The organism is Acinetobacter sp. BEC1-S18-ESBL-01, assembly GCF_014169935.1.
Taxonomy (GTDB): domain Bacteria; phylum Pseudomonadota; class Gammaproteobacteria; order Pseudomonadales; family Moraxellaceae; genus Acinetobacter; species Acinetobacter pittii.
Window position 1 is genome coordinate 3,398,741 of sequence record NZ_AP022302.1, and the last position, 57,671, is coordinate 3,456,411.

The following is a 57,671-nucleotide window of genomic DNA, read 5'->3' on the forward strand; positions in this document are numbered from 1 at the left end:
GCGACATGCAAGCCCTAGTCAATTTTACGGTAATACCGGAGCATGGGTATTAAATACAAATTATGTTTAAGTTTTAAACAAGAAGCTGGTTTTATTTTTGACTATATTTACTGGTATATTAGCTTCTAATAACTACGAGAAAATTCTCATAATATCAAAGCAATAAAATATTCTTATAAATGTATTTATACCGGCTTTTTTATACTAAGTTTTATATTAAAAATGTTTATGATTTATATATTTTAACCTATATATAAACGATTAAAATTTAATTTCATTTACGTATATTATTTGTAATACTCCCCTATAGTTTGATTAAAATAACACCACTTCTTTTTTCTTAAAAAATTTATACCAAATATTTGAAAAATACATTAAATAGAAATTTACCTTTCATAAATATATACAAAAAACTCGTTTCTACACGTATAAAAAAACAAGGAATACAGTGGTTAAGCTTTATACTGGACAAATGTTAGTTACAAATAATTTGATGGTCGATAGTGCTTAAGTCTAATGGGCTAAAGTCTATCTTGGACAGAAAAACAACACATGTTAAAACATGACAACCCGTTCAATCTGTATCGAAAAATAATACATGTTGAACAGGAAGTTAGGAAAACTATTTTAAATCAGGACTTGGGTATTTCAACGTGGCTACATCAGTATTAGTTATCAATTGCGGCTCTTCATCAATTAAATACGCACTGGTTTCAGAGCGTCGTGAAGATCGTATTTACGGTTTAGCAGAAAACTTGGGGGCAGCTGATGCTCGTATTAAGGGAATTACAGTAGGTGGTGAACCACTTGAACTTTCAATCCCTTATGCTGATCATGCCAAAGCTTTAGAAACTTTACTTGCACGTCTTGCCAACTACAAACCGCAAGCAATCGGACATCGTGTTGTACACGGGGGTAGTTTAACCAAAGCAGAATTACTCACTCCTGAAATTATTGAACGTATTCGTGCTGCGACACCTTTAGCCCCACTTCATAACCCAGCACATTTAATTGGTATTGACGCAACCGTACGTCTATTTCCTGAATTACCTCAAGTTGCCGTATTCGACACTGCATTCCATCAAACCATGCCACCGCATGCATACCGTTATGCAATTCCTAAGTTTTTATATACTGATCACAACGTTCGTCGTTATGGCTTCCATGGTACAAGCCATGCTTATGTGTCTGACAAAGCGAGTGAGCTAGCAGGTAACCTTAAAAAAGGTGGATGGTTAACAGCGCATCTAGGAAACGGCAGTTCAACTTGCGCAGTGTGGAATGGACAAAGTGTTGATACCTCTATGGGTCTTACTCCACTTGAAGGTGTAGTGATGGGAACGCGTAGTGGTGACGTTGATCCAAGCTTACATAGCTTCCTTGCGAAAAATCTCGGTTGGGACTTGGCTAAAATTGATAAAGTTTTAAATAACGAAAGTGGCTTACTAGGCTTATCACAACTCTCTAACGACATGCGTACAGTCATTGAAGCTGCTGAAAATGGCAACGAAGATGCTAGTCTTGCAATTGAAGTGTTTAGCTATCGCCTAGCAAAATCACTTGCTGCATTAAGCTGTGGTTTGCCAACTTTAGACGGCTTAATCTTCACGGGCGGTATTGGCGAGAACTCAGCTTATATTCGTGAAAAAACCTTAGCGTATTTACCTCATTTTGGTTTGCAGCTTGATAAAGATCAAAACAACAACCTAAAACGTGGCACTGAAGGCCGAATCGACAACGGAACAGGACCTCAAATTTGGGTCATTCCTACAGATGAAGAAGGCCGTATTGCCAAAGAAACTCGTCAAGTTGTTGAAGCAGCAGAAAATACAGCATCTGTAGCAAGCCTTGCTTAATTAGAGCTTAGCGAAAACTCGATATTCGTTTATTTATAGGTTTATATGAATACAATTTTATTGATTCCTACAGGCGAAGGGGTTGGCTTAACCTCTGCCTGCTTAGGCATGATTTACGCACTTGATTGCAACGGAATTAAAGCAGGCTTTTTAAAACCATTTTCTCAAGAAGACCAAGAGCATCTTGACCGAACCACTTCATTATTTGGTCATTTATTTCAAAGTAAAACTGTTCAATCTATTTCGCATGAAAAATTAACTCAGCTTATTGCCGCTGGGGAAGTAGATGAATTACTTGAAGAAGCGGTTAGCCTTCATCGTAGTGTTGCAGCAGACCATGATGTCATTATTGTGGAAGGCTTATTACCAAACGGACAAGACCATTTTGCCAGTGAGCTCAATGCAAGTCTTGCACAAGCACTTGATGCAGAAGTCGTGTTGGTCAGTACAGCAGATATTCAAAACCCGAAAAAAGCAGCAGAAAAAGTAGATGCTCATTTACGCCAGTTTGGTGGAGCAGCGTCAAATCGTACTGCTGGCGTACTGTTTATGCGTACCCGTGGATTAACTGAAGAAACAGCACAAATTCCTGTTGCGTTTGATCCATCATTACGACCAACTGAAGAAATCGCGAAATTTACGACCGAACTGCAAAAATATAATCGTTATTTTGGTTCTAGCGATTTACCGATTATTGGTTTAGTCCCATTTAGTAACACGTTAAGCGTACCTAGAACACTCGATATTGCAAATGTCATTGATGGACAATGGGTACATCAAGGTGAAGCTAAAGCACGTCGTATTTTGCATTCGAGTTTAATTGCTTCAAGCATTGAATATGAACTGAATAAGTTTATTGCAGGCGAGTTGATTATTAGCGCATCTGAGCGTACCGACGTTTTACTTGCAAGTAGTTTGGCAACCAGCAATGGTATTCCTCTTGCAGGTTTGGTACTTACCGAAAGAGAAGCGCCAGCACCAGAGCTTTTAGACTTTTGTCAAAGTGCAATTAAACAAGGTTTGCCAATTTTACATACCCGTTTAAATACACTTGAAACCGCACAGCGCCTATCTAATTTTGGTAATGAAATTCCAACTGACGATACTGAACGTGCTGAGCAAGTGACTCGATTTGTTTCAAGTCATATTGATGTTGAATGGCTTAAGCAGCACAGCAACAATGCTGCTACCCCTCGCCTTTCGCCATCAGCTTTCCGTCATGAACTGGTGCAAAAATCAATTGCAGCTAAAAAACGAATTGTACTACCTGAAGGTGATGAACCGCGCACCATTCAAGCTGCGGCAATTTGTCAGGCACGTGGTATTGCTGACTGTATTTTGTTAGCTAAACCAGATGCTGTGCACGATGTTGCAAAAGCACGTGGTATTGAATTACCGGCCGAATTGGCAATTGTCGACCCTGATAGTATTCGTGATCAATACGTTGTACCAATGGTTGAGCTACGTAAAGGTAAACTCAACGAGCTGCAAGCGAAAGAACAACTTCAAGATACCGTAGTGCTTGGCACCATGATGTTAGCCTTAGATCAAGTCGACGGTTTAGTTTCAGGTGCGGTACACACCACAGCAAATACGGTCCGCCCAGCATTCCAACTCATCAAGACAGCACCTGAATATTCACTAGTTTCATCTATATTCTTTATGCTTTTACCAGATGAAGTTTATGTATATGGTGACTGTGCGATTAATCCAGACCCGACAGCAGAACAACTTGCTGAAATTGCAATTCAGTCGGCTGACTCAGCGAAAGCCTTTGGAATTGACCCGCGTATTGCCATGATCAGCTACTCAACCGGTACTTCCGGAACAGGTGCTGATGTTGAAAAAGTACAGCAAGCAACTCAAATTGCTCAACAACGTCGTCCTGACTTACTGATTGATGGTCCACTTCAATACGATGCAGCTTCAGTTGAAAGTGTGGGGCGTCAAAAGGCACCTGACTCACGCGTTGCTGGCCGTGCGAATGTATTTATCTTCCCAGATTTAAATACGGGTAATACCACTTACAAAGCAGTACAGCGTGCTGCAAATGTTGTGAGCGTTGGACCAATGCTGCAAGGCCTCAACAAACCAGTCAATGACTTATCTCGTGGAGCCTTGGTAGATGACATCGTCTTTACCATTGCATTAACGGCAATTCAGGCAGAACAGCAAGCCACTGCCAAATAATTAATATAATTAACCTTTACTACCTCTCGCCATTTGATATCCGCTCAAATGGCTTTTTTTATTTTAGTCATTCAAAAATAAATAATTTTCCGATTTCTGGCATTTAAATCACATCAATATCTTCTTATGCGACTTTCGGTCAAAAGATCAACCAATCTCCCACAACACCCTCTTTTTGTCATATAATTTAGCCCGCTAGCTAACAGCCCGCTCAAGAGATTTTCTGGTATGACAACGATTATCAAACAAGATGACTTGATTACATCGATCAAGGACGCCCTACAGTTTATTTCGTACTATCACCCGCAAGACTTTATCCAAGCGATGAGCCGTGCTTATGATCGCGAAGAAAACAAAGCCGCAAAGGATGCAATTGCACAGATTCTAATTAACTCTCGCATGTGTGCGGAAGGTCATCGTCCAATTTGCCAAGATACTGGTATTGTTAACGTTTTCCTTGAAGTGGGCTTAGATGTTAAATTTGATTTAACGATGAGCTTAGACGATGCAGTAAATGAAGGTGTTCGCCAAGGTTACCTTGAAAACAGCAACGTTCTTCGTGCTTCTGTACTTGCTGACCCTGCATTTGGTCGTAAAAATACAAAAGATAATACCCCTGCTGTAATTCACTACAAACTCGTTCCGGGTAACAAAGTAGATATTACTGTTGCTGCTAAAGGTGGCGGTTCAGAAAACAAATCTAAACTTGCGATGCTTAACCCATCTGACTCAATTGTTGACTGGGTACTTAAAACTGTTCCAACTATGGGTGCAGGCTGGTGTCCTCCTGGCATGCTCGGTATTGGTATTGGTGGTACTGCTGAAAAAGCCATGATGCTTGCTAAAGAAGCGCTCATGGAAGAAATCAACATGGACGAATTACTTCGTCGTGGACCAGAGAACAAAATCGAAGAACTTCGTATCGAAATCTTTGAAAAAGTAAATGCACTTGGTATTGGTGCACAAGGTCTTGGCGGTTTAACGACTGTTCTTGATATTAAGATTAAAGATTACCCATGTCACGCTGCTGGTAAACCAGTAGGTATGATTCCTAACTGTGCTGCTACTCGTCATGCTCACTTCCAGCTTGATGGTACAGGTGTAGCTCATATTCAAGCACCAAAACTTGAAGACTACCCATCTGTAACTTGGGATTCTTCAAAATCTAAACGTGTAAACCTTGATACCATTACTCAAGAAGAAATGGATTCTTGGAAACCAGGTGACACATTACTTCTTAGCGGAACAATGTACACAGGTCGTGATGCTGCGCACAAACGTATGGTTGAAATGATCGACAATGGTGAAGAATTACCAGTTGATCTTAAAGGTAAGTTTATTTACTACGTTGGCCCTGTTGATCCAGTGGGTGATGAAGTCGTTGGTCCTGCTGGTCCTACAACTGCAACACGTATGGATAAATTCACACGTAAAGTATTAGAGCATACTGGTCTATTCGGTATGATCGGTAAAGCTGACCGTGGTCCTACAGCAATTGAAGCAATCAAAGACAACAAAGCAACTTACTTAATGGCAGTTGGTGGTGCGGCTTACCTCGTATCTAAAGCTGTTCGTGAAGCTGAAGTTGTTGCGTTTGCAGACTTAGGTATGGAAGCAATCTACAAATTCGTAGTTGAAGATATGCCAGTTTCTGTTGCAGTTGATGTAAACGGTACTTCAATTCACGCAGTAGCTCCAAAAATCTGGCAAGCGAAAATTGGAAAAATTCCAGTAGTCGATGCAGCAGCTGGCTAATCAAGAAAAGCACCGAATTCGGTGCTTTTTTTATGCATTCTTTTTTTATTTTAAAATCTGAAAAGAATTGTAACAATTACTTCGTCAATCTATGCTATTAATGAAAGCACCCTCTCGCCAAATATTGAATATAGGTCATTTCATGACTATTCGCCCTATTCTTAAAAATCTCTCAATCAGCCTCTGCCTAAGCTGTATTACCACAAGCTTATTTGCCTCTCCTGCCAAATTAAGTTCAGTTAAAGAACTCATGCAAATGAGCCAAATTGATTACCTGCTTAAAGAATCAATTAATGAATTAACACCTTACTATGATCAACAGGCAGAACAGATCGTTAGTAATATCACGGGTATCAAAACTTTAGGTCCAAAAGAAAAAGAGGCTGCGAAGAAGTTAGGTTTACTCCTAAAAGATTCGAGCAATCAGCTCATTAGCAATCCAAAAACCGCCCAAGCCTTACAGGATATTTATCTTAAGACTTATACTGAAGAGGAAATTCAGGCTAATCTGAAATTTTTAAAAACCCCAGAAGGCCAATCAATTACGCGCAAAAACGTACAGATTATGGGGCAAATTTCAGAATATATGATGGAGTTGGGACAGCAAACATTTAATGACCCTAAAGCACGAGATCATATGCAAGAAGAGATGCTTAAAATTCTTGCACCGTTGATGAAAGATAAAGAAAAGTCTTAAACTTTTCTTTATCTTTTGCAGCTCATTACCAAGTTAAAGGATTCCATAATTTAAATGGCTTAATCAGATGTACATCTGATTTTTCATCATATTTAGCTGGCTTTAATTCTTGTGGTTTATGGCGGATCTTTCCTGAAGCATCTTCAGCAACAAAATTATAGCTAGAGGATTTAAGCTCGGTAAATGCTATCTCTCTACGTCCAATATTGTCTTGCATTAACATAAATGGACCAGTATGTTCACTTCGGTCCATTTTATTTTCTTCATCATATTTCAAATAATAAGACGTTCCCGCCTCAACAGTGATATCAATATATTTTGGTTCTTGAAAATGGATACCAAGTAAAGGGCGACTCGCAGAAAGACGATACGTTCCTGCTGGCAACTCAATCCAGTAATAATGATTATGTAATAGACTTGGAATGCGTTTACCATTCACAAAGAGATTAATCGCTGCAATTTCCTGACGATTCCATTTTGTGTCTGGTCGATATAAATAAACTACAGCTGCCTGTTCATTTTGTGGTTTGATTGGAGTAAAAGTCTGACCCAATTTTTGGTTGACCCACCCTCCTACAGTAAAACCGCCTAAATGATATTGATCTAATAAACCAGGTTCTTTTTCAACATCAACTTTAGGTAGAGTCGCGGTCAATTCACTCGGATTTTTTTCTAAATGAGATGAACTTTGACAGCCCACAAATAGTCCGGCACAGCACAAAGATACGATTAAATAACGCATGGCATCCCTCAAAGCGTTTTGTTTTTGATTTATTTTTTACACCGCAAAACTATGCGTATTTTGTATTTTTAAGATTAACACTACCCATATAAATTGAAAACAAAAAAAGCATGAATCACTGACGCGATTCATGCTTTTTAGATGAATGAAATCTATGCAGACTTCGAATCAATAACCTTTAAATCTGCCTTAGCAACACTTTCATGCGTTGCAGCTTCTTTAGGTTGGCGTTCAGCCTGATAAACAGGTTCTGCTTCACCATTAATAACTGCTTCATTAATAATGACTGTTCCAACATCTGTACGACTTGGTAAATCATACATAGTTTCAAGCAGTACGTTTTCCATAATAGAACGTAGACCACGCGCACCCGTATTACGTTCAAGCGCTTTTTTAGCAACAGCACGTAATGCAGAATCTTCAAAGATCAGATCAACATTTTCCATAGTGAAAAGATATTGATACTGGCGTGTTAATGCATTTTTTGGCTCAGTCAAAATTTGCATTAAAGCTTCTTCGTCTAGCTCTTCAAGTGTCGCAATCACTGGTAAACGACCAATGAATTCTGGAATTAAACCAAATTTCACTAAGTCAGTTGGCTCAACCTGACGGAACAATTCAGCAAGCTTTTTAGTTTCATCTTTGTTTTTAACATCAGCTGTAAAACCAATACCGCCTTTCTCTTGACGCTGTTGTACAATTTTTTCCAAACCAGAAAATGCACCACCACAAATAAATAAGATATTTGAGGTGTCAATTTGGATAAACTCTTGCTGTGGATGCTTACGACCACCTTGAGGCGGAATCGAAGCAACTGTACCTTCAATCATTTTTAATAATGCTTGTTGTACACCTTCACCAGACACATCACGCGTAATTGATGGATTTTCAGATTTACGAGTAATCTTATCAATCTCATCGATATAGATAATACCCTTCTGAGCTTTCTCTACATCGTAGTCTGCTTTTTGCAAAAGCTTTTGCACAATATTTTCAACATCTTCACCCACATAACCCGCTTCGGTTAATGTTGTTGCATCCGCCATTGCAAATGGAACATCTAAAAGGCGAGCTAATGTTTGCGCAAGTAAAGTTTTACCTGAACCAGTTGGTCCAATCAGTAGAATGTTACTTTTAGCAATTTCTACTTCTTTAGACACATGGCCATTATGACCAACTTTCAAGCGTTTATAATGGTTATAAACCGCAACAGATAATGTCTTTTTGGCAAGATCTTGACCAATAACGTATTGATCAAGCGCAGCACGTATTTCATGTGGTTTTGGCAATGCCTTACTCGCCCAGTCCCCTGCTTCAACCTGTTGGCTGGTTTGTACAAGGTCTAAGCAGACATCCACACACTCATTACAAATATATGCGTCCTCACCTGCAATCAGTTTCCCGACTTCAGACTGCGTTTTACCGCAAAATGAACAATGTTTTTGTCCTTGAGGATGTTCGGACATATTCACTCCACAAATAGAATCTTAAATATTAGGGCAAGATGCACTGCATAAATAACTAAATGGAGATCTTTTTCAACATCTCAAGTTATTTATATAAGAAGGTCCTTATGGACGCTTACTTAACACCTGATCAACCAGACCATATTCTTTAGCAGCTTGGGCTGTCATAAAGTTATCGCGGTCAGTATCACGAGCAACGGTTTCATAGTCTTGACCACTGTGCTCTGCCATTAAGCGGTTCAAGCGCTCTTTAATAAAGAGAATTTCACGCGCATGGATTTCAATATCCGATGCTTGACCACGGAAACCACCCAATGGTTGATGAATCATGACACGGGCATTTTCTAAACAATAGCGTTTGCCTTTAGCGCCCGCATTTAATAAAAATGCACCCATTGAAGCAGCTTGACCCATACAATATGTCACAACATCAGGCTTAATAAACTGCATCGTGTCATAAATGGCCATGCCCGCTGTCACAGATCCACCTGGAGAGTTGATATAAAGGTGGATATCTTTATCAGGATTTTCAGCTTCTAAAAACAACATTTGGGCAACAATCAAATTTGCCATATTGTCTTCAACTTCACCTGTCAGAAAAATGACGCGCTCACGTAAAAGTCGTGAATAAATATCAAAAGAACGTTCGCCGCGAGAAGATTGTTCAACCACAACAGGAACTAAAGCATTTTCAATTGTTGGAACATACATACGTTATTTATTCCTAAATTTTTTGTGACTTAACCTATGGCAACAATATGCGGGATAATTTCTCAAATTGCAAAAGGTTCGCACTGAAATATTATATTATTTATACCTAAGTACTTAATGCCGCACTCTAATTGACCACATAAAGAAAAACAAAAAAGGCGCCTCAGGCGCCTTTTTCTGACTTCTTAAAAGATTAGCCCATACGGCGAGCTTGTTGTTCTTTCAATAAGTCATCATAAGATACAGCTTTGTCAGTCACTTTAGCACCAGCTAAGATGTGATCAACAACTTGATCTTCTAATACAACTGCTTCGATTTGAGCACGTTGTTGAGCATCATTTTTGAAGTATTCGATCACTTCAGTTGGATCTTCGTAAGAAGAAGCCATGTCGTCAATGTAAGCATCAACGCGAGCTTGGTCAACTTCAAGTTTAGCATCAGCTAAAACTTTGCTTACCAATACGCCAAGCTTAACAGAACGCTCTGCTTGTTCTTTAAACAATTCGTCAGGAAGCATGCTCTTGTCAAAAGATTGCGCACCTGCACCACCAAATTGTTGAGTGAACTGTTGAACCATTTGTTGACGTTGACGGTCAATTTCTTGAGCAACCATAGCAGTTGGAACTTCAACTTCGTTCGCAGCAACAAGAGCATCAAAAGCAGCTTGTTTAACTTGGTTACGTAAACCATTGCGAACTTCACGTTCCATATTCTTACGAACGTCAGCTTTTAACTTCTCAACGCCTTCTTCTTCAGTTACACCGAAGATTTTTAAGAATTCAGCATCAATTTCTGGAAGTTTAGATTTTTCAACTTGCTTCACAGTGATTTTGAACTGAGCTGCTTTACCAGCCAAGTTTTCAGCTTGGTAATCTTCAGGGAAAGTAACGTCAATTACTTTCTCTTCACCAGCTTTCATGCCAATGATGCCATCTTCGAAGCCAGGGATCATACGACCTGAACCTAACACAAGTTTAAAGTCTTCAGCAGAACCGCCTTCAAACTTCTCACCATCAATAGTGCCTTCAAAGTCAAAAGTCACTTGCATGTCTTTTTTCGCCATACCCTTGGTTACAGCCCAAGTTTGACGTTGTTTTTGCAAGTTTTCGATCATAGCGTCAACGTCAGCATCTTTAATTTCAGCTGATTTACGTTCAACTTCTAAGTCGTCAAATGCTTTTACTTCAACTTCTGGATAAACTTCTACAGTTGCTTCAAAAACTAAAGCGTCTTCTTTATGTTCAACTTTCTCAATGTTCGGCATACCTACCGCATTGATTTTTTCTTGTTGAATTGCTTCAAAAACGCTATCACGAATGATGTCATTTACAACTTCTTGATAAATGCTTGCACCGTATTCGCGACGAACAACGTTTTCAGGTACTTTACCTGGACGGAAGCCGTTGATCTTCACAGTTTTGGCAGTGCGCTTCAAACGAGCTTCAAATTGCTCGTTAATACGGCTCGTCGGTACAGACACATTTAAACGACGGGCAACGCCCGAAACCGCTTCAGTCGTTACTTGCATGGCTTCCTCGATAAAAATTAGTTAGTAGGAACAGTTTTTAAAAAAGTGCTGTATTATATGACAACTTTCAAGATATACAAAATTAACCGATCACTTCATGTAAGTGAAGGACATTATTCTAGTAAATTTCACAGTAATTTTATGATTCTTTAAATATTTTTCATAAGTACTTAAGTAAAACTAATTTTTTAGTTATTCTTTATAAATCTAAATTTACAATCATTTTTCATAAATTTATCGCTTTTTAAAACAATTAAACACAAACAAATAATTAGCTATTTTTTAATACTAAAACCCATCCAACCTTTCACATTTCCTTCACAATTCTATCGACAAATCCAATTAACACAAACTGTACATATAAATAAGAATTATTATTATTCGCATAACCTTTATGATTTAAAGTCCTGAAATTATGTCTTTCATCAAAACCCGCAAGAAAATTGTATCGTCTGCAATTGCTTCTTCTCTCTCTGTGATAGCAACCGCTGCTATCGCACAAGAACAAGTTGAAGTATTAAAAACTATTAATGTGCATGCTGAAGCAAATCAAGCAGAATCATTGAAAATAGATCAGTCTGCGAACGCGAAATTTGTAGCTCCGCTAAAAGATACGCCAAAATCGGTGTCAATTCTTTCCCAAAAGCTACTTCAAGAAACGAATTCAAATACCCTACTCGAAGCTCTACGCAATGAACCAGGTATTACACTTGGTGCTGGTGAAGGCGGCGTTCCATATACAGATATTCCTTATATTCGTGGTTATAACGGCCAATCTTCTATTTATGTTGATGGTGTTCGTAATGCAACAGCTCAAACTCGTGACATATTTGCGATTGAACAAGTTGAAGTCATCAAGGGCTCAAGCTCTGCTTTAACTGGGGGAAGCGGGATTGGTGGCAGCATTAACCTTATTCCAAAAATTGCCCATGAAGGTAATGTTTATCAAGGATCTGTTGCGGGTGGTACAGACAACTACCGTCATATTCAGCTTGATGCCAACAAAGACTTTGGCAATGGTGTTGCTGGCCGTGTTGTTGTTATGGGCCATGAAAATGACAAACCTGGTCAAAGTAATGGAGCCGAATACGCTCGTGTTGGTATTGCACCGAGCCTAGCGCTCGGCTTAGGTTCTGCAAACCGAGCTACATTAAGCTATTACTTCTTAAAAAGTAATGATGAACCTGATTCAGGTATTCCATTCAATAACCCAAACCTTGTTAATAATGATGGTACACCGAAATCAAATGTTCCTGCTGGTGCAGAAAAAGGAGATGGTAAGCCTGTCGCTGTTAAGCAAGGAGCATATTTTGGTTGGAAAGCGCGTGATTTCGACAAACGCGAAAACCATATTGGCTCATTGAAGTTAGAACATGACTTTAATGATGATCTAACACTTAGTAACACAGCAAGCTATAGCCGCTCTAAAGCAGACTATATCTACACTAACCCAGATGACTCTAAGAGCAACATTTATAAAAATCAAGTTTGGCGCCGTGTTACACAATCTATTCGTGAAACAGAAGCGTTCACAGATCAACTATCTTTAGCCGGGAAACTTAAAACTGGTCAGCTTACACATAGTTTTAATGTAGGTGCTGAATATAGTCGTGAAGAGACTGAGCGTGGCTCATATAACATCATCTACCCTGGTTATAAGGGAACAACGACAACTGGCTTTGATAATACGTGTAAAAATAATGATGGGTGGTGTACCAGTTTAACAAATCCATCTGGGAATGCTCCATGGTTAGGTTCATTAACAACGAATCCAAAACAAAGAACATCAACCAATGAAACAGTATCTATTTATGCTTTAGATAGCATTGAATTCAATAAATACTGGTTGCTCAATTTAGGTGCGCGTTGGGATAAATTCGATTCAGAGTTAAAGTTCAATAAGGACTACGTAAGTGGCAGCACTACTACGCCTGCTGGAACTGTGTATACCAATGACTCTGATTTCTTCTCGTATCAAGCTGGCGTAGTATTCCGTCCAACTGAACATGGCAGTATTTATGCAAGCTATGCTACCGCTGCTAACCCAGTAGGTATGGATGCTGATATTGATGGCCTGTCTGCATCGAATCAGGCTTTAGATCCAGAAAAAGCTCGTACTTATGAAGTGGGAACAAAATGGAGCCTTTGGGAAAATCGCGCGAATGTTACAGCCGCAATTTTCCGTACCGAAAAGCAAAATACGCGTATTGCAGTTGATGCAAACACCACAACCAATGCTGGTGAAAGTAAAGTTGATGGTTTTGAGCTTGGTTTAACTGGTCATATTACCGATAAATGGGAAATGGCTGTAGGTTATAGCTATCTTGATAGTGAAGTTGAAAAAGCTGCCTACAATGCTGTTGCTCAAGAAGGCAAACCTCTACCATTCGTTGCAAAAAATAGTGCAAGCTTATGGACCACTTATAAAGTTCTACCAAAACTAACCGTAGGCGCAGGTGCACAATACCGTGACCAAGTGTATGCAAACACAAATCCAAATACCGCATTGACTTCAACCAAAATCTTACCTGCATTCACTATTTACAATGCAATGGTTCAGTATAAAGTTGATGAAAATGTAGATCTACAATTAAATGTTAATAATATTTCTGACAAACGTTACTTTACTAGTGCCCATGCAGCTCATTATGCAAATGAGGGTGAAGGTCGTAACGCAGTGTTAGCAATTAACTTTAAATATTAATCCTAAATCCCATAATATTTTTATGGATTTCATTTAGTTTTCTATAAAATAGCCTCATCATGAGGCTATTTTTACAAATAGAATATATCTTAAAAGGTGTTTGCCGTGATTCATCATATCCCCAGTGTTTTAAGCAAAGAGCAAGTTGCCGAGTTTCGTAAGCTCATGGAGGACGCCAATTGGGTAGGTGGGAAAGTGACTGCCGGCACCTTGTCTGCTTCAGTGAAAAGAAATCAGCAACTCTCAGAAGAGGACCCACTTACTCATCATTTAAGTGAACTCGTCATCAAAGCAATTTGGCAAAATCCAGTGTTTCAGGCCGCAGCCCTACCCCACAAAATTATTCCACCGCTTTTTAATCGTTATGATGAACATGAAAGCTTTGGTTTCCATGTAGATAACTCGATTCGCCTTATCCGTGGAACTTCTGAACAGCTACGCACTGATTTATCTTGTACATTATTTTTAAGTGAACCAGATGAATATGAAGGTGGTGACCTAGTGATTGAAGACACTTATGGTTATCACGAAGTCAAATTACCGGCAGGTGATGTGGTGCTCTACCCTTCTACTAGCCTACATGAAGTCAGCAGTATTACCTCTGGTACTCGTTTTGCTTCTTTTTTCTGGGTACAAAGTCTGGTTCGAGACGATAGTAAACGCCATCTCTTATTTAATCTTGATGAGAGCATTCGAGAACTACGCAAATCACACGGCGATAACTACCCAGAAGTCATGAAACTCACCAACATTTATCATAATTTAATTCGTATGTGGTCAGAACTGTAACTATATTTATTTTTGCCTTTTTAATTCTTAACAAACTTTTTTTCCTTAAAAAGGCAAGAATATGAAAATAATTTTCCATAAAAAATAAAATAGCGCAAAATTAGAAAATTATTTTCTAAACTATTTAACTAAAATTATGATAAGAATTTTGCACAAGGTGTAATCATTGTTTAGATGTGATATATCTAAATAACAAGATTACCTGCAAACCACCAAACTTATTATTTCACGGTCTAGAGATGAAAACGAATTACTTGTTTGCCCCGCCTACTCAAGCAAGACATCATCTGCAACTCCTGATGCTGCGCCAAGCGCGCGTATAAAAATTTTGTCTGCTTTTTAAAGCAGCACTTCAAAATTACCTTTAATTTTTCTGAATTAGATACCATATATTAAGTAGAGACGTTGCCTTTTAAATATATCCAGAGCAACCGCGCTACGAGACAAGGAGTTTTCTCATGATGTTGGCTGACCCTAGCAAAAAATACCGCCGTATGTACCAACGTGTGGATTTACCAGATCGCCAATGGCCAAATAACGAAATTACAAAAGCGCCAATCTGGATGAGTACCGATTTACGTGACGGTAACCAAGCAATTTTTGAACCGATGAACATGGAACAAAAATTCAAAATGTTCAAAATGCTTGTGAAAATCGGTTTTAAACATATTGAAATCGGTTTCCCTTCTGCGTCTCAAATTGACTTCGATTTTACTCGTATGTTGATCGAAGAAAATCATATTCCTGATGACGTATACATTGAAGTTTTGGTTCAAGCACGTGACCATTTAATTGAACGTACTTTTGAATCTTTGGCAGGCGCTAAACGAGCGATTGTACATATTTATAACTCGAACTCTCCAACCTTCCGTCAAAAGGTGTTGAATGTAGATGTTGATGGCGCAAAACAATTAGCAATTAATGCTGCTCAAAAAGTTAAAGAGTATGCGGCTCAATATCCTCAAACTGACTGGATTTTCCAATACAGTCCAGAATGTTTCTCTGCAACTGAATTAGAAGTCGCTAAAGATGTCTGTGATGCCGTCACAGAAATCTGGGATGCACGTCCAGATCATAAAGTGATTTTAAACTTGCCAGCGACTGTAGAAGTTTCTACACCAAATGTTTATGCAGACCAAATTGAATGGATGCATCGTAATTTGGCGCGTCGTGATGGCGTAATCATTTCTGTTCACTGCCACAATGACCGCGGCTGTGGTATTGCTGCATCAGAACTTGCCATTATGGCGGGTGCTGACCGTGTTGAAGGCTGTGTGTTCGGTAATGGTGAACGTACAGGTAACGTTGACGTTGCAGCAATTGCATTAAACATGTATACCCAAGGCGTAGCGCCTGAGTTAGATTTTTCTAATATTAATGAAGTGATTGCAACGGTTGAAGAATGTACTGGCTTGCCTGTACACCCTCGTCATCCATATGCAGGCGACTTGGTATTTACTGCATTCTCTGGCTCACATCAGGATGCGATCAAAAAAGGCTTCGAATACCAGAAAAACGAAGAAATCTGGGATATGCCTTACTTACCAATCGACCCGAAAGATTTGGGCCGTGACTACGATGCTGTAATTCGTGTAAATAGTCAGTCTGGTAAAGGTGGTATCGCTTATTTATTAGAATCAAACTATAACGTTGTATTGCCGCGTCGCTTACAAATCGAATTCAGCCAAGTTGTTCAACAATATGCTGATGAGAACGGTACAGAAATTAACGCTAAAGAAATCTGGACCTTATTTAAAGATGCGTATGTTGATGTGAAGAATCATCATTACACAGTCAAACACTACAAGTTATCTGATATTAACGGCACTCAAATTATCGAACTTGATATTGATGTCGAAGGTGAAACACAACAGCTTCGTGGTGAAGGTAATGGACCAATTTCTGCATTCTTAAATGCACTTCAATTACCAATTGACGTATTGAACTATGAAGAACGTAGTATTAGTTCAGGTGCAAATGCGAAAGCCTTAACCTTAATTGAACTTCAAGTAAAAGGTACTGGTAAAGGTTCGTTTGGTGCTGGTGTTCATGACAATACAGTCACCTCGTCCATTGAAGCAATTATTGCGTGTACCAACCGTTTGATTGATCAAGGTGTTTTAAGTACAGATCAGGTTGTTGCCGCCGCTGTTTAATTAAAAAAAAGACTTTGGAAAGGATACCTAGCTTGGTATCCTTTCTTTTTATTCCTGAAAGATTTAAAAGGCGAAATGTTCCCGTGTCTTTTCCAGCTGATTCAGTGGGGTTAGTCACTCCGCAAAAGTTCCAATTTGAAGAACCATTACACCTTGAATGTGATCGTGTTTTGCCACGTTTTGAACTAATGGTCGAAACTTACGGCACTTTAAATGCTGATAAATCAAATGCAATTTTAATCTGTCATGCTCTTTCCGGACATCATCATGCAGCGGGTTATCACCACGAAGATGATAAAAAAGCTGGATGGTGGGATAGTTGTATTGGCCCGGGTAAGGCAATCGATACAAATAAGTTTTTTGTAGTTTCGCTCAATAATATTGGTGGCTGTAATGGCTCAACTGGCCCGACCTCACCAAATCCTGAAAATGACAATCGCCCTTATGGACCTGATTTTCCATTAGTAACAGTACGCGACTGGGTTAAAACTCAGGCCATGCTTTCTGACCGTTTGGGTGTAGATGTCTGGTATGCAGTGGTTGGTGGATCATTAGGAGGCATGCAAGCACTACAATGGTCCGTAGACTACCCTGACCGCCTACAAAAATGTGTGATTATTGCCAGTGCACCAAAGCTTTCAGCACAAAATATTGCATTTAACGAAGTGGCACGTCAGTCAATTCTGTCTGATCCAGACTTCCATCATGGTCGTTACTTAGAAAATGATAGTTACCCGAAACGCGGACTAATTTTGGCTCGCATGGTCGGTCATATCACCTATCTTTCAGAAGAAGCCATGAAACAAAAATTTGGCCGTGATTTAAAATCTGGCAAATTTATGTACGGTTTTGATGTCGAGTTTCAGGTCGAAAGCTATCTACGTTATCAAGGTGAACAGTTCAGCCGTAACTTTGATGCCAATACCTATCTCATCATGACTAAAGCTTTAGATTATTTTGACCCATCTCGTGAGTACGGTCATTCTTTAACTGAAGCGATGGGCAAAACTAAATGCCAGTTCTTGATTGTCTCGTTCACAACTGACTGGCGTTTTGCACCAAGCCGCTCACAAGAAATTGTAGATGCACTTATTACCAATCATAAGCCAGTAAGTTATCTCGACATTGATGCTGAACAAGGTCATGACTCGTTCTTATTCCCGATTCCACTGTATGTCAAAACCATGCGCGCTTTCTTAGGCGGTGAAGAACACTTAAAATCGACATCACTGGAGGCAAGCTAATGCGTATTGATCAACAACTGGCAGAAAAGTGGATTAAACCCGGCTCAAGCGTACTCGATTTAGGGTGTGGTGACGGTGAATTACTCGCTCATATGAGCCAAAAGCATCAAATTCGTGCTTATGGTTTAGAAATTGATCAAGAAAAGATTGCAATTGCCGTCAGTCGCGGGTTAAATATTATTCAACAAGATTTGAATCTCGGCTTAAGCCGCTTTGCAGACCAGTCCTTTGACTATGTGGTTATGGCACAAGCTTTGCAAGCCGTAGATGCACCCGATGTTTTATTAAGAGACATGGTGCGTGTGGGTAAACAGGCAATTATTACTTTTCCAAACTTTGCGCATTGGAAGACTCGCTCTTTTCTTGCCTTAAAAGGAATGATGCCTGTATCGGATGCTCTACCATATATGTGGTATAACACCCCCAACATTCATTTATGTACATTTAAAGATTTCGAAGCACTATGTGCTGAAAATCAGATACAAATTATTAATCGACTCGCCGTCAATGGAAATCAGCAGGGAAGCCTGTTAAGCAAACATGTTCCGAATTTGTTTGGTGAAGTCGCTATTTATCGAGTGAGTGCACTATGAAAAAGACATTATTTAGCACACTATTTGCAGGACTGCTAAGTATGCAGGCTCATGCAGATTATATCGCCCAGCCACAATCGGTTGCGAGTCAGGCTGCACGTTTTTCAACAATGGGGATTAACGATCTTCAGAAAGCAGCAAAAGCTGGTCAAGCAGGCGCACAGTTTTATCTTGGTACCCATTATCAATATGGTAAAGATGTAGCAAAAGATGACAAACAGGCTTTCGCATGGTTTAAGGCAGCAGCGGATCAAGGTTTATCGCCAGCACAATTAAACGTAGGCCGCATGTATGCCGACGGTATTGGTGTTAAAAAAGATGAGTCTATGGCTCGTAAATACTTTGAAAAAGCAGCAAGCAATGGTGATAACCGTGCAAGCTATAACCTTGCGATGATGGAAGAGCAAAAGAAAAACTACGTTGGTGCTTACCAGTGGTATGAGCTTTCAACTCGTGATGGCATGCTCGACAATAAAGTGATTAGCCTATCTGAAGGTAAGAAAACTGCTCTAGCAGCGAACTTAACTCAAGAACAAATCCGTACAGCACGTGACCGTGCGGACAAATGGATTCAAGCACAATAATAACGGTTCATCCGTAAAAAACCTTACTCGACTAAAGCCACCTTGTATGCTCTACAAGGTGGCTTTAGTTTAGGTTACCCCATTTTATATTCTATTTGTTTTCCTCTATATCCCCTTCCAAAAAACACGTAACATAACTGCTGTTCGATATTAGCTATAAAGTTTGGTTTTATTATGTCTACCCCACATTGGTTTGATCAGGGCAGTTTAGTTCTTGCCAGCAATAACAAAGGTAAAGTCGCAGAGTTTGAAAAACTTTTTGAACAGCTGAAGTTACCAGTAGAAATTATTCCTCAAGGTCGCCTTAATATTCCTGATGCAATTGAAGATGGTTTAAGCTTTATTGAAAATGCGATTATTAAAGCTCGTCATGCCTCTAAAATTTCAGGTAAACCTGCTATGGCTGACGACTCTGGTATTTGTGTACCAGTCTTAGGCGGCGCACCTGGCATTTATTCAGCACGCTATGCTGGAGAACATGGTGACGATGCAGCGAATAATGCAAAATTATTAAATGACCTTTTGCCCTACCGTAAAAATGGTGAAGTGATTGAAGGTATGTTTGTATGTGTACTTGCTTTAGTGACGCATGCTGAAGATCCTTTACCACAAATTTTCCAAAGCATCTGGCACGGTGAAATTTTAGAAGCTGCACGTGGCGAAAATGGCTTTGGTTATGACCCATTGTTCTGGTTGCCTGAGCTACAAGTGTCTAGCGCTGAATTGTCTAAAGAAGACAAGAATAAGATTAGTCATCGTGGGCAAGCGATGCAGTTATTTAAAGAGAGCTTGCAGAAGTAAGTTGATCACATGGCCACAATATGCAGCGTTAGAATATATTAAACTTTGTATAGGCAGACCTTACTTTTCAAAGATGAAAAGTAAGCAAAAATCTTTTGTTAGACTGATGGTACGTTCATGTGCCACAGTCTAACTGGCGGCATCCATGCCGCCTTCGCACAAGCAAGTGTAGGGTTAGAATTAAATAATTAATTAGACGAACATGTGTAAAAACACTGCATAAATCGCAATACACACACAACTCACAATCGTGCCTGAGGCGATATAAGCCGCAGATCTACCAGTTCCTTGATAATGTGTTTCTAGCGCTACAATATTCGCTGCTGGTGGCAGACAGAACATTAAAAACATCACTCCAATTTGCTGAGAAATATTTGGAATGGGTAAAAACCTATAAGTTAAGCCACAGAGAATAAATCCGCACACTACTTTAAATGCTTGAGCTTTAGTACTGTAAATTAAATCTTTCAAATGCACTCGAGTACGGCGTAGCCACATTCCCAGCACACACATACCAGCAAAAGTCATGACAAACTTAGCAACTTCATATACCCAATGTATAGCAGGATGCTCGATATGTTGAGCACCTAACGACCTAAGTAAAAGTGCACAGAATATTGAAATACACGGTGGAGAGGTTAAAACCTTTTTTAATATGTTGAGCTTACTTTGTGGTGCAGTGGTGACTGCCGTAACAGCCCATGCATTTCCAAAAAGAGACATACCAATATATAAAGCCACAATAGGGGCCGTAGCATCAGGACCAAATAAAGCCATGGCAAAGGGAAAGCCAAGCCACCCCATGTTGGTATAACTCACGCATAGCGCTAATAATCTATCTTTAAATAGAGCTAAATAGGCAAAGAAAATAAGAAATGCTGAACCGAAGCTAAACAGCATCAAACTCAAACTACCTGGCTGATAAAATACCATGTTGTAAATAATCACAATTGGAATTAGTAAGCGGGCAAGCCAAGCTGAAAGAATAGGTTTTATGGTTTCTGCAATGGAAGTCTGAGCAAGTAGAAGTCCTGTGATAAATGCCAATATAGGCAGTAGTAGCGCCACGCTCTCTCCTCTTGCTCATCAAAACCAGCTTGCTATGCTACACCTTTTCAAAATGAAATGTACTCTCCATTTCAAGTAATTTAAGTGACTCTTTTCAAACTATATATAAATAAAAAAAGAAGATATTCAGTTTATAAAATGAACTTTTTAGGTTTTGACAGCCATTCATTGTCTTAAAAATGACATATAAATGTCACATTCCTGTCATGGCAACCTGTTGATATAAAGCAAACTGAAAAGAGGTATAAGATCATGGCCGGTTTATCTATTTGGCATGTCGTTATTTTTGCAATTGTCGTTATTTTATTATTCGGAACGTCTAAATTAAAAAATATTGGTAAAGACGTAGGCGGTGCAGTAAAAGACTTTAAAAAATCAGTTCGTGAAGAAGATGAGACTACTGCTCTTAATACTCCACGTACAATTGATGCCCAAGTCAAAACACCTGACAGCACATCAGTAAAAAGCTAAAGGTTTTCGACCATGCTTGATGTAGGAATGACAGAGCTACTCTGTTTTGCAATTATTGCAATTTTAGTTTTAGGCCCGGATAAACTTCCAGAAGCTGCACGCTTTGCTGGTCGTTGGTATGTTCGCCTAAAACGTTATATTACCAATTTGCAAAATGAGATTGATCAAGAGTTGCGTCTTTCTGAGTTTCGAAAAGAAATGCAAGAAGAACTCAACCGCATTGAAGCACTAGAACGTAAAGTACAACAACAGCTTGAAGAAATTCAAAAGCAGAATATTTCTGAAAATATAAATAAGGCTGAGGCAACCAAATCAGTGCCCCAACCTATTCGGATATGTCTTCCTATATCAGGCCATTATAAAGTCCCATACATTAGAAAATTTATGCCTTTAGCATCATCCACTGATATTTCAGAGACATCACCTGTTAAATTGAAGATTGCCGTATGAACCAACTGCCTTCAACCACTGTAAATAATCAGGAAAATTTAGACCAAATGCCAATCATGAGCCATTTGGTCGTTTTACGACGTCATTTATTTAGGATTGTCGGAGTAACCTTATTTTTATTTTTTTGCTTATTACCTTTTAGAAATAATACTTACCAATTACTATCTGAACCTTTGAGGCTGCAACTTCCAACCTCCTCGTCAATGATTGCAACAGATGTCACTGCAACCTTTATGGCGCCTTTTAAACTCAATTTATTTGTCGCACTTGTGCTGGCAATGCCATTTATTCTTTATGAAATCTGGTCATTTGTTCGTCCAGCACTCTATCAAAAAGAACGTCATTTAGCACTACCATTACTCATCGGTAGTATTGTCTTGTTTTATGCGGGTGTTGCTTTTGCATACTACATTACTCTTCCGGCAATTTTACATTTCTTTATCAGTGTATCGCCTGAAACTGTTGCACCGATGACGGATATTAATAGCTACCTAAGCTTCTGCTTAAAGTTATTTTTAGTATTTGGACTGACTTTTGAAATTCCAATCGCGACGCTCCTCCTTATTTTAATCGGTGTGGTAAATACAAAAAGCCTTGCTGAAAAGCGACGTTTTATCATTGTTGGATGCTTTTTTGTAGCTATGTTTATTACACCGCCAGATGCAATTTCAATGGTGATGTTAGCAATTCCAATGTGGTTGCTTTTTGAGCTCGGCCTGCTCTTTGGTAAAATTCTTGAGAAAAGAAAAAACCACTCTGCTGAATAAAATGATTTCTAAGAAAAAGCCTGAGCCTACAAGTTCAGGCTTTTTTATGTAGAGCACTTTTTAATCTACAAAGCAATAAACTGTCTTCAAAGTGACTTAAAAATGTAAGAAAAGTGTCATTTTCAGTCCATAGAATCAACTCAACAAATATACCCACAAAATTTACGGATTTCTTATGACAACTGCTTCTACTCAACCAACGCGTCGCGAAATTTTAAAATGGTTTTCGGGGATTCCTTTTCTACCATTAGGAGCGATGGCTACGGCAGCAACATTAGCAGGTTGTAATGATAGTGATGACAGCTCAGTAGTCACTCCAACACCACAACCAAGCAAATTTAAAAATGCAAAATTCACAGCAATGCCAGCGCCAACAACTGCAGCTGATCGTGCAACAACTGTAGTGAATTCTAAATTAAAAATTGATTGGGAAAATTCAACCAGTACTGAATACCAACTCGCTTATAAACCTTTCTTTAAAACTGGTGATAGCGTACCAAAACTTGGTGGTGGAACGATTATCGCGGGTGGTTATTTTGATGTTAACGGCAATCCAATTATGGATAAGTCAGTTGCTGGTAAAGAGCGTCAGTTCTTTTCAGACTGTCCAGATGGTTCATCTCTAATTCAATTAGAAGGTGCGAAAGTTGAAGGCGTAGCAAACCCAGTGTTCCATGTCGTTCAATTTGAATACAACTCTAAAGACCAAGCAGGTGGTGATACTTACGGTCAATTACCTTCACCAATCGCAATTTTAACTTTAGATCAAGACCAAAAAACAGGTCACCTAGAACTTAAAAAATACTTCAATGTTGATACTGCTCCAGTACACGGTTTATGGATTACTTGCGGTGCTAGCTTATCACCTTGGAACACTCACTTATCAAGTGAAGAATACGAGCCAGATGCATTCAATCAAGGTATTGGCGGTACAGATCCAAAATATCTTGGTAAATACTTCTTTGGTGATGAAACCAAAGCAAACCCATATAACTACGGTCATTTGCCAGAAGTAACGGTTAACCCTGATGGTACAGGTAGCATTAAAAAGCACTATTGTTTGGGTCGTATTTCTCACGAACTTATCCATGTTATGCCAGACAACCGTACAGCACTTATGGGAGATGACTACACCAATGGTGGTTTCTTCATGTTCGTTGCAGATAAAGAAAAAGATTTATCTGCAGGTACATTGTATGTTGCTAAATACATCAATACGCTAACTGAAACCTCAACTGCTAGCATTCAATGGATCAAACTTGGCCATGCGACAAGTAAAGAAATTGAGGATTTAGTTGCTGGTGGGATTAAGTCAACTGACATCATGGAAAGTTTAACAACCAATCCAAATGATGCGAGCTATACTGAAATCACTTTGGCAAAGAAACAGCTTTGGGTCAAACTTAAACCAGGCATGGAAAAAGCAGCAGCTTTCTTGGAAACACATCGTTATGCAGCACTAAAAGGTGCAAGTATGGCGTTCACCAAGATGGAAGGTACTAACGTAAATATTAAAGATAAAGTTGCTTACTCTGCTTTAGCTAATATTCAAGATTCAATGGTCATTGGCGGTAAAGGTTATGTCGCTGGACATAATGTCGCGTTCTCTAAAAAGATTACTGCTGGTGGCGTGCTTGCACACAAGTTAGGTAATAGCTTTACAGACAACGAAGGTAGCGCAATCAATAGCGAGTGGGTTCCTCTTTACTCATATATGCTACTCATGGGTGAAGATCTTGCTGCGAAAGATAGTTTAGGTAATACAGCGAATCCAGACAAAATTGCTAGCCCAGACAATCTGAAGTTCTCTGAAACTTTACGCACATTATTCATTGGTGAAGACTCAGGTAACCACGTGAACAACTTCTTGTGGGCATACAATGTAGATACCAAAGAGTTAACACGTTTACTTTCTACACCTGCAGGTGCAGAGTCAACAGGTTTACATGCGGTAGATTCAATCAACGGTTGGACTTACATCATGAGCAACTTCCAACATCCAGGCGATAGTAGTAGTGTACCTGAGGATGTTAAGGCATTAATTAACCAAAATTACAACAATGGTTATAGTGCTAACGTCGGCTATATTACAGCAGACCCAATTGCCCCTTCAGTCACAACTAAATAATTTTTCATAACCTCTCTAAATATTAAAGCTGGCTAAGGTCAGCTTTAATATTTTTACATTCAACTTTTACTTTTTATGAAAATTAAATGAAAAATTACAGAACTTTTCATTAACTTATCATCAAAACGTCAACACCTCGTCACATTCACAAACTAAGCTCATGAAGAATTTTAGAACAATCTCTTTATTTACTTAGGAATTCCCCATGACAGAGCTGTCGCCATATCATGAAGACCAAGAACTGGACAATAATACTTCTGACAACATCCACTTTCGTGACATTTTAGAACAACACATCAGTCGCCGTAGTTTAATTACTAAAGCAGCAAGTGGTGCTGTAGCATTAACTTTAGCCTCTACATTAACAGGCTGTAATGATAGCGATGATGATTCAGGTTCTAACAACGGTGGAACCACACCTGTAGATCCAAATAAAAAACCAGAAAAATTAACTTTTACCGCAGTTGCGAAAAACCATAATGATCTTGTGACTGTACCTGAAGGTTATGAAGCGAATGTCATTTTTGCTTTGGGTGATTCAATCAACCCTGCTTTTGGCGACTGGGACGATAATAATATTCCATCTGGCCCAAGCTTCCAGTTCCGTTCAGGTGACTGTCATGATGGTATGCATTATTTTGGTTTAAATACTTCAACAAACCGCTTTGACGAGAGTGCTTCAGCGCAAGGTTTGTTGGTCATGAATCACGAATATATCAATCAAACTTTCCTTCACCCAAAAGGCCCAACTAAGGTTGACGGTCGCCGTCCTGAAGATGAGGTCATTCGTGAAACAAATGCACATGGCGTATCTATTGTTCACATTAAAAAAGATGCTGCAACTCAAAAAGTAACAATTGATAAAAGTTCTGCTTTTAACCGTCGTATTACAGCATCAACAGAGATGGATTTTAAAGGTGCAGCAGCTGGTTCTGGCTTGCTCGCAACTCGCTTCTCCCCTACTGCAAGTAAAACTCGCGGTACTCATAATAACTGCGGTAATGGTTATACACCTTGGGGCACATACTTAACCACTGAAGAAAACTTTATTGGTTATTTCCAACGTTCAGGTAGCGATGAATATGCACGTACAGATGCAGAAAAAATTGCATTAAAGCGTTATGGGTTAGGTGTTAAAAAAGATGAGCTCTATCGTTATGAGAAAGATGAGAAAGGTGCCCCTAAAAAAGATACCGAGGGCAAAATCATTTATGAAAAAGATAAAAATGGTGAGTTAATCCCTAACGTTGATGAACAAGGACGACAAATTTATTTAGGTGCAAGTTCTCGTTACGGCTGGGAAACAGCAATTGGTCAAGTAGAGTCACAAGACTTATATGACCGCTGGAATGCCGACGTAAAAGCTGCACAAGCTACCCAAGACTACCGCAACGGTCCAAATACATTCGGATGGATGGTCGAGATTGATCCATTTGATAGACGTCAAAACCCAGTTAAACGTACTTCACTTGGTCGTTTTGCACATGAAGACAGTGCTTGCCGTGCCGTTGTAGGTCAACCATTAGCATTTTATATGGGCGATGATTCTCGCGGTGAGTACATCTATAAATTCGTCTCTACCGCAGTGTGGGATGCTAAAGATATAAATGGCGGTTATGCAGTTGGCGACAAATACATGAACGCAGGTAAATTGTATGTTGCCAAGTTTAATAACGATGGTTCAGGTCAATGGATTGAACTTGCTTATAGCAAAAATGGCTTAAATGAAAGCAACACGACCTACCCATTTAAATCTCAAGCTGACGTTGTCACATTTGCACGTTTAGCCGCCGATGCAGTCGGTGCTACAAAAATGGACCGCCCAGAATGGTGTACGGTCAACCCAGTAAACGGCGAGGTCTATGTCACCCTAACCAATAACTCAAATCGTGGTAAAGATTACGCGACCGATGCTGCAAACCCACGTAACTACACAGACCTCTACAACGGCACTAAAGAGCAAAAGGGTAACGTGAACGGTCATATTATCCGTTTTAAAGAAACTGATGACAAAACGACTGCTGAAACCTTCAAATGGGATATTTACCTATTTGGTGCAGAAGCATCTATGGCTTCAAACATCAACCTATCTGGTTTAACAGACAACAATGATTTGTCATCTCCAGATGGTATGTGGTTCGACCCACGTGGCGTACTTTGGATTCAAACAGATGATGGCGCATATACTGATGTCACTAACTGTATGATGCTTGCTGCGCTACCAGGCCAGATTGGAGATGGTGCTCCTGCAACTACCTCAAATGGTCAGCAAACTTTAGTCGGTGCTAAAGTTACAGACTCAACTTTGCGCCGTTTCTTGGTGGGACCTAAGCAATGTGAGATTACAGGTATTGCGATGACACCTGACTACAAAGCAATTTTCATTAATGTTCAACACCCTGGCGAAGATTCTGCAAGTTACTCGACACCAGAAAGTAACTGGCCAGCAACCCAGAAAGATCCAAGCAACAAAACTGCGCGTCCACGCTCAGCAACTGTTGTGATTACCCGTAAAGATGGCGGTGTGATCGTGGGTTAATTCTTAGATGATTAAAAATGCCGGTCAATTGATCGGCATTTTTATTATCATCGATTTAAGAGAACCTGTTGCTGAACAATTTGCCCACCATGCTCGCCTTGTTGGGTCTTTTCCAACCAAAGCCATTCGTTATTGGTCATTCTTAAAAAATTTGAACAACGTGTGCCATACACAGGGCTTTGAATAAAAGTCGATGATAATAACTCTTCCATTTCTGGCTGAATGCCCGTATTGGGTAATAATGCCGTTGTGACCTTACGTTCATCTTCAAGAATATCCCATGCAGCATGTTGCAAAGTTAACTCTTCCGTCTGGTGCTGAAGCATAGGCAAAAACTCTTGCGTAAAACGTGTTCTTAAATGTCTGGTTTTTTCCCAATGTTCAGACATCAAACCATTTGAAACCACATAAACACCATTTGCTAATACTTGCGGGGCTTCACCACGGTTACTCATATAAACCGCTTGATCAGCATTTCCCATAAACAGGTTAAAGCCAGCGAAGTTCTGTTGCTGCTGTTCTAATTGTTGAGCAAATCGAATCGGCAATAAATCTGACTCTAAAAAAGCCTGAACTAAATGCCCCCGAGAGGTTTCATATGATTTCTGATCTCGTCCATCCCTAAAATTGGTCAAGACAGCCCATCGGCCTTGAGGTGTAACGCCCATCCAAGTCCCACCCGACTGTAAATCTTGCCCAGCAATAATCGGTGTATGTTGCCACTGATGTAATAAAGCTGTTGGTCGATGGTAGAACTCATCCCGATTTGACATAAGACATAAGGGCATATCATCCAGAACATGCCATGCTAAAGCCACAATACACATCTTTTCTTATTCCCTATCTTTACACATTGAATGTACAACATTTTTCACATCATTCCGCTACAATCTGTCAAAACGTAAGATCAAGGAGCAGCAATGCTGACCTATCCTAATATCGATCCGGTCGCAATACATCTAGGACCTCTTCAAGTCCATTGGTATGGACTCATGTATTTATTGGCATTTTTATGTGCTTGGGGGCTTGCTTCCTACCGTGCCAAACAGCGTGATGGCTGGACATCAGAAATGGTTTCCGATCTGGTGTTTTACGGTGCTTTAGGTGTCGTTCTGGGCGGTCGTGTCGGCTATGTCCTTTTCTATGAGTTTGATAAATTCCTTGAAAATCCGATTTGGTTATTCCAAGTCTGGACAGGTGGTATGAGTTTCCACGGCGGCTTTTTAGGCGTCATGATTGCGATGTTATTTTGGTGTAAAAAATATCAAAAAACATGGTTCCAAACTCTCGACTTTATCGCCCCATGTGTACCGACTGGCTTAATGTTTGGGCGCTTTGGTAACTTTATTGGTGGAGAGCTATACGGTCGTGCAGTAACTGACCCAAATTATCCATTCGGTATGATCTTCCCGACCGATCCATTACAACTGGTACGCCATCCATCACAAATTTATCAAGCAATTTGTGAAGGCTTAATCCTATTTATTGTCTTGTGGTGGTTTAGTTCAAAACCACGTCCACGCATGGCGGTTTCTGCCCTATTTTTAATGGGCTATGGTGTTGCACGCTTCGTAATGGAATTCTTCCGTCAACCAGATGCCGACCAAGGTTTTATTTTGTTTGGCTGGATGACTAAAGGTCAGATCCTCACCGTTCCAATGCTATTAATTGGCCTTTGGATGATGTGGTATGCCTACCAAAAGAAAATTTATGACTGGGGCCCACAAAAGAACAGTTAATATGATAAATCAGAGGAGTTTCGGCTCCTCTTTTCTTTTTTATGCTACAGTTTTTACTCTCCTAAAAATGAAGATACGACATGCTGGAATTCTGGTTTAACACTCAAGTCCCGACATTTAAAAAATTAGTAATTTTAATTATTACACTGTTGATTTGTATTGGATTATATCAATACCAACCACTGCCTTTAGATACCATTCTAATGTTTACAGGAACTGGGGTTATTTTTTTAATCTGTCGCTATTTTAAATTGCATTTTGCTCAAAAAAATCCAACTGGCCTACTTTATCGCCTGCTGACTTGGATCCCTATCGCACTGTTATTTGCACTTATTTTTGTTAAAACAATGCCGAACTTGCTGATCTGGGGTGTGCAAGGAATCGCTTTTATGGCGCTTGCTGCTTTTATTTTTTCACCTCAATCACTTTTTAATAAATAGGCTCAATATATGTTGGCTTATTGGTACAGCGCACCACGTCACATCAAACTTATCTTCATTATTGTTGTTTGTGTTGCAGTTTATGCTGCTAATCAAGTTCAGGCCCTATCTCCTATTTATACAATACTCAGCCTTATTTTCGGGTTTGGTTTACATATTGGGCATTACTTGAATACCAAACTTTCAAACAACACATCAGGCAAATCGAGCTTGGGACTTTTAATCAAAATCTACCCTATTTTGATCATTATTATTTTGATGTATTTGCTCCCTGTTCAGCATAAATGGAGTCATCTCATACAAGCTTTAGGCTTTGTAGTGGTTGGATTTTTTCTTGTTTCAATTTATCAAAATCGCGCTAAAAGATTTAACTAAACACATTCAGCAAAAATATCTTAGAACTAATTTTAGATTTTCATCTTGAGCTACAACAGGTATCATCTTCAGTGGTTCATGATGAAGCAGCTCTATTGAGTAATTATTTATCTTGTGAGCTATCTCCCTTCTATTTTATGGAATTAATCCGAACTCGAGAGTGTTATGCGTGCATATTTAGACCTACTACAACATATCCTTGATAATGGCGGTGACAAAGGCGACCGTACAGGCACAGGAACCCGTTCTGTATTTGGTCATCAAATGCGTTTTGATCTCTCTAAAGGTTTTCCTTTACTCACCACAAAAAAAGTTCATTTCCGCTCGATTGTGATTGAGTTACTTTGGTTTTTAAAAGGCGACACCAACGTCCAATACCTAAAAGACAATAAAGTTTCAATTTGGGATGAATGGGCAACAGCAGAACAAACTGCTCGCTTTGGCCGTCCAGAGCATGAACTTGGACCAGTCTATGGTCATCAATGGCGTAATTTCGGCGCAACTAAAAATGCTGACGGTACTTATAATCAAGATGGTTTTGACCAGATTAAATGGTTAATTAACGAAATTAAGACCAATCCAAACTCGCGCCGTTTAATTGTTTCTGGCTGGAACCCGAATGAAGCTGGACAAGTTGCCTTACCGCCTTGCCATACGCTCTTCCAATTTTTCGTACAAGACAACAAGTTGTCATGCCAGCTTTATCAACGTAGTGCCGACGTGTTCTTAGGCGTGCCTTTTAACATCGCGAGTTATGCTCTACTCACCCATATGATTGCTCAAGTGTGCGGTTTAGGTGTAGGTGATTTTGTCTGGACTGGTGGTGATACGCATCTTTATGCCAACCATTTTGAGCAGGCACGACTACAATTAACGCGTGAACCATTACCACTTTGCCAATTAAAACTTAATCCGGAAGTTAAAGACCTTTTCGATTTCAAATTTGAAGATATCGAGATTGTAGGTTACGAGTCACATCCGGCAATTAAAGCACCAGTTGCAGTATAAAGACGGCTTAAATTTCATTAGATTACGGTTTAGAGAATAAGATTATGGCATGGCAAAATGTAGAAGTTGTCCACGTTGTGGCAATGGACAAAAACCACTGTATTGGTAAAGGCAATGCGTTGCCATGGCATATTTCTGCCGACTTAAAACACTTTAAAGAAATTACCCAAGGCGGTGTGGTCGTGATGGGCCGTAAAACACTTGAGTCTATGGGCCGTGCTCTACCAAACCGTGTGAACTGGGTAATTACCCGTGACATTAACTGGCAATTTGATGGCGTTAAAGTTGCGTATTCAATTGAAGATGCTTTAAATGCAGCTTTAGAAGATGTAAAGAATACCGAAAAACAAGCTTTATTCATCATTGGTGGCGGCGAGATATTCAAGCAAACCTTATCGATTGCAGACCGTCTTGAACTTACTCATGTTGACTTAGATGTGCAAGGTGATGCACATTATCCAACAATACCGAGTGAGTTTCATAAAACTGCAAGTGAACAGCAAGTTGATGAAAAATCAGGAACTTCATTCGAGTTTGCTACTTATAAAAAATAATTTTATGGATGCCTATGCACAATATCGGAACACGTGAATTTATTATTGCTCTACTTTTTGGGCTATTACATAGTTTATTCACGCTGTTTATTGTGTTCTCTAGCATTTGGGTATGCGTAGCGCTTTGGGTTCAACAACCTTTTGGCTGGTTAGGCAGCCGCATACTCATTGGCATCTGGATTGCTTTTGCTCTCAGTATGGCTGGCTTATATGTTGAAGGTCATATTATTAGCCGCCGTACCGATATCCTGATTTATCTTTTAGCGTTTGCCTGCTCTCTTGTTTGGTATTTTTCCATTACCGCACGTCAAGACCATGACTGGAATCCTGAAGTTGCCAATATACTGAGTTACGAAAAGCACGGCGATGTGATCACTTTGCACAATGTTCGTAACTTCAACTGGCATCCTGACGGAACCTATGATGTGCGATGGGAAACCCGAACATTTGATCTTAAGCAATTAAATGGCATAAACATCATTGCCTCTTACTGGATGGGACCACAAATTGCTCACACACTGGTAAGCTTCGAATTTAAGAATCAGCAACCTTTGGTCTTCTCAATCGAGATTCGCAAAGAAAAAACTGAAGAGTTTTCAGCAATTGGCGGTTTTTTTAGAAAATATGAACTTAGCTTAATTGCTTCTGATGAGAAAGATATTGTCTATACGCGTAGCAACATCCGCAAAGAGCAAGTTTATAATTTCCCAGTCAATATGCCGCGTAGCGAGCAAAAAGCGCTATTTTTAGAATATCTTAAGAAATCGGATGAGCTACGCAAAAAGCCTGAGTGGTACAACACACTTACGAGTAACTGTACAACTTTAATTTTTGATATGGTTCAAGCAATTAACCCCTATGAACTTCCTAAAGACTATCGTCTAATCGCTTCGGGTTACTTACCTAATTATTTATATGACCTTAAAGCACTTAATCAAAATATCAGTTTAAAACAGTGGTATCAAATTGCGCATATCAACCCAAGAACTGAAAATTTTGAACAGCTTTCAGATCAGAGTAGTCAACACTTCTCTCAAATCATTCGACAAGGTTTACCTAAAGCTAAATGAAATAAGTAATGCACTTTTCTTTACTTTTTTATACATGCTTTACTTTGTATTTTAAATACATAAACCCTATTGTAATAGGCAGGAAATAGAGGGAAAAACAATGCAACAGGCATTATTTGGCGGCGGCTGTTTTTGGTGCGTCGAAGCTGTATTTTTACAAATACGCGGTGTAGAAAAAGTAACGAGTGGTTATGCAGGTGGACACACCACTAACCCTACCTACGAGCAAGTATGTCAAGGAGACACCCAGCACGCTGAGGTGATCTTAGTCGACTTTGATGAACAGCAAGTAACTTACTCCCAGTTACTCGACGTGTTCTTTGCGACTCATGATCCAACGACTTTAAATCGCCAAGGTAATGATATCGGCACGCAATACCGCTCTGTTATTTACTACTATAACGAAGAGCAAAAGCAGGCAGCGGAACACACGATTCAGACTCTAAAAAATGACGATCTTGATATTGTGACTGAGCTGTCCCCTGTTCCGACATTCTATCCAGCAGAAGAATATCATCAGAATTACTATGCAAAGAATCCTTCACAAGGTTATTGCAACTTTGCGATTCCACCAAAGCTGCTCAAGCTATATAGTAAATTCCAGCATCTGATGAAAGATCAATAAATCAGAGCAATAAAAAAGCAACCAGTTTGGTTGCTTTTTTATTGAGTAAACTAAATTTTAGTTTTCACTTACAAAGGCAATATCGCTCAGTCCGGCTTCACTGGCGCGAGACATTACCTGAGCAACAGTATCGTACTTAGACTCTTTATCAGCACGAAGTTGAACTGTTGGTTTAACATCACCTTGACCTGCTTCTTGAAAACGTTTTTGAAGCTCATCTAGGCTAATTACTTGAGTATCCCAAGCCACTTCACCATTTGCATTGATACTAATCGTAATTGCTTTTGGTGGTGGATCAATAATTTCAGCAGTTGTTTTAGGAAGCGTTAATGGAATCGATGGGTTGGCAACTGTTGCTGTGACCAAAAAGATGATCATTAACACCAACATAATGTCGATTAGCGGAATGAGATTCATCTCATTCATGCCACTATCGTGGTCTTCACCCAATTGAAAAGCCATTAAGCTTGACCTCCAACGTAACTTTGCTGTGCAGTTTTAACATCAGACTTTACAGTTGAGTCTTGCTGCAACATCGTGTCAATTAACAAGCTGTGCGCTTGGTCTTGTAAGTCGTGAGCAAGACCACGGTTTGCACGTACACAAATGTTATAAGCCAATACCGCTGGAATCGCAACTGCAAGACCAAGACCCGTCATAATCAGTGCTTCACCTACTGGTGTAGCCACTTGAGCCAAACCTGCTTGTCCGCTTTTACCTACGGCAACCAGCGCATGGAAAATACCCCAAACAGTACCAAACAAACCTACGAATGGTGCAATTGAAGCAATCGTTCCTAAAACAGAAATACCTTTATCAGCATTGGCTTTTTCAGCAGAAATCTGACGAAGTAATGCCTGCTCTGCAACCGCTTTACGCTGTTCAAAACTCAACGGTTGTAACTTTGCTTTTAGCGAAGTGATAGCCTGAGAAAGTTGAGCATAAGCTTGTTGTTTTAGCTGGCGAGTCCCCATCAAACGTAAGATGAAAACTGTCCAGGTAGCAATCGACATTGCCAATAAGATGAAATACAGGGTTTTACTCACTGCATCTGCATGTTGCCAATAGATTGAAAAGTTCATATTGAACTCCTGATTAAGGTTAGCCGTTGGGACTCAAATTCATTTAAGGGGTTAAATCAAAGGGTTGCTCTGCTTTAATTGGATAAGCAACACCATTTTCCATATAAGGTTTAAATTTCGCACCGCGAACAGCACGGACTACTTTGTCATCTAGACTTGAAATACCACTACTTCTAGTCACTCGTACATTAATAATTTTGCCTTTTTCATCGGCTTCAATAAGTACCATGACAGAGCGTGCTTCGCCTTGTAAATCTTTTGAAGAAACTGTTAAACGTGGTGAGCGGCTCCACTGTACACCCGAACCACCAATTGAAACGCGTTTCGGTGATGGATCTGGGGCAGGTTGAGCTTTAGGCGCTTCTTGTACCACTGGTTTTGGTTTTTCGATAACTTTTTCAGTAACAGTTGTCGTTACCACTTTGGTTTCAACTTTAGGTTCTGTCTTTACTGTTTCTTTTGGTGTTTCAGCTTTTTTCACCTGTTGAATTTTTTCCACTTTTTTAGGTGGTGTCACAGGCTTTTCAACAACTTTAACTTCTTTTACCTCTTTCTTAGGTTCCGGCTTTTTAGGCGGTTCCTTTGGCTTAGGAGGTAGTGGTTTTGGTTGCTCTTGAATTTTTACGAAACGTACCTGTAAAGGCTTCTTCTCGATTGGCTTTAATTCAGCAGGCTTAATATGGCTGACTGCCCATAAGACCCCGATATGACCAATTGCAACCGCAATTAGTGCCGTGATGACTTTCTTTTTCATCGGATTGGGAGAGTTTAAGGCTGCGGAAGATTGACTCATAAGAATCTAATTACCTAATGGATGATGATTTCAGATTTCTATTTGTAGAAACGATTTCAAACATCGGATAGAACAATAAAGTGCCACAATAATAAATGAGAAGTGTTTTCATTTGCAACTATTTTTTGAGAAAAACATTTGCTCAATATCACTAATTTGTATCAGTTGAGTGTCTTTGCTTTTGTTTTCTCATAGTTACATGAACGCATATCTCTTGTTCACAAAGTGTTTAATCTAACTTAAATAGTTAGATTAATTTCACTATGAAGAGATCAAATCCTACCATAAATTTATTCAATATTGTTACGTTATATCATTTCAATAGTTTTTTTGATATAAAAAAACACGCATGAAGCGTGCTTTTTTAAAATAAGCGTTATTTAAAAAACAACCGTCTTGTTACCATCAACAATAATACGGTCTTCTAAATGCCATTTTACTGCACGAGCTAATACATTACGTTCCACATCTTCACCTAGCTCACGAAGTTGCTCAACATTATAGTCATGGCTTACACGCTCAACGTCTTGCTCAATAATTGGGCCTTGGTCTAGATCAGCCGTCACATAATGAGCTGTCGCACCAATCAACTTCACACCTTTTTCATAAGCTTGCTTGTATGGATTAGCACCCACGAAAGCTGGCAAGAAAGAATGGTGGATATTGATGATTTTCATTTCCCATTTCGCAACAAAATCTTCGCTTAAAATCTGCATGTAGCGTGCAAGAACTAATAAGTCATTGCCCTGCATCATTTCATCAATTTGTGCATAAGCTTCAGCTTTATTGTCTTTCGTTACTTTAATTACAGTAAATGGAATACCGAAGTTCTCAACGGATTCACGTAAATCTTCGTGGTTAGAAATCACATGTGTAATTTCACAAGGTAACGACCCACGTGCATGACGCCACAATAACTCAAGTAAAGCATGGTCGACTTTAGAAACTAAAATACCAACCTTTTTAATTTCGTTTACGAAAGCAAGACGCCATTGCATGCCATAACGCTCAGCAACGTTAGCAGCAAATGTTTGAATTAGTGCATCTTTACGTGACTGTAAATGATCAAGTTCAAACTCAACACGCATGAAATAACGTCCACCCTGAGCTTCCGTCGCATACTGATCAAGCGCGGTAATGTTTGCACCTTGGTGGTACAAAAAGCTCGATACAGCCTGTACGATCCCAGGCTTGTCTTCACAAGTAATCAGTAAACGGGCTGTATTGGCAGTGGTCATATTCATTTGGTTAATATCACTTAATTGAGTCAAATTTTTAATAAGCCGAGTATTCTAGCGCTCTAAATAGGCAAGTACAACTATTCATCTTTTAACGACGACAAGCTGGCGAATAGATCAGAAGGCCCCAGTGAATCAAGCAACTGCTCGTAAGTTGCTCGGCTTTCTCCCATAAGATAAGGACCTTCAAGGAAAACCATTTGACGTAATGCCTGCCAAACCCATTTTTCTTCTAAATGGTTATTATCACTAATGTGACCAGACATATATAAAAAGTTTGTCCAGTTTGTTAATACAATCCATAAGTTAATAATGAGCGCTTCAATTTCAGATGGTGTCATTTTCATAAGGCCGGCATCGACAAAGGCTTGATAAATCTTTTGCCCCTGTTGCATGACCTGTCCCGCAAAACGAGGATAAATCTTTTTAAAGTCTTCGTTACTTTCAACTAAATGATAGACATCACGATGGATAAAACGGTAACTCCAAAGTTGACCACTTAATACTTGAAAATAGTTGATTTTATCATTGGTCGTTAATGGTCTGTCTTCAGGTAAAGAAAGCATGTCCAAAGTCTCAACCTGATATTGGTACATTAATTCTTTAATAATTTCATGCTTATTCCGAAAATGATAATACAAATTTCCAGGACTGATACCTAACTCCGCAGCAATATGATTGGTTGTAACCGACCGTTCACCTCGCTCGTTAAAAAGCTGCAAACTGATTTGTAAAATCCGGTCTTTTGTCTTCAGAGCTTTAGGTAGAGACATTTTAATAACCTTTAATAATTCACATGGTTAAGACTTAAACACATAAACCGACTTGACTATTTAGAGTATTTACTCTAAAAAATAAGTATATCAGTATATTTGGTAAGTACCGATGAACAGTCAAACAAAAACAAATCCAGAGACTCAGCTTCCTTATGATGTTAAGCATTTACATGATTTGCTTGAACAACAAAAGCTCGCTTATTTACGTCATCCGGTACCCACTGCTAAAGAGCGTATTGATCGTTTAGCTCGTCTTAAAAGAGTCTTGGTAAAATATCAAGATCAGATTGCCGAAGCAATTAACCTTGATTATGGCAATCGTGCAGTTATGGAAACAAAAATTGGTGAACTACTCACGAGTTTGGAACAAATCAAGTATTACAGTAAACATCTGACTGCATGGATGAAACCATCAAAACGCCATATCAGTGTATTACATCAACCCGCAAAAGGTTGGGTACAATATCAGCCTATGGGTGTGATTGGTATTATTACACCATGGAATTACCCATTATTACTTTCAGTGGGGCCTTTGATCTGTGCGCTAGCTGCGGGCAACCATGCCATGATCAAAATTTCTAGCGCCTCACCAAACTTTGGCCGAGTCCTTGAAAGTGCATTGGCAGAAGCATTCCCACAAGAACTAGTTGCTGTGGTAAATGGTGGTGGCGTTATTTCAGATGCGTTTAGCCATTTGCCTTTCGACAAAATGATTTTCACAGGCTCAACTTCTGTTGGTAAAACAGTGATGGCAGCCGCAGCTCAAAACCTAGTTCCAGTAATTCTCGAGTTAGGCGGAAAATCTCCTGCCCTAGTACATGCATCAATGGACATGAAAGATGTTGCCCAGCGTATTGCTGTAGGTAAATTGTGGAACGCAGGACAAACTTGTGTTGCGCCGGATCATATTTTCTTACCACGAGGCAAAACTGCCGAGTTCATCGAAAACTTTAAATTGATTGTAGCTGGAATGTATCCTCATTTCCGAAACAACCAAGACTACACATCTATTATTAATGATAAACAGTACAACCGCATTCAGGGTTATCTCGAAAATGCTCGTGATCAAGGCGCACGTATTGTTGCAATTAATCCGCAAAATGAAATTTTAGATGATGTCCGTAAAATTGCGCCGACTTTAGTCACTGGCGTGACAACCGCAATGGATATTATGCAAAATGAAATCTTTGGGCCTATTCTACCGATTTTAGAATATGACCAAATAGAAGAAGTCATCGAATTCATTAATAGTCGTCCACGTCCTTTAGCGATGTATTATTTTGACTATGATCAAGCGCGTGCTGACTATATTGCACAGCACACCCATTCAGGGCATTTTGGAATTAACATGGTGATTACCCATGTTGCACAAGATGATTTACCGTTTGGCGGAATTGGCGCATCAGGTATGGGTAAATATCACGGACCAGAGGGCTTTTTTAGCCTTTCTCATGAGCGTTCGGTGATGTCAAATCCAAAACTTTATAGCCTTAAATACATTCTTCCACCGTTCAATAAGCCGATTCATCGATTCATTTCGAAAACCTTGTTGCGCTAACTGATCAAGGCATGATCTGTTATACTAAATCATGCCTCGTTTTTACCAATTTCGCTTGTCTTTTAATCGTATTTTTGGTATAAAACGCCCCTTGAATGAATTCATCCGTTTACATTTAGTATGACTGGCCACAGATTTGCTGTTGGCTGAATCAATGGAGTTACACCATGTCTAAGGTTTGCCAAGTTACCGGCAAGCGTCCAGTCGTTGGTAACAACGTCTCACACGCCAACAACAAAACCAAGCGCCGGTTCGAGCCGAACCTGCACCACCACCGTTTCTGGTTAGAAAGCGAAAAACGTTTTGTACGTCTTCGTTTAACCACTAAAGGTATGCGTATTATTGACAAATTGGGTATCGAAAAGGTTGTTGCAGACCTTCGTGCTCAAGGTCAAAAGATCTAAGGAGTCTGAGCAATGCGTGATAAGATTCGCCTCGTTTCTTCAGCTGGTACAGGTTACTTCTATACCACGACTAAAAACAAACGTACTATGCCGGAAAAAATGGAAATCAAAAAATTTGATCCAAAAATCCGTCAACACGTGATTTTCAAAGAAGCTAAAATCAAATAATTTTAGCCTCGAAAAAAACGACTTCTTTATGAAGTCGTTTTTTTTTGCATTTTTTTTATACCTACCTTTTTGTTAAACTTTCTCTACATTCCGCCTTGGCATTTTTTATGCTTGTTTTTAGCCTAACTCACGTAAAAGGAGTTTTTAGTGCCGCATGACGTAGATTTAATTATTTTACTTGCTGTTGGTTTCGGCGTTGCCCTCATTTTTGGCTATATTGCAGCCCGATTACGACTCCCCCCTCTTATCGGCTATTTAATTGCCGGAATTATTATTAGCCCAAATACACCCGGTATAGAAGCAGATATCCACCTTGCCAACCAACTTGCAGAACTCGGGGTCATGTTCCTGATGTTTGGTGTAGGGATGCACTTTTCATTAAAAGACTTATTACTGGTTCGTCGTATTGCCTTGCCTGGCGCAATTCTACAAATCGCTGTTGCAACCTTACTTGGTATTGGCGTTTCAATGCTATGGGGATGGAGTTTCGGGTCTGCACTCGTTTTTGGCTTAAGTCTATCGTGTGCGAGTACAGTTGTATTATTAAAAGCATTAGGAGACCGAGGTCTTTTAGACTCAGTTAACGGCAAAATTGCTGTGGGTTGGTTGTTAGTCGAAGATTTAGTGATGGTACTGGTTTTAGTACTTCTTCCGGCTACAGCTGTTTTACTCGGTGGAAAAGCACCAGCAGGTGCAGACGGTAATATCTGGTTAACCCTTGGGATAACCTTATTAAAGGTGATTGGCTTTATTGCCTTTATGCTCATTGTAGGCAAGCGCGTTGTACCTATTATTATGCAATTTGTTGCTCGTTTAGGGTCACGAGAGCTATTTACGCTGACTGTCGTCGCTGCTGCTGTTTCGATTGCTTACGGTTCTTATGCCATCTTTGGGGTTTCAATGGCTTTAGGGGCATTCTTTGCAGGTATGGTCGTTAAAGAATCAGACTTTAGCCATCGTGCAGAGGAAGAGACTCTTCCACTACGTGAAATTTTCTCGATTTTATTTTTCGTTTCTGTGGGTATGCTGTTTGATCCACATATTCTTGTTGAGAGTCCGCTCCATATTTTAGCTGTTATCGCGATTATTATGGTGGGTAAGACACTTGCTGCAATGGCATTGGTTTTATTCTTCCGCTATCCAATCAATACAGCTTTAACAGTCGGGGCAAGCCTTGCACAGATTGGTGAGTTTTCATTTATTTTAGCAACACTTGGTGTTTCTTTAGGCTTATTAAGCTTAGAAGCTCAGAATCTAATTCTAGCGGGCGCTTTATTTTCAATTACGCTTAACTCTTTCATCTTCTCAGCGATTGAACCTGTACAACGCTGGATTCGTGAACGCTCTCACTTAGCTCGACTGCTTGAACGTAGCGGTGACCCATTGGCAATGTTACCCGATGAAGTTGATCAAGCTTACTTACGTGATCAGGTCGTAATTGTGGGATATGGCGGTGTAGGAAGACGCATCACTGAAAATCTAATTAATGAGAATATTAAGGTCGTTATTGCTGAAGAGAATCGTGAAATCGTAGAAAAACTACGTAATGCAAATATTGCTGCTGTGAGTGGTGTTGCTACTGAACCGAGTGTTTTAATTCAAGCACATATCATGCATGCACGTCTCTTAGTAATCTCACCTATGGATATTTTAGATATTCACCGTATCGTGACCATTGCCAAACAATTAAATCCTCAGATTCAGGTATTAATTTGCGCAGAAAGCAAAGAAGAAGCAGCGGTTATCCGTGATGAAAATATTGGCGAAGTGTTCTATGCAAAAGAAGAAATGGCAAAGAATATGAGTCACCACATCTTAAATCAGATCGAGCTTGCTCATCAGTCAACAATTCATTAACCCATATAAAAAGCGTACTCAAGAGTACGCTTTTTTTAACTCAAGAATTTAGGCTGTTCGTCTAATACCTCAGCCTGCCACTCGTTTACCTGCTTTTCCAGCAGTCCAAACAATGCAGCCTGAATCATATGCTGAGCAACAACTGGAGTCTGCTCACCCAAGATTGCTTTGACTTCATCGCTAAATTGAATTTTAACCAAGGGTTCATTCTCAGAACCTGCATTACGCAAGGCGAGTTCACCACCTTCGAGTTGAACTAATTCCAACACTGCTTCTTGATTTCCAAATAACTCTTTCAATTGCTGTATAGACATATACTTCCTCCATGTTTCAACATGGTGGCAAAGCACCCTTGCACTTTGCATCTCTTGTCTTATTTATATAGGCACACCTAGTCGAAATTTCAAGCATCTAGGCAGTTTAATTTTAGAACTCGACCATTTCGTTACGAAAACCATCAATTAAATGACTTAATTCTCGGTGCCATTCACGCAAGATTTTAACATCTGGCAACCAAGACTGAGGCCCTTGTGTCACTTTAATAATAAGGTTAGAAGAAGTTTCTTCTTCAGGAGTCGGTTCTTTTGGTTCTGGGGCGTATTGGCACATACGATAAGCTCGTTTTAACTCTGCAACAAAACCATCTTTTGCCAATTGCTGCAAAACGGACACTTCAGGGGAAACCTGTCCTTTTGCCGCCATATGTTCCTCAATAGATTTTAAGGTGGGTTGCAAATCATTTAAACGGTAATAACGTACCAATTCTTGTAAGAACGCTAACATTGCGCCATGTAAATGAAATACAGCTGCTTCACGGTAAGCTTGTACCTGCTGCACATGATCGGTCTGCTCTGCCTGTTGACACGCTAGACGTGCAAAATAGAGCTTCTGATTGGTACGATCGGCATGATAACGAGCAACACGTGACATAACTAAACTTTCCTGTTCTAAAATCGCCATTGCAATAGCTATTCTTAGCTTAACGACTCCATTGATAAAATCAACGTTATTTATGGTAAATCCAGCTCAACTTGATAAATTTTACGTTTAGCTAAAATTTTCACTGGCTGTTTTATAGGACGAACATTACTTAAGACCCAAGCAAAATACCCTTCACTCCAAGCAGATGCACAGGCTAAATTGACCTCGTCATTTCGCCAAGTATGAACTGAGTCGACATCAACTAAAGCGACAGCAACTCCCTCCTCTTCATCAGTATCTTTAACCAGAAAGTTCTGGTTTTCGACAATTAATAGATCTTTCACTGGTAACTGTGTAGGCACCCATGAACGTACTTCAAGTGTTTTTATACCTTTAGCAATACGAGTACCATTCGGCGTTACAATTGAGAGAGCTAAAAATTGTCTTTTCATCTGGAAAACTTATTCTTCGGCTGCTTTAACTCGAATTCCATAGCCTTTAACTTTAAGCGTATTTAAGCCTTTAATTGCCTTAATCGCTTCACGGGGATTAGGCATTTCAACAAAACCAAAGCCCTTCGATTTACCTGTATCTTTATCAGTCACAAGAACACATGTATCAACTTTACCATATGCCTTAAACAACTCTAAAACTTCAGCTTCACTTACAGCACGATCTAAATTACGAACTAATATTTTCATTTTCTAACCTTAATTGGCAATAAAAGGGAGAGCCAATATACATTTAAGTAATCACAGCGTCTTATACAGTAGTTTAGTCCAGATCGATACCAAAACCTAAATTTACTGCAGGAGATCTGTTCCATTGTTTTTTAGTAAATTGCTGAGGTACTTGTCTATGAATTTTTGCTTGAACCAAGTGTGCAGGCAGATCATTTAAGAAATAACTCTCAATTTTACGACCTTGCTCATCATAAGTGTCTTGCGACCACGTATTAAGATTTTGCTTCGTCAAGATTAATTCATTTTCAGCACGCGTTAAGGCGACATACAGCACACGGCGCTCTTCCTCAACATCATCAAAATCACCCTGTGCTCTTGCATAAGGATATTGATTTGGCGATACGTGAGGTACATAACAAACTTTCTGTTCGGCACCCTTAGCTGAATGAATCGTAATTAGAGTCACTAAATCTTGATCAGCAGCTTTTTCAATTTCAGAAACTGAAATAGGTTCAAGCACATATTCTTCAAGGAATTCACCTAACGATGCATGCTTACGCGCAAGCTGCTTAACCAAATCAAAGTCTTTTAAACGGCGTGACCAATCTTTAGTTTTATAATTTTGCTCTAGCTGCTCACCTAAAGCATCGAGGGCCAAGCCAATACTTGCCTCGACATGCTGCTTTAATACATCTAGTTGTTTTAAAATTAAAATCGCTTGTAGAGGTACCTTGCCATGGCGTTCAAGTCGCTGACAACGCTCCTCGACATCAATAATTCCCATCAGCTCTTGGGCTAACTTACTGGCACCAACATCACCGATCCCATCCCACAAGGTTAAAAAACGCATCCAAGCTAAATCATCTTGAGGGTTACTCACAATACGCAGCAGGCTCAGTACATCTTTTACATGGGCCGACTCAAGAAGCTTTACCCCACCAATAAAACGATAAGGTATTTCAGCCGCAATAAAAGCTCCTTCTAGGTATCGCGCACTATAACCAGAACGAACTAACACCATATGGTCATGCCAGCTTGCACCTTGCTGATGGCGCGTTATTAAATCTTGTGCAATCCAGTTTGCTTCTTCAAACTCATTACCAAACAAATGTAGCTGTGGCTTTTGCCCTTGGCCACGATGTGCTTGTAGCTGTTTTTGATAATCAATTGGGCTATGTGCCAAAAGCCAATTCGATAAATCTAAGATTTCTTGAGTCGAGCGATAATTTAAAGCCAGTGTAAGAACTTCTGCATCAGGTATTCGTTCTTTAAAAGAATGAATATTTTCAAAGTCTGCGCCACGAAAGCCATAAATGGACTGAGCGTCATCACCCACGCAAAATAACTTCACTTTACCAATTAAGGGCTGCAACAAAGCCCATTGCAAAGGGTTTGTATCTTGCATTTCATCAACTAGCAATGCCTGACAAAAACCTGCCACCCAATTGGTCAACGCTTCTGAGTTTTGTAAATGAACAGCCACAATCGACAAGATATCGTCGTAATCTAAAAAATTACGCTCTCTTTTGCGTTGCTCATAAGTTTTCATCAACTCAGCAATTTGAGTTTTATGCTCATATGCATCTGGAAGCTGTTTGATTAATGCTTCAGAAAGCTTAGATTGAGTATTTCTTGCATAGGAATATAGATCACACAGCTCTGCCGCTTTAGGTAAAACATTATCTTTGTCTTTACCTCTTAATAAACGGAACATCAGCAACTGATCATCACGATCAATAATACTAAATTGATTTAAGCCAAAAGCTTGTGGATTACGGCGCAGTAAATACATACAAAAAGTATGAAAAGTTGAAGCTCTTAGACCCTTTGCCTGTGCTCCTACATGCTGCTCTACTCTTGCAACAATCTCACTCGCAGCACGTCGGGTGAATGTTAAAATCTGGATTTGATTTGCTGGTAAGCCTTGATCAATTAAATAGGCAGCACGGGCAACAATCGTCTTAGTCTTGCCACAGCCAGCACCTGCCAAAACTAAACAGTTCTGCGCAGACGTCGTGGCTGCTTTTTTTTGCTGAGCATTTAGTTCATTAATTAATTTTGCAAGACTCATAACACATATCGCTAAAACACCAAGACATAGTTTAACAGACCCAACCACCGATGCATCTGCCCGCCCTAAAAACAAAAAGAGCACCTAAAGTGCTCTTTGATTCAACAATATTATTTAAGATACTGTTTTTGAACTAGATGGCAGATGCTTAATCGCAGAAGCCAGACCTAGAAAATTAATTCCTTGAAATAAGATATCTATGGCAAGGAACATGCCTAACACCCAAAAAGGTGAATCTTTAGAAACCAAAATCAAAATACCTGTAGCGAGTGTTAATAATCCTGAAAATAAGGTCCAACCCCACCCAGTAATTGGTTTAAGTAAAATCGCGTTTACTGTACGTATAGCTCCAGCAATAATCAGTGCTATTGATAATAAACTCGTCAAAACTACCGCTGTCGTTACGGGAGTAGAAAAAGCATAATAGCCCGCCATTAGATAAAGCACACCAAAAAGTGCCCATAACCAACGGCTTGCACCTTTAAAGACACTAATGGCCGCGACAAGATGTAAAACACCTCCAACCATCATGAGTATTCCAAATAAAAAAACCACAGAAAAGGTCGCAAATGGTAATGAACTAAACAAAATCAGACCAAAGCCAATAAGCACAAAGCCTAATATCAAATACCACTTACGATCAGCATGTAACTGATTACGCACCAAATCATTACCGACAGTTTTCATCATGGCCACTCTTATTATCAGGTATTAGAATTTCATCTACCTAATAATAGTGATCCACTTCACATTTTTTGTCTGTATAAGATCTGCATCGTTTCTTATCAATTAATGTGGATAAAGCAGTATTTATCCACAACTTTATTTCACCCAACCAATTTCTTGAGCTGTAGGTAAACCTATTATCGTTTCATGTAAACCATTCGGCATTTTACTGCTCTGCTCAGATAATGGTGTTCGACCACCCATGATTTCAGCGTCAGTTTGCGGATATAAAGGCACTTTTTCAGGGTGCGCGTAACCTAGAGGATAAAGCGGTTGACCAGTTTTTAAATCATATTTGTCTTGTGCCCCAAAGCCATGTAATAGCTCATGAACAATCACAACCTGATTTTGGGAAGCTTGTGTTTTAGTCGCAAATAAATTCACACTACCAATACGACCTTTTTCCAAAGCAGTCGAATGGATCAAAACTTTTTGATAATTGGGATCATAATAATTTAAATAGAGTTTAAGTGATGCCCCATTGTCTTCAGATTGTTGATGGCGCCATGCATAAAAACGGAACTTTAAACTCCACCACATCACATGAAAGATATTGGCATTTTGAGGAACCTCAGGAGGTCGCTGCTGTAATGGCTGACCTAAACGAATTACAAAGTTTCCTGATTGACCACGATAGTGTTGCGACCATTCTCCCAAATAATTTCTTATTCTCTCAAAATCAGTGTATTTTAACTGATGGATATAGCTCTGCGTTGTCTGCAAACCATCTGCATTAATAGGATGTAAAACGACAACAATAGGTTGATTCCAGTCTTGGTTTTGATCTCGCCATGCCTGAACAGCAACAATCAATAAAATAATTAACAAACATAAAACTCGAATGTTTTTCCACATTCTTTTTCCCCATACATTTAAAAATTTTCTTTTATTGTTTTAGATATAAAAAATGCTAGCTGAGCTAGCATTTTTTATTGTGGACTTAATTAGCCCTCAACCCATTTACCATTTTGATAAATTAGGTTCCATTTGGTTTGTTTACCTTCTGGAGTTTCCGAGCCTACATATTGTGATTGATTCTTACGACTGAATTTCACAACTGTCGGATTACCTTCAGGGTCTACGTCTGGTGCTTGTAAAATAAATTGATATTTAGGATCAAGCTGAGCGGCAACACTACGCAATTCCGCAACTTTTGGCGCACGTGTTTCACGAATTTTCGGGAATTTACTTGCAGCCAAGAATAAACCAGCAGCACCATCACGCAACACGAAATAGTCATCATGCTTTGTTGAGCGCAAATGTTCCATCTTGATCGGTTCTACACGTGGAGGTGCAGGCTGACCACTTTTCAAGACTTTACGAGTATTGTCACAGCTTGTACAAGCGAAATACGGACCAAAACGACCAGTCTTAAGCTGCATTTCACCATCACATTTATCACACGGAATGGTTGGGCCATCGTAGCCTTTAATCTTGAACTCACCTTCTTCAAGCTCAAAACCATCACAGTCAGGGTTGTTACCACATACGTGCAGTTTACGACCACCATCAATCACATAGCTGTCCATGGCTGTGCCACATTTCGCACAACGATGTTTTGACATCAAGTCTGCGGTTTCAGCACCATCATCATCAGATAACGCTGCTAGAGACTCAACTGGCGTTAAGTTCAAGGTTCCTTTACAACGTTCTTTAGGCGGTAAGTTATATCCAGAACAACCTAAGAACACGCCTGTTGTACCTGTACGAATCTGCATTGGGCGTGAACATTCAGGACAATGTACCGCTGGCACTTCAACTGGTTGGTTACGGCGCATGCCGTGCTCGCCCTGGGCATTGGTCAGACGTTTCTTAAAGTCACCGTAGAAAGTATCAAGTAACTCTTTCCAGTTACGCTCACCTGTTGCAACTTTATCGAGCTGCCCTTCAAGGTCTGCGGTAAAGGCATAGTTCATCAAGTTATTGAAACTTTCATCAAGTCGATCCGTGACAATTTCACCCATTTTTTCGGCGAAAAGACGACGGTTTTCTAACTTAACGTAGCCACGTTCTTGAATTGTAGAAATAATCGCTGCATAAGTCGAAGGACGACCAATACTACGTTTTTCGAGTTCTTTAACCAAAGAAGCTTCAGTAAAACGTGCAGGTGGTTTAGTAAAGTGCTGACTTGGGTCTAACTTCTCTAATTTTAAAATTTCACCTACTTTAATTGCAGGCAAAATAATATCGTCATCAGACTTGTTAGCACCACGCACTCGTGTAAAACCATCAAATACAAGCGTACGGCCTTTTGCCTTCAATTCAACATTTGCAGCTTCAACCGTTAAAGTTGAAGATAAATATTCTGCTGGAGTCATTTGACATGCAACAAATTGACGCCAGATCAAATCATATAAACGCTGAGCATCACGCTCTACACCCGCAAGTTGATCACCTGTAAGTGCAACATTTGAAGGACGAATCGCTTCATGGGCTTCTTGAGCACCTGCTTTGTTCCCATAGCGGTTTGGCTTTGCCGGTAAATATTTCTCACCAAATTGGCTTTCAATATGGGCACGTACCATGCTTACTGCATCATCACTCAAGAACGTTGAGTCAGTACGCATATAAGTAATAAAACCTGCTTCATATAGACGCTGTGCCAGCATCATGGTTTTCTTTACAGAAAAACCTAAACGTGTACTTGCAGCTTGTTGCAGTGTTGAAGTGATATACGGTGCACTTGGATTTACCTTAGTCGGTTTATCTTCACGCTGTGCAACTTTATATTCAGCACCTTTTAAAACATCCAATAAAGCATCAGTTTCAGCTTTATTTTTCAGTTTAAGGGTTTTACCAGCTTGCTTAACTGCTTCAAGACGAATGTCATCTTTCTTGGCTTGCGTGTCTGCAAAAACTTGCCAGTATTCTTCCGGAATAAAAGCACGAATTTCTCTTTCACGCTCTACAACCAGTTTCACCGCTACAGACTGTACACGACCTGCCGATAAACCACGGGCAATCTTTTCCCACAGCAATGGTGAAACCATAAAGCCAACAACACGGTCTAAGAAACGGCGTGCTTGCTGAGCATTAACTCGGTTTAAATCTAGGCGCGTAGGTTGTTTAAATGCTTCTTGAATGGCATTTTTAGTAATTTCGTTAAATACCACGCGATGATAACGGCTGTCATCACCACCAATAACTTCTCTTAGGTGCCAAGCAATGGCTTCCCCTTCTCTATCCAAGTCCGTTGCGAGATAGATTGCATCGGCATCTTTGGCGAGTTTTTTTAGTTCAGCAACAACATTTTCCTTACCTGGCAGAACTTCGTAATGAGCTTCCCAACCATGTTCAGGATCAACCCCCATACGATTAACTAAAGCCTGACTGGCTTTTTGTTCTTTTTCTGCTTCAGTGAGTTTCGTCCGCGCAGCCGGCTTTTTCTCAGTTGATTTACTGCCACCTGTTGGCAAATCACGCACGTGACCTACAGAAGACTTTACAATGTATTGCGAACCCAGATATTTATTGATGGTTTTCGCTTTGGCAGGCGACTCCACAATCACTAAGGCACGTTTATGTGCAGCAGGTGCAGTAGATGCTGTGCTTTGAGATGCAGAGCGCGAGGTATTCGCCATATAAAATGTTATTCCTATACCAATAAATTTAAAAATCAGGCTTTAGCCAAGTTCAACAGATAAGCCTTCATCTCATCTAATTGTGTTGCTCTCAGGTCTGATTCCTCATCCCAATAAAGCCCTACACAGTTTGCCTGCATATCAATAGCATAAATCCCTTTTAATGCAATGGGAGAATCATTAAATTTCTCATCACCCTGAACCACTTTTAATTTGCCGTCTATAACGCGAGCACGCATTAAAGATAAACGGGCATCGGGAATCAATACACTATAATAAGCAACCATGCTGGCACGCTTTTCAGTCGCCATTGGGATATGCGTCCATTCGGGTGCAACGATTACACGTGGGTGTAAACCCATTTTACGAGCTTTATCACGCATAATACCAAGTGCCTTTTCACGTGGGCTCACTCTTAAACCAAAAATGGAGCCTAGTACGAAAAGAACAATGATAACGGTAACCCAAATTCCCATATTGTCCATAGCAAAACCTATTAATCTCTTTTATTAGAGTTGCATAAGCTGACCAGAAAACGCAAGTTTCATCATGAAAATAATGCCCGATACATGGGCAAGCTTCAAAATAGTCAGATTTCACAGTGCAAATTGCGATGAGCTGATACAAATATCATTAAGGATCCGGATGGCCATTAACAAGTGTCAGCTTTCCAAACTGGTCAATATGAGCATCCCCCCACTGTTTTAAAGCAAACAGAATTTTCTCAAGACTTTGTCCCAAATCAGTCAGGCAGTATTCTACTTTAGGTGGTACCTGAGGATAGACTTCCCGATGAATAATTCCATCTTGTTCCAATTCACGTAGCTGATTTGTCAGCATTCTTTGGGTAATACTCGGAACACGCTTTCGAATTTCGTTAAACCTCAAGGTGCCTTCATTAAATAAATGCCAAAGAATGACGCATTTCCATTTCCCATCAATCAAGCTAATCGCAGCCTCCACTGAACAACCTGGAGAGCAATCAAAACTTGAGTGTCTTGCTTTTGCCATTTTACAGTATCCTTTTTGACACTATGAGCGTTATTTGTCTGTAGTCACTTATTTTAAGCTTACGTTATGATCAAACTCTCAACAAGAGGAATGATAATTATGAAAGCTGTGGCATATCAAAAAGCTGGTCCCATTACATCGCCAGAAGCACTCGTTGATATTGAACTCGATGCACCTATTGCTGAAGGACACGATTTACTTGTTCGTGTACAAGCTGTCTCAGTAAATCCGGTAGATACTAAAATTCGAAAGAATGTAAACCCTGAGAATAATCAGTGGAAAACGCTTGGCTGGGACGCAGTAGGTATCGTTGAAGCGATTGGAGATAAAGTTACTCAATTTAAGATTGGCGATATCGTTTGGTATGCAGGTGCTCTTAATCGTCAAGGTAGTAATAGCGAATTACAACTCGTTGATGAACGCATTGTTGGCCATAAACCAAAAACTTTAGAAGTAACCGAGGCTGCAGCTCTCCCTTTAACTGCAATCACGGCTTGGGAGATGTTATTTGATCGCCTGCAAGTTCCAAAGAACGCGCCAGAAAACACAACAATATTAGTGATTGGTGGAGCTGGTGGTGTTGGCTCAATCACCATTCAACTTCTTAAACAGCTGACTAACCTAACAATTATTGCAACAGCTTCACGAGCAGAAACTCAAGACTGGGTTAAGCAACTTGGGGCAGATTATGTGTTAGATCATCGTCAACCTTTAGCAGCCCAAATCAAGCAATTAGGTTTAACTGCACCTTTATATGTGTTCTCGACTACTCAAACAGATCAGCATTTAGCAGATATTGTCGAGTTGATTGCACCGCAAGGCCGTTTTGGACTTATTGATGATCCTGAACAGTTAGATATCAAACCGTTTAAAACCAAGTCTGTATCGGTGCATTGGGAGTTTATGTTTACACGTTCAATGTTCCAGACTGAAGATATGGCAAAACAAAGTGCACTATTAAATGAAGTCAGCAAGCTGGTTGATGAAGGAAAAATTAAGACGACTGTGACAGAAGTTATAAGTCCAATTAATGCTGAAAATTTAAAACGAGTTCATCAACAAATTGAAAGTGGGACAACAAAAGGAAAGATCGTCTTACAAGGTTTTTAAACAAAATTGAAAATATTCCCAAATAAAAAGGCAAGTATCGAACTTGCCTTTTTATTAATAGTGGGGAGGTTTATTCGTTAATGGATCAAAAGGTGCAATGCCTTCTGATAAATCTGAAGATTCCACACGTTGATAAAGAAATTGCATTTGTTTTTTCAAATCAGCTATTTCTTGAGTTTGAATAGCGAGTTGTTGATTTAATTGTTCAACTAAATCATCCAAAAATGTAATTCGCACTTGCAAATCTTCAATGGGTGCGGAAAATGACGCTTGATCATCATGATATGGTGGTTTAGTCATTTAAATCCTCATTTGAGATTCTGGAAAACATTATGGCCTATATTACCCTAAGGGATGTCCAACTTGCTTTTGGCGGACCTGCCCTGCTCGATGGCGCGAACTTTAATCTAGAACGTGGCGAACGAGTCTGTTTAATTGGTCGTAATGGTGAAGGTAAGTCTACTTTACTTAAACTGATCGAGGGAAGCCTATTACCGGATTCTGGTGAAGTTTCTATTCAAAATGGTTTAACTGTTTCAATGTTAGCCCAAGACGTCCCAATGGATTCAGGTAAGGTTGCTGATATTGTGGCTGATGGTGCAGGAGAAGCTGCCGAAGTACTCAGAGCTTATCATGAAGCAACTGATGCTTGTATGCTAGGAGATATGGAAGCCTGCGATCGTATGGGTAATCTTCAGCATAAGCTCGACCAACTCGACGGCTGGGCACTCGAAAACAAGGTCAATGCCCTGTTAAGTAAAATGGGACTCGACCCAAACGCAGATTTGGCAGACCTTTCAGGTGGTCGTAAACGTCGTGTTTTACTGGCTCGTGCTCTTTTAACGCAGCCAGACGTATTACTTCTAGACGAACCGACGAACCATTTAGATGTTGAAAGTATTGAGTGGCTAGAAAAATTTCTACTCGATCAAAATAATTTAACGCTACTATTTATTTCGCATGACCGTTCTTTTGTAGACAGTATTGCAACTCGAATTGTTGAACTTGACCGTGGCATCCTACGTGGCTACGAAGGCAACTATTCACGCTATTTAGAGCTTAAAGCTCAGCAAATGGAAGCAGAAGAGAAACAAAATGCTCTATTTGATAAAAAATTAGCTGAAGAAGAAGCTTGGATTCGCCAAGGGATTAAAGCTCGTCGTACGCGTAATGAAGGTCGTGTTCGTGCCTTAAAAGCTTTACGTGAAGAATCAAAAGCTCGTCGTTCACAACAAGGCAAAGTGAGCATGGCGACTCAAGAAGCAAATCGCTCTGGTAAATTAGTATTTGATATTGAACACCTAAGTGTATCTTATGATGATAAACCGCTTATCAAAGATTTCTCTACGCTTGTTATGCGTGGTGACCGTATTGGTCTAGTCGGCGATAACGGTGTTGGTAAAACAACGTTAATTAAAGCCATTTTAGGTGAAATCGAACACGGTGGTTCTGTTAAGACTGGTACACAGTTAGAAGTTGCTTATTTTGATCAATTACGTAATGCCTTAGACCTTGAAAAAACAGTCATGGCTAACGTTTCAGAAGGTTCTGACTTTGTTGATGTAAATGGTAACCGTCGTCATATCTATAGCTATTTACAAGATTTCTTGTTCTCACCTGAACGTGCACGTACACCAGTAAAGGCCCTTTCTGGCGGTGAGCGTAACCGTATTTTGCTTGCTAAATTATTGCTTAAACCATCGAACCTGATTGTGATGGACGAACCAACCAATGACTTGGATATGGTGACTCTTGAGCTACTTGAAGAGATGCTTTCTGAATACAAAGGTACCCTATTACTCATTTCGCATGACCGTGCATTTATGGACAACGTTGTAACATCGACTTGGGTCTTTGATGGTAAAGGCAATATTGCAGAGTACATTGGTGGCTACCAAGACTATTTGCTGCAGCGTCCAGATGATAAAGTTGTAGACCAAAAGTCTGACGTTAAAAAAGCTCAGGCAAAAGCCGAAGCTGAAAAAGCCGCAGCTCAAAGTAACGTGAAAAAGGTCAAACTAAGCTATAAAGACCAACGTGAACTTGAACAACTGCCTGCCGAAATCGAGAAACTGGAAGTTGAACAAGCAGAGCTTTCTGACAAACTTGCAGATGGTTCGTGGTTTGTAAGTAATGCCGATGAAGCAACTAAAGCAAGTCAACGCCTTGCAGAAATTGAAGAGGTATTACTTGAAAAATTAGAGCGTTGGGATGAGCTTGAACAAATGAGCAAAGGAAATTAATTCGCGTTCTTTCCTACAATTTAAATAATAAAAAAGCCTCCTTAAATTAAGGGGGCTTTTTTAGAATATATAAATTTTAAAAGCACAAAAATCTATAAAAAACACTTGATGAGTGATTAAGTTTAGTCAGCATTAATACTTCAAAATGTCACTCTAATTGAATATAAGACTTATAAAAATAATTATGTTATATCTACCAATATAATAATATTCGAGTATTTTTCATGCTAGATCTTTCTCAAATTTTAGCATTCGGATTAATCTGCTGGGCCATGGTGCTTACCCCTGGCCCAAACATGATTTACCTTATTTCTCGTTCAATTTGCCAAGGAAAAACGGCGGGATTTATTTCACTCGCTGGTGTTGGCGTTGGCTTCATATTTTATATGCTTTGCGCTTCTTTCGGGATTACAGCGCTTATTGTTGCAGTTCCTTATGCTTACGACACCATTCGTATTGCAGGAGCAATTTATTTACTCTGGCTAGCATGGAAAGCACTACGTCCCAATGCATCTCCTATTTTTGATATAAAACAATTATCGGTAGACTCCCCAGCTAAACTATTTTTAATGGGTTTTGCTACAAATCTACTTAATCCTAAAATTGCGATTATGTATTTATCGTTATTGCCACAGTTTATTCACCCACAACAAGGCAGTATTTTATGGCAATCCATTCAGCTCGGTACTATTCAAATTTTTGTTAGCGTCTCGGTAAATGCGCTGATTGTGCTTTCTGCGGGTAGCATTGCCCTTTTTCTTCAACAAAAGCCTCTTTGGGCAAATATACAACGTTGGCTTATGGGCACAGTGCTAGCTGGGCTTGCTGTTCGTATTCTTTTAGAAAATCGTCGATAACCACGTTTTACTTCCTTATCCTAACCGCTCAATTCAACAGTGTATTACGACGATAAATTCAGTTCGTGATACACTTTTGCCAGTTTTAATTTCGAATTCTTTATATCGCTATGAGCCAAAAGCAGACTTATACGCCCGGTGAATTTCAATGGTCCTTTTTATTGCCTAAATATTGGGGTATTTGGATTGCCATTGTTTTTTTAATGCTTTTGGCTATTTTGCCGTGGGCAATTCAATGGCGTCTGGCTCATGGCTTAGCAAATCTTGCTTGGAGATATTTAAAATCTCGCCGAAAAACAACTATTCGTAATTTAGAAGTCTGCTTTCCCGAATGGTCAGCCGAAAAAGTACAACAACAAGCTAAGCAAGTTTTTGTAGATATGATGCTTGGTGTGTTTGAGACATTAAACGCATGGTATAAGCCTTACTGGTTTAAAAACCGTGTCACCATTGAAGGCTTAGAACACATTACCAATGCTCAAGCTCAGGGCAAAGGTGTTTTATTATTGGGTACTCACAGCACGCTTCTTGATGCTGGCGGCTATGTTTGTGCTCAGTATTTTGAACCAGATGTTGTCTATCGACCTCAAAATAACCCATTGCTCGATATGCTGATTTATCGTTGCCGTGGCACCATTTATAAAGCACAAATCGACCATGATGATATGCGTGGTTTAATTCGTCACCTTAAAGATGGCGATGCCATTTGGTATAGCCCCGATCAAGACTTTGGACTCAAGCAAGGGGTGATGGCACCATTCTTTGGCGTACCAGCGGCCACAGTAACTGCTCATCGTCGTTTACTAAAAATCTCTAAGGCAGTTGCCGTTCCTTTATATTTTTATCGTCACGGTGATGTACAGGACCCTAAATATCATATTTTGATTGAACCTGCGGTAGACAATATGCCAACTGAAGATGAAGTCGATGATGCAACTCGAGTTAATAAAATTATTGAAAATCAGCTTCGCATCGCACCGACTCAATATATGTGGTTCCATCGTCGTTTTAAGACACGTCCTGAGGGATATGAAGAGATTTACTGAAACCTTCAATAATTACCGTACCATAGTTATAAATATCTAAATAAACTCCAGTATGTACTATCGTGCGAAGGCGACATGGATGTCGCCTGTTGGACTACGACATCAGGGATGGGTCGTTAGTCCAACAAATGGTTTTGTTACTTTTGCCAAAACAAAAGTAAGGAGTAAACTCCACCTATTGAATGAATAAACCGCAAGCCCCCACTTTGCTACAACCTAAAGGCAAAAAACAATGAAAGTGATGCAACTTCTCCCAGAACTCAATAGCGGTGGCGTAGAACGCGGCACGCTAGAAATTGCAAGCGCACTTGTTGCACAGGGCCATCAATCTCTGGTTGTGTCTAATGGCGGACGATTAGTGTCTCAACTTGAAGCTGAAGGTTCTATTCACTTAACGCTACCAATTCATAAAAAATCACTTTCAAGCTTGTGGCAAATTCGTCCTTTACGCCGGCTGATTGAACAGCATCAACCCGATATTGTTCATGTGCGCTCTCGTGTACCAGCTTGGCTTACTCATTTTGCCTTAAGAAAAATACCTGCAAACAAACGCCCTCACCTCATTAGCACTGTACATGGTTTCTATTCGGTTAATCGTTATAGTGCGATTATGACTCAAGCTGAAAAAGTAATTGCTGTTTCTGACAGCGTGGTTAAATACATCACTGACCATTATAAAAAATGTCCACCGCAAGATATTGTGCGAATTTATCGGGGCATTGACCCTGCCGCTTTTCCACATAATTACCAGCCCTCAGCACAGTGGTTTAACCAAGTTTTTAATGACTTTCCTGAGCTTGAAAATAAGTTTTTACTTTGCTTACCTGGTCGTATTACACGCTTAAAGGGGCATGAAAGTTTAATTGAACTGATGCAGCAACTTCAGACGCAATATCCTCAGCTACATGTGGTTGTTGTCGGCGGTGCTGATGCCAAAAAGCAAGCCTACTTAAGTGAATTGCAAAGTACTATTCAAAGCAAAGGGCTCGCAAATAAAATTACCTTCGTAGGTCATCGCTCAGATATTCGGGAATGGCTCGCTTTTAGCGATATTGTGCTCTCCCTATCCAATCAAGCCGAAACATTCGGTAGAACAGCCTTAGAAGCGCTTTCAGTGAGTACACCAGTCATTGGCTGGAACCGTGGCGGTGTTGCCGAGATTTTATCGAATGTATACCCACAAGGTCTTGTTGAAGCAGAAAATGAAAAAGCCTTAATCGAGACTGTAAAAAATCATATTGAACAACCTCAAATCGTTGCTCCTGTCACTATGTTTAGCTTAAAAGATATGTGTGATCAAACACTAGAACTATACCAACGCGTTTTGAAATAACCCCAATAAAAAACCCGCAATATTCGCGGGTTTTTTACAACTAAAAGAAAGCCATCTTATTTAAATGTTGCTTCATAAGCGGCAGCTTTTTCAGAGTCGTATTGTTTTTCCCATTTACTGATTACAAGTACAGCAAGTGCGTTACCAACAACGTTCAACGCAGTACGAGCCATATCCATAATACGGTCAACACCAGCAATAAATGCTAAGCCTTCAAGCGGGATACCAACAGTATGTAAAGTTGCCAATAGGACAACAAATGATACGCCAGGAACACCAGCAATACCTTTAGAAGTGATCATCAAAGTAATAACCAAGATTACCTGTTGACCGATCGACATATCTATACCATAAAGCTGTGCAATAAAGATTGCTGCGATACTTTGGTAAAGCGTAGAACCGTCAAGATTAAATGAATAACCTGTTGGAATCACAAAACTGGAAATTGCTTTTGGCGCACCGTAAGCTTCCATTTTTTGCATAATACGTGGTAAAACCGTTTCCGAGCTTGCTGTTGAGAATGCTAAAATCAATTCATCTTTTAAAATCTTAAACAAGATAAAGATGTTGATTCCAAACATTTTTGCGGTAATACCCAAAACCACAAAAGCAAAGAAAAAGATAGCGGCATAAACCAACACTACTAATTTAGCTAATGGAATGAGTGAAGTAAAACCAAAGTTAGCAACAGTTACTGCGATTAAACCAAACACACCCACTGGTGCATATTTCATGATGATGTGCGTTACGCGGAACATCGTTTCTGAAACTGCATGAAATACATTTAACAATGGGTCTTTAGTAGTTGCTGGCAAAGAAGATAAACCAATACCAAACAACACAGCAAAGAAAATCACAGGCAACATTTCACCGTGTGCCATAGAGTTAACAATATTGGTTGGAATCATGGACAAAATTGTCTGTACCAATCCATGTGACTGTGAACCAACTTCTTGAGCTGTATGCTGATATTGCGAAATATCAGTCGTCACTAACATCGCTTTATCTACACCAGCACCTGGTTGGAAAATATTTGCCGCAACCAAGCCAACCAAAATAGCAATAGTCGTAATAATTTCAAAATAGAGAATGGTTTTAAAACCAAGTCGCCCTAAACTTTTCGTACTGCCAACACCTGCAATACCTAAAATCAAGGTAGAGAA

At 39.7% G+C, this 57,671-nt stretch carries 55 protein-coding genes and 1 pseudogene (1 of these 56 cut by a window edge); 33 read left to right on the plus strand and 23 right to left on the minus strand.

Going from position 1 to position 57,671, the window contains the following annotated elements; translation table 11 throughout:
- Positions 1 to 552: 552 nt before the first annotated feature.
- The 5 genes from H7R46_RS16165 to H7R46_RS16185 all read left to right on the plus strand — a co-directional run bounded on the left by H7R46_RS16165 (position 553) and on the right by H7R46_RS16185 (position 6,498).
- A complete protein-coding gene (locus H7R46_RS16165; RefSeq protein WP_005804223.1) occupies positions 553 to 672 on the plus strand; it encodes a hypothetical protein in 120 nt (39 codons plus the stop codon).
- Positions 654 to 1,856 (plus strand): acetate/propionate family kinase, encoded by a 1,203-nt coding sequence (locus H7R46_RS16170; protein ID WP_005066132.1) that lies wholly within the window; start codon positions 654 to 656, stop codon positions 1,854 to 1,856. Before H7R46_RS16165 ends, H7R46_RS16170 begins: the two co-directional genes overlap by 19 nt.
- Before the next feature lie 45 nt (positions 1,857 to 1,901).
- The gene (gene pta, locus H7R46_RS16175) at positions 1,902 to 4,046 is read left to right on the plus strand and encodes a phosphate acetyltransferase (RefSeq protein WP_005066129.1); all 2,145 of its coding nucleotides are present in this window, start codon (positions 1,902 to 1,904) and stop codon (positions 4,044 to 4,046) included.
- A 228-nt stretch (positions 4,047 to 4,274) separates the two neighbouring features.
- Positions 4,275 to 5,801 (plus strand): fumarate hydratase, encoded by a 1,527-nt coding sequence (locus H7R46_RS16180; protein WP_005066127.1) that lies wholly within the window; start codon positions 4,275 to 4,277, stop codon positions 5,799 to 5,801.
- 142 nt (positions 5,802 to 5,943) lie between these two features.
- Positions 5,944 to 6,498 (plus strand): DUF2059 domain-containing protein, encoded by a 555-nt coding sequence (locus H7R46_RS16185; RefSeq protein WP_004794750.1) that lies wholly within the window; start codon positions 5,944 to 5,946, stop codon positions 6,496 to 6,498.
- Between the two features lie 25 nt (positions 6,499 to 6,523).
- Here the strand turns inward: H7R46_RS16185 and H7R46_RS16190 are convergent, their stop codons facing one another.
- From H7R46_RS16190 to tig, 4 genes are all read right to left on the minus strand, one after another.
- Positions 6,524 to 7,240 (minus strand): DUF2846 domain-containing protein, encoded by a 717-nt coding sequence (locus H7R46_RS16190; RefSeq protein WP_005066126.1) that lies wholly within the window; start codon positions 7,238 to 7,240, stop codon positions 6,524 to 6,526.
- A 152-nt stretch (positions 7,241 to 7,392) separates the two neighbouring features.
- A complete protein-coding gene (gene clpX, locus H7R46_RS16195) occupies positions 7,393 to 8,706 on the minus strand; it encodes an ATP-dependent Clp protease ATP-binding subunit ClpX (protein WP_002114726.1) in 1,314 nt (437 codons plus the stop codon).
- A gap of 105 nt (positions 8,707 to 8,811) precedes the next feature.
- On the minus strand, positions 8,812 to 9,417 hold the full coding sequence (gene clpP, locus H7R46_RS16200) for an ATP-dependent Clp endopeptidase proteolytic subunit ClpP (RefSeq protein WP_002114870.1): 606 nt from the start codon (positions 9,415 to 9,417) through the stop codon (positions 8,812 to 8,814).
- A 193-nt stretch (positions 9,418 to 9,610) separates the two neighbouring features.
- Complete coding sequence (gene tig / locus H7R46_RS16205; protein ID WP_005066125.1) at positions 9,611 to 10,945, minus strand: trigger factor; 1,335 nt, start codon at positions 10,943 to 10,945, stop codon at positions 9,611 to 9,613.
- A gap of 415 nt (positions 10,946 to 11,360) precedes the next feature.
- On the opposite strand from tig, the gene H7R46_RS16210 reads away from it, so the two are divergent.
- The 7 genes from H7R46_RS16210 (at position 11,361) to rdgB (ending at position 19,816) form a co-directional block, all read left to right on the plus strand.
- Complete coding sequence (locus H7R46_RS16210; protein ID WP_005066123.1) at positions 11,361 to 13,649, plus strand: TonB-dependent receptor; 2,289 nt, start codon at positions 11,361 to 11,363, stop codon at positions 13,647 to 13,649.
- A gap of 105 nt (positions 13,650 to 13,754) precedes the next feature.
- Complete coding sequence (locus tag H7R46_RS16215) at positions 13,755 to 14,438, plus strand: Fe2+-dependent dioxygenase (protein WP_005066115.1); 684 nt, start codon at positions 13,755 to 13,757, stop codon at positions 14,436 to 14,438.
- 458 nt (positions 14,439 to 14,896) lie between these two features.
- Entirely contained in the window at positions 14,897 to 16,594 is a 1,698-nt protein-coding gene (gene leuA / locus H7R46_RS16220) for a 2-isopropylmalate synthase (protein ID WP_005066113.1), read from the plus strand.
- 83 nt (positions 16,595 to 16,677) lie between these two features.
- Entirely contained in the window at positions 16,678 to 17,838 is a 1,161-nt protein-coding gene (metX, locus tag H7R46_RS16225; protein ID WP_002114709.1) for a homoserine O-succinyltransferase MetX, read from the plus strand.
- Positions 17,838 to 18,431 carry a methionine biosynthesis protein MetW gene (gene metW / locus H7R46_RS16230; protein WP_001217230.1) on the plus strand — a complete coding sequence of 198 codons (594 nt, stop codon included), beginning with the start codon at positions 17,838 to 17,840 and terminating at the stop codon, positions 18,429 to 18,431. Before metX ends, metW begins: the two co-directional genes overlap by 1 nt.
- Positions 18,428 to 19,015 carry a tetratricopeptide repeat protein gene (locus H7R46_RS16235; protein WP_005804213.1) on the plus strand — a complete coding sequence of 196 codons (588 nt, stop codon included), beginning with the start codon at positions 18,428 to 18,430 and terminating at the stop codon, positions 19,013 to 19,015. The genes metW and H7R46_RS16235 overlap by 4 nt, the downstream gene beginning before the upstream one ends.
- A 174-nt stretch (positions 19,016 to 19,189) precedes the next feature.
- The gene (gene rdgB / locus H7R46_RS16240; protein WP_005066109.1) at positions 19,190 to 19,816 is read left to right on the plus strand and encodes an RdgB/HAM1 family non-canonical purine NTP pyrophosphatase; all 627 of its coding nucleotides are present in this window, start codon (positions 19,190 to 19,192) and stop codon (positions 19,814 to 19,816) included.
- A gap of 192 nt (positions 19,817 to 20,008) precedes the next feature.
- Here the strand turns inward: rdgB and H7R46_RS16245 are convergent, their stop codons facing one another.
- Positions 20,009 to 20,884 carry an AEC family transporter gene (locus tag H7R46_RS16245; protein WP_005066107.1) on the minus strand — a complete coding sequence of 292 codons (876 nt, stop codon included), beginning with the start codon at positions 20,882 to 20,884 and terminating at the stop codon, positions 20,009 to 20,011.
- A gap of 252 nt (positions 20,885 to 21,136) precedes the next feature.
- Here H7R46_RS16245 and H7R46_RS16250 point away from each other — a divergent pair, with 252 nt between their 5' ends.
- From H7R46_RS16250 to H7R46_RS16270, 5 genes are all read left to right on the plus strand, one after another.
- Positions 21,137 to 21,355 (plus strand): Sec-independent protein translocase subunit TatA, encoded by a 219-nt coding sequence (locus H7R46_RS16250; RefSeq protein ID WP_002114991.1) that lies wholly within the window; start codon positions 21,137 to 21,139, stop codon positions 21,353 to 21,355.
- Between the two features lie 12 nt (positions 21,356 to 21,367).
- A complete protein-coding gene (tatB, locus tag H7R46_RS16255) occupies positions 21,368 to 21,805 on the plus strand; it encodes a Sec-independent protein translocase protein TatB (protein WP_005066105.1) in 438 nt (145 codons plus the stop codon).
- Positions 21,802 to 22,572 carry a twin-arginine translocase subunit TatC gene (gene tatC / locus H7R46_RS16260; protein ID WP_002114673.1) on the plus strand — a complete coding sequence of 257 codons (771 nt, stop codon included), beginning with the start codon at positions 21,802 to 21,804 and terminating at the stop codon, positions 22,570 to 22,572. Before tatB ends, tatC begins: the two co-directional genes overlap by 4 nt.
- A 175-nt stretch (positions 22,573 to 22,747) precedes the next feature.
- Positions 22,748 to 24,700, plus strand: coding sequence for a PhoX family protein (locus H7R46_RS16265; RefSeq protein WP_005066103.1), 1,953 nt, complete (start codon positions 22,748 to 22,750; stop codon positions 24,698 to 24,700).
- 205 nt (positions 24,701 to 24,905) lie between these two features.
- Positions 24,906 to 27,239 (plus strand): PhoX family protein, encoded by a 2,334-nt coding sequence (locus H7R46_RS16270; protein WP_005066102.1) that lies wholly within the window; start codon positions 24,906 to 24,908, stop codon positions 27,237 to 27,239.
- A gap of 47 nt (positions 27,240 to 27,286) precedes the next feature.
- Here the strand turns inward: H7R46_RS16270 and H7R46_RS16275 are convergent, their stop codons facing one another.
- On the minus strand, positions 27,287 to 28,066 hold the full coding sequence (locus H7R46_RS16275) for an NRDE family protein (RefSeq protein ID WP_005066100.1): 780 nt from the start codon (positions 28,064 to 28,066) through the stop codon (positions 27,287 to 27,289).
- 93 nt (positions 28,067 to 28,159) lie between these two features.
- On the opposite strand from H7R46_RS16275, the gene lgt reads away from it, so the two are divergent.
- The 7 genes and pseudogenes from lgt (at position 28,160) to msrA (ending at position 33,050) form a co-directional block, all read left to right on the plus strand.
- A complete protein-coding gene (lgt, locus tag H7R46_RS16280; RefSeq protein WP_005066098.1) occupies positions 28,160 to 28,978 on the plus strand; it encodes a prolipoprotein diacylglyceryl transferase in 819 nt (272 codons plus the stop codon).
- Between the two features lie 80 nt (positions 28,979 to 29,058).
- On the plus strand, positions 29,059 to 29,418 hold the full coding sequence (locus H7R46_RS16285) for a hypothetical protein (RefSeq protein ID WP_002115133.1): 360 nt from the start codon (positions 29,059 to 29,061) through the stop codon (positions 29,416 to 29,418).
- A 9-nt stretch (positions 29,419 to 29,427) separates the two neighbouring features.
- Positions 29,428 to 29,815 (plus strand): annotated as a pseudogene (locus H7R46_RS16290) (hypothetical protein); the annotation flags it as partial.
- Positions 29,816 to 29,958: 143 nt separating this feature from the next.
- Positions 29,959 to 30,801, plus strand: coding sequence for a thymidylate synthase (gene thyA, locus H7R46_RS16295; RefSeq protein ID WP_002115009.1), 843 nt, complete (start codon positions 29,959 to 29,961; stop codon positions 30,799 to 30,801).
- A gap of 44 nt (positions 30,802 to 30,845) precedes the next feature.
- Positions 30,846 to 31,355 (plus strand): dihydrofolate reductase, encoded by a 510-nt coding sequence (locus tag H7R46_RS16300; protein ID WP_003654807.1) that lies wholly within the window; start codon positions 30,846 to 30,848, stop codon positions 31,353 to 31,355.
- 14 nt (positions 31,356 to 31,369) lie between these two features.
- Positions 31,370 to 32,425 carry a DUF4105 domain-containing protein gene (locus H7R46_RS16305; RefSeq protein WP_005066091.1) on the plus strand — a complete coding sequence of 352 codons (1,056 nt, stop codon included), beginning with the start codon at positions 31,370 to 31,372 and terminating at the stop codon, positions 32,423 to 32,425.
- 100 nt (positions 32,426 to 32,525) lie between these two features.
- Positions 32,526 to 33,050, plus strand: coding sequence for a peptide-methionine (S)-S-oxide reductase MsrA (gene msrA, locus H7R46_RS16310; RefSeq protein WP_002114706.1), 525 nt, complete (start codon positions 32,526 to 32,528; stop codon positions 33,048 to 33,050).
- Positions 33,051 to 33,107: 57 nt separating this feature from the next.
- Here the strand turns inward: msrA and H7R46_RS16315 are convergent, their stop codons facing one another.
- The 5 genes from H7R46_RS16315 to H7R46_RS16335 form a co-directional block, all read right to left on the minus strand.
- A complete protein-coding gene (locus tag H7R46_RS16315; RefSeq protein WP_000885432.1) occupies positions 33,108 to 33,512 on the minus strand; it encodes an ExbD/TolR family protein in 405 nt (134 codons plus the stop codon).
- The gene (locus tag H7R46_RS16320; protein WP_001011664.1) at positions 33,512 to 34,132 is read right to left on the minus strand and encodes a MotA/TolQ/ExbB proton channel family protein; all 621 of its coding nucleotides are present in this window, start codon (positions 34,130 to 34,132) and stop codon (positions 33,512 to 33,514) included. The genes H7R46_RS16315 and H7R46_RS16320 overlap by 1 nt, the downstream gene beginning before the upstream one ends.
- Before the next feature lie 43 nt (positions 34,133 to 34,175).
- The gene (locus H7R46_RS16325; RefSeq protein ID WP_002114938.1) at positions 34,176 to 34,925 is read right to left on the minus strand and encodes an energy transducer TonB; all 750 of its coding nucleotides are present in this window, start codon (positions 34,923 to 34,925) and stop codon (positions 34,176 to 34,178) included.
- 380 nt (positions 34,926 to 35,305) lie between these two features.
- Positions 35,306 to 36,169: a formyltetrahydrofolate deformylase gene (gene purU, locus H7R46_RS16330; RefSeq protein ID WP_005066088.1), complete on the minus strand. Its 864-nt coding sequence runs from the start codon at positions 36,167 to 36,169 to the stop codon at positions 35,306 to 35,308.
- Between the two features lie 74 nt (positions 36,170 to 36,243).
- Positions 36,244 to 36,936 carry a TetR/AcrR family transcriptional regulator gene (locus H7R46_RS16335; RefSeq protein WP_005066087.1) on the minus strand — a complete coding sequence of 231 codons (693 nt, stop codon included), beginning with the start codon at positions 36,934 to 36,936 and terminating at the stop codon, positions 36,244 to 36,246.
- Positions 36,937 to 37,048: 112 nt separating this feature from the next.
- Here H7R46_RS16335 and H7R46_RS16340 point away from each other — a divergent pair, with 112 nt between their 5' ends.
- The 4 genes from H7R46_RS16340 to H7R46_RS16355 all read left to right on the plus strand — a co-directional run bounded on the left by H7R46_RS16340 (position 37,049) and on the right by H7R46_RS16355 (position 40,926).
- Positions 37,049 to 38,497: a coniferyl aldehyde dehydrogenase gene (locus tag H7R46_RS16340; protein ID WP_005066084.1), complete on the plus strand. Its 1,449-nt coding sequence runs from the start codon at positions 37,049 to 37,051 to the stop codon at positions 38,495 to 38,497.
- A 167-nt stretch (positions 38,498 to 38,664) separates the two neighbouring features.
- Positions 38,665 to 38,901 (plus strand): 50S ribosomal protein L28, encoded by a 237-nt coding sequence (rpmB, locus tag H7R46_RS16345; RefSeq protein ID WP_000048256.1) that lies wholly within the window; start codon positions 38,665 to 38,667, stop codon positions 38,899 to 38,901.
- A gap of 12 nt (positions 38,902 to 38,913) precedes the next feature.
- Positions 38,914 to 39,069, plus strand: coding sequence for a 50S ribosomal protein L33 (rpmG, locus tag H7R46_RS16350; protein WP_001205031.1), 156 nt, complete (start codon positions 38,914 to 38,916; stop codon positions 39,067 to 39,069).
- A gap of 147 nt (positions 39,070 to 39,216) precedes the next feature.
- Complete coding sequence (locus H7R46_RS16355; RefSeq protein ID WP_005066082.1) at positions 39,217 to 40,926, plus strand: cation:proton antiporter; 1,710 nt, start codon at positions 39,217 to 39,219, stop codon at positions 40,924 to 40,926.
- A gap of 35 nt (positions 40,927 to 40,961) precedes the next feature.
- Here the strand turns inward: H7R46_RS16355 and H7R46_RS16360 are convergent, their stop codons facing one another.
- From H7R46_RS16360 to H7R46_RS16405, 10 genes are all read right to left on the minus strand, one after another.
- Positions 40,962 to 41,240 (minus strand): hypothetical protein, encoded by a 279-nt coding sequence (locus H7R46_RS16360; protein WP_002114792.1) that lies wholly within the window; start codon positions 41,238 to 41,240, stop codon positions 40,962 to 40,964.
- A gap of 112 nt (positions 41,241 to 41,352) precedes the next feature.
- Positions 41,353 to 41,856: a DUF6586 family protein gene (locus tag H7R46_RS16365; protein WP_005066079.1), complete on the minus strand. Its 504-nt coding sequence runs from the start codon at positions 41,854 to 41,856 to the stop codon at positions 41,353 to 41,355.
- An 80-nt stretch (positions 41,857 to 41,936) separates the two neighbouring features.
- Positions 41,937 to 42,299, minus strand: a complete 363-nt coding sequence (locus H7R46_RS16370; protein ID WP_002115036.1) for an ASCH domain-containing protein — start codon at positions 42,297 to 42,299, stop codon at positions 41,937 to 41,939.
- Between the two features lie 9 nt (positions 42,300 to 42,308).
- On the minus strand, positions 42,309 to 42,548 hold the full coding sequence (locus H7R46_RS16375) for an RNA recognition motif domain-containing protein (RefSeq protein ID WP_002115113.1): 240 nt from the start codon (positions 42,546 to 42,548) through the stop codon (positions 42,309 to 42,311).
- A 73-nt stretch (positions 42,549 to 42,621) separates the two neighbouring features.
- Positions 42,622 to 44,601, minus strand: a complete 1,980-nt coding sequence (locus H7R46_RS16380) for an ATP-dependent helicase (RefSeq protein ID WP_025469764.1) — start codon at positions 44,599 to 44,601, stop codon at positions 42,622 to 42,624.
- 114 nt (positions 44,602 to 44,715) lie between these two features.
- On the minus strand, positions 44,716 to 45,297 hold the full coding sequence (locus tag H7R46_RS16385; RefSeq protein ID WP_014208303.1) for an HdeD family acid-resistance protein: 582 nt from the start codon (positions 45,295 to 45,297) through the stop codon (positions 44,716 to 44,718).
- A 126-nt stretch (positions 45,298 to 45,423) separates the two neighbouring features.
- Positions 45,424 to 46,182, minus strand: a complete 759-nt coding sequence (locus tag H7R46_RS16390) for a hypothetical protein (protein WP_005066068.1) — start codon at positions 46,180 to 46,182, stop codon at positions 45,424 to 45,426.
- A gap of 89 nt (positions 46,183 to 46,271) precedes the next feature.
- Positions 46,272 to 48,908: a type I DNA topoisomerase gene (gene topA / locus H7R46_RS16395; RefSeq protein WP_005066066.1), complete on the minus strand. Its 2,637-nt coding sequence runs from the start codon at positions 48,906 to 48,908 to the stop codon at positions 46,272 to 46,274.
- A 35-nt stretch (positions 48,909 to 48,943) separates the two neighbouring features.
- The gene (locus H7R46_RS16400; protein WP_005066064.1) at positions 48,944 to 49,393 is read right to left on the minus strand and encodes a hypothetical protein; all 450 of its coding nucleotides are present in this window, start codon (positions 49,391 to 49,393) and stop codon (positions 48,944 to 48,946) included.
- 148 nt (positions 49,394 to 49,541) lie between these two features.
- Entirely contained in the window at positions 49,542 to 49,919 is a 378-nt protein-coding gene (locus H7R46_RS16405; RefSeq protein WP_002115061.1) for a winged helix-turn-helix transcriptional regulator, read from the minus strand.
- A gap of 99 nt (positions 49,920 to 50,018) precedes the next feature.
- Between H7R46_RS16405 and H7R46_RS16410 the strand changes: the two genes are divergently transcribed.
- Positions 50,019 to 51,029, plus strand: coding sequence for a zinc-binding alcohol dehydrogenase family protein (locus H7R46_RS16410; RefSeq protein WP_005066060.1), 1,011 nt, complete (start codon positions 50,019 to 50,021; stop codon positions 51,027 to 51,029).
- A 54-nt stretch (positions 51,030 to 51,083) separates the two neighbouring features.
- Here H7R46_RS16410 and H7R46_RS16415 read toward each other — a convergent pair whose 3' ends face one another.
- Entirely contained in the window at positions 51,084 to 51,329 is a 246-nt protein-coding gene (locus H7R46_RS16415) for a SlyX family protein (protein WP_002115104.1), read from the minus strand.
- Between the two features lie 32 nt (positions 51,330 to 51,361).
- Between H7R46_RS16415 and H7R46_RS16420 the strand changes: the two genes are divergently transcribed.
- The 4 genes from H7R46_RS16420 (at position 51,362) to H7R46_RS16435 (ending at position 56,508) form a co-directional block, all read left to right on the plus strand.
- Positions 51,362 to 53,272, plus strand: a complete 1,911-nt coding sequence (locus tag H7R46_RS16420; RefSeq protein WP_005066057.1) for an ATP-binding cassette domain-containing protein — start codon at positions 51,362 to 51,364, stop codon at positions 53,270 to 53,272.
- A 224-nt stretch (positions 53,273 to 53,496) separates the two neighbouring features.
- Positions 53,497 to 54,129, plus strand: a complete 633-nt coding sequence (locus H7R46_RS16425) for a LysE family translocator (protein WP_005066055.1) — start codon at positions 53,497 to 53,499, stop codon at positions 54,127 to 54,129.
- A 110-nt stretch (positions 54,130 to 54,239) separates the two neighbouring features.
- The gene (lpxL, locus tag H7R46_RS16430) at positions 54,240 to 55,175 is read left to right on the plus strand and encodes an LpxL/LpxP family Kdo(2)-lipid IV(A) lauroyl/palmitoleoyl acyltransferase (protein WP_005066053.1); all 936 of its coding nucleotides are present in this window, start codon (positions 54,240 to 54,242) and stop codon (positions 55,173 to 55,175) included.
- A gap of 232 nt (positions 55,176 to 55,407) precedes the next feature.
- Positions 55,408 to 56,508 (plus strand): glycosyltransferase family 4 protein, encoded by a 1,101-nt coding sequence (locus H7R46_RS16435; RefSeq protein WP_005066050.1) that lies wholly within the window; start codon positions 55,408 to 55,410, stop codon positions 56,506 to 56,508.
- Positions 56,509 to 56,564: 56 nt separating this feature from the next.
- On the opposite strand, the gene gltP is transcribed toward H7R46_RS16435, so the two are convergent.
- A protein-coding gene (gene gltP / locus H7R46_RS16440; protein WP_002114864.1) for a glutamate/aspartate:proton symporter GltP crosses the window boundary here: on the minus strand, positions 56,565 to 57,671 show its 3' portion. 180 nt of this gene lie beyond the right edge of the window; the window shows 1,107 of its 1,287 coding nt (coding positions 181-1,287); its start codon lies beyond the right edge, outside the window — the gene reads right to left on this strand; its stop codon occupies positions 56,565 to 56,567.

Bases quoted from the DNA above. Each gene is read 5' to 3' on its own strand.
- H7R46_RS16165 (WP_005804223.1), top strand. From the start codon at position 553: ATGTTAAAACATGACAACCCGTTCAATCTGTATCGAAAAATAATACAT.
- H7R46_RS16425 (WP_005066055.1), top strand. From the start codon at position 53,497: ATGCTAGATCTTTCTCAAATTTTAGCATTCGGATTAATCTGCTGGGCC.
- H7R46_RS16325 (WP_002114938.1), bottom strand. From the start codon at position 34,925: ATGAGTCAATCTTCCGCAGCCTTAAACTCTCCCAATCCGATGAAAAAG.
- topA (WP_005066066.1), bottom strand. From the start codon at position 48,908: ATGGCGAATACCTCGCGCTCTGCATCTCAAAGCACAGCATCTACTGCA.
- H7R46_RS16210 (WP_005066123.1), top strand. From the start codon at position 11,361: ATGTCTTTCATCAAAACCCGCAAGAAAATTGTATCGTCTGCAATTGCT.
- H7R46_RS16375 (WP_002115113.1), bottom strand. From the start codon at position 42,548: ATGAAAATATTAGTTCGTAATTTAGATCGTGCTGTAAGTGAAGCTGAA.
- tatB (WP_005066105.1), top strand. From the start codon at position 21,368: ATGCTTGATGTAGGAATGACAGAGCTACTCTGTTTTGCAATTATTGCA.
- clpX (WP_002114726.1), bottom strand. From the start codon at position 8,706: ATGTCCGAACATCCTCAAGGACAAAAACATTGTTCATTTTGCGGTAAA.
- H7R46_RS16315 (WP_000885432.1), bottom strand. From the start codon at position 33,512: ATGGCTTTTCAATTGGGTGAAGACCACGATAGTGGCATGAATGAGATG.
- H7R46_RS16390 (WP_005066068.1), bottom strand. From the start codon at position 46,182: ATGTGGAAAAACATTCGAGTTTTATGTTTGTTAATTATTTTATTGATT.
- H7R46_RS16410 (WP_005066060.1), top strand. From the start codon at position 50,019: ATGAAAGCTGTGGCATATCAAAAAGCTGGTCCCATTACATCGCCAGAA.
- rdgB (WP_005066109.1), top strand. From the start codon at position 19,190: ATGTCTACCCCACATTGGTTTGATCAGGGCAGTTTAGTTCTTGCCAGC.
- H7R46_RS16340 (WP_005066084.1), top strand. From the start codon at position 37,049: ATGAACAGTCAAACAAAAACAAATCCAGAGACTCAGCTTCCTTATGAT.
- H7R46_RS16420 (WP_005066057.1), top strand. From the start codon at position 51,362: ATGGCCTATATTACCCTAAGGGATGTCCAACTTGCTTTTGGCGGACCT.
- H7R46_RS16180 (WP_005066127.1), top strand. From the start codon at position 4,275: ATGACAACGATTATCAAACAAGATGACTTGATTACATCGATCAAGGAC.
- purU (WP_005066088.1), bottom strand. From the start codon at position 36,169: ATGAATATGACCACTGCCAATACAGCCCGTTTACTGATTACTTGTGAA.
- H7R46_RS16300 (WP_003654807.1), top strand. From the start codon at position 30,846: ATGGCATGGCAAAATGTAGAAGTTGTCCACGTTGTGGCAATGGACAAA.
- pta (WP_005066129.1), top strand. From the start codon at position 1,902: ATGAATACAATTTTATTGATTCCTACAGGCGAAGGGGTTGGCTTAACC.
- lpxL (WP_005066053.1), top strand. From the start codon at position 54,240: ATGAGCCAAAAGCAGACTTATACGCCCGGTGAATTTCAATGGTCCTTT.
- H7R46_RS16190 (WP_005066126.1), bottom strand. From the start codon at position 7,240: ATGCGTTATTTAATCGTATCTTTGTGCTGTGCCGGACTATTTGTGGGC.
- H7R46_RS16235 (WP_005804213.1), top strand. From the start codon at position 18,428: ATGAAAAAGACATTATTTAGCACACTATTTGCAGGACTGCTAAGTATG.
- thyA (WP_002115009.1), top strand. From the start codon at position 29,959: ATGCGTGCATATTTAGACCTACTACAACATATCCTTGATAATGGCGGT.
- tatC (WP_002114673.1), top strand. From the start codon at position 21,802: ATGAACCAACTGCCTTCAACCACTGTAAATAATCAGGAAAATTTAGAC.
- H7R46_RS16265 (WP_005066103.1), top strand. From the start codon at position 22,748: ATGACAACTGCTTCTACTCAACCAACGCGTCGCGAAATTTTAAAATGG.
- H7R46_RS16365 (WP_005066079.1), bottom strand. From the start codon at position 41,856: ATGTCACGTGTTGCTCGTTATCATGCCGATCGTACCAATCAGAAGCTC.
- H7R46_RS16285 (WP_002115133.1), top strand. From the start codon at position 29,059: ATGCTGGAATTCTGGTTTAACACTCAAGTCCCGACATTTAAAAAATTA.
- H7R46_RS16335 (WP_005066087.1), bottom strand. From the start codon at position 36,936: ATGTCTCTACCTAAAGCTCTGAAGACAAAAGACCGGATTTTACAAATC.
- H7R46_RS16370 (WP_002115036.1), bottom strand. From the start codon at position 42,299: ATGAAAAGACAATTTTTAGCTCTCTCAATTGTAACGCCGAATGGTACT.
- H7R46_RS16360 (WP_002114792.1), bottom strand. From the start codon at position 41,240: ATGTCTATACAGCAATTGAAAGAGTTATTTGGAAATCAAGAAGCAGTG.
- metW (WP_001217230.1), top strand. From the start codon at position 17,838: ATGCGTATTGATCAACAACTGGCAGAAAAGTGGATTAAACCCGGCTCA.
- tig (WP_005066125.1), bottom strand. From the start codon at position 10,945: ATGCAAGTAACGACTGAAGCGGTTTCGGGCGTTGCCCGTCGTTTAAAT.
- H7R46_RS16320 (WP_001011664.1), bottom strand. From the start codon at position 34,132: ATGAACTTTTCAATCTATTGGCAACATGCAGATGCAGTGAGTAAAACC.
- H7R46_RS16185 (WP_004794750.1), top strand. From the start codon at position 5,944: ATGACTATTCGCCCTATTCTTAAAAATCTCTCAATCAGCCTCTGCCTA.
- rpmB (WP_000048256.1), top strand. From the start codon at position 38,665: ATGTCTAAGGTTTGCCAAGTTACCGGCAAGCGTCCAGTCGTTGGTAAC.
- leuA (WP_005066113.1), top strand. From the start codon at position 14,897: ATGATGTTGGCTGACCCTAGCAAAAAATACCGCCGTATGTACCAACGT.
- H7R46_RS16305 (WP_005066091.1), top strand. From the start codon at position 31,370: ATGCACAATATCGGAACACGTGAATTTATTATTGCTCTACTTTTTGGG.
- msrA (WP_002114706.1), top strand. From the start codon at position 32,526: ATGCAACAGGCATTATTTGGCGGCGGCTGTTTTTGGTGCGTCGAAGCT.
- clpP (WP_002114870.1), bottom strand. From the start codon at position 9,417: ATGTATGTTCCAACAATTGAAAATGCTTTAGTTCCTGTTGTGGTTGAA.
- H7R46_RS16250 (WP_002114991.1), top strand. From the start codon at position 21,137: ATGGCCGGTTTATCTATTTGGCATGTCGTTATTTTTGCAATTGTCGTT.
- H7R46_RS16400 (WP_005066064.1), bottom strand. From the start codon at position 49,393: ATGGACAATATGGGAATTTGGGTTACCGTTATCATTGTTCTTTTCGTA.
- H7R46_RS16275 (WP_005066100.1), bottom strand. From the start codon at position 28,066: ATGTGTATTGTGGCTTTAGCATGGCATGTTCTGGATGATATGCCCTTA.
- H7R46_RS16380 (WP_025469764.1), bottom strand. From the start codon at position 44,601: ATGAGTCTTGCAAAATTAATTAATGAACTAAATGCTCAGCAAAAAAAA.
- H7R46_RS16270 (WP_005066102.1), top strand. From the start codon at position 24,906: ATGACAGAGCTGTCGCCATATCATGAAGACCAAGAACTGGACAATAAT.
- H7R46_RS16405 (WP_002115061.1), bottom strand. From the start codon at position 49,919: ATGGCAAAAGCAAGACACTCAAGTTTTGATTGCTCTCCAGGTTGTTCA.
- lgt (WP_005066098.1), top strand. From the start codon at position 28,160: ATGCTGACCTATCCTAATATCGATCCGGTCGCAATACATCTAGGACCT.
- H7R46_RS16415 (WP_002115104.1), bottom strand. From the start codon at position 51,329: ATGACTAAACCACCATATCATGATGATCAAGCGTCATTTTCCGCACCC.
- rpmG (WP_001205031.1), top strand. From the start codon at position 38,914: ATGCGTGATAAGATTCGCCTCGTTTCTTCAGCTGGTACAGGTTACTTC.
- H7R46_RS16435 (WP_005066050.1), top strand. From the start codon at position 55,408: ATGAAAGTGATGCAACTTCTCCCAGAACTCAATAGCGGTGGCGTAGAA.